Source organism: Campylobacter concisus (genome assembly GCF_001891085.1).
GTDB classification, from domain to species: Bacteria; Campylobacterota; Campylobacteria; order Campylobacterales; family Campylobacteraceae; genus Campylobacter_A; species Campylobacter_A concisus_O.
In genome coordinates, this window is record NZ_JXUP01000005.1 from 56754 (window position 1) to 111578 (window position 54825).

The window sequence follows — 54825 nt, forward strand, 5'->3', positions numbered from 1 at the left end:
CACGCTGTTTGCCATTTTGATTAAATTTACCGCTTTGTTATTAAAAAAGCTGCACGAGTTTATCATTAGTTTTAGACTCGCTAAATTTGCACTAGCTAGTTCATAGACATCTTTATAAGCCTCAAATAGGGCAGGGGTGATCAAATTTACCCTTTTATCGGTGCACTGAGCTGAGAGCATGACACAGACAAGTAGCTCATATAAATTTCTAAATTTAAGCTCGCTTTTAGCGTCTTTAAACTCTTCTAGAAGTCTTCTTTTTATCTCTAAAATATCTTTTTTTGTTCTCATTTTCGTATTTTATCTTATTTTCTTAAGTTAAATGAAAAGTTATCGCTTTATTTGATATAATCTTGCCCATAAAATCAATTTTTTAAAGGATTTATATGAAAAAATTTTTGTTTCCAGCAGTTTTAAGTTTAGCTGCAGCTGTCACTCTAAATGCAGCAGTAGTTGCAACAGTTGATGGCGATGCTATAAACGATAGCGATATCTCAGCACTTTTATCAGCGGCTATGCCAGGTTTTGACGCTAGCAAGCTTCAACCAAATGAGAAAAAACGTATAATCGACGATCTAATCAACAGAAAACTTCTTTTAAAAGACGCAAAAGCGACAGGCATTGAAAAAGATGTTGATTACATCAAGGCTGTAAAAGCTGCACAAGAAGGCATCGCAGTTGAGCTTTATATGAGAAAATTATTTGACGGTATAAAGGTAAGCGATAGCGATTTAAGAGATTTTTACAACAAAAACAAAGCTAGTATGAATCAACCAGCTCAAGCAAGAGCAAGACACATCTTGGTTGAAGATGAAAAAACAGCAAACGACATCATCGCTCAACTTAAAAATTTAAAAGGCGAGGCTCTAACTAAGAAATTTGCAGAGCTAGCAAGCCAAAAATCAATCGACAAAGGCTCAGCAGCACACGGCGGCGAGCTTGGCTGGTTTGGTCAAAGCCAAATGGTAAAACCTTTTGCAGACGCAGCATTTTCAATGGCTAATGGCACAGTTTCAACAAAACCAGTTAAAACTCAGTTTGGCTATCATGTTATCTTAAAAGAAGATGGCAAGGCAGCTGGCACTGTAAGCTTTGAACAAGCAAAACCAGAGATCGAGCAAGCTGTAAAAATGGAGAAATTCCAAGCTGCTGTTAGACAAAAAAGTGAAGCTCTACGCCAAAAAGCAAAGATAGAATACAAATAAAATTTGGAGGATAAAATGGGCGTTTTAGATATCGTAAAACCTGGTGTTTTAAGCGGAGATGATGTAACAAAACTTTATGCTTATGCCAAAGAGCAAGGTTTTGCAATACCTGCTGTAAATGTCGTAGGCAGCGACTCAGTAAATGCTGTTTTAGAAGCGGCAAAGGTTGCTAACTCGCCTGTTATCGTTCAGTTTAGTAATGGCGGTGCAGGTTTTTACGCTGGTCAAGCCTGCGAAAATGCAGCCGTTCTTGGTGCAATCACTGGAGCAAAACATGTTCATCTGCTTGCTAAGGCTTATGGCGTGCCAGTCATTTTACACACTGACCACGCTGCTAGAAAACTTTTGCCTTGGATAGATGAGCTAGTAAAAGCAAGTCATGAGTATAAAAAAACTCACGGCGTGCCACTTTTTAGCTCTCACATGCTTGATCTTAGTGAAGAGAATATCAACGAAAATTTAAGCACATGCGAGAAGTATCTAAAAGAGCTTAGTGAGCTTGGCATCAGCCTAGAGATCGAGCTTGGCGTCACTGGTGGCGAAGAAGATGGCGTAGATAACACAAGCGTTGATAACGCACTTCTTTACACTCAGCCAGAGGATGTCGCGCTTGCTTATGAAAGACTAAGCAAGATAAGCGATAAATTTAGCATCGCAGCTAGTTTTGGCAACGTTCATGGTGTCTATAAACCGGGCAATGTCGTGCTAAGACCAGAAATTCTTAAAAACTCACAAGCCTATGTCGCTAAGAAATTTAACACAAAAAGCGACAAGCCAGTAAATTTTGTATTTCACGGCGGTAGTGGCAGTGAGCTAAAAGATATCAAAAATGCTGTAAGTTATGGCGTTATCAAGATGAACATTGACACTGATACTCAGTGGGCTTTCTGGGACGGCGTGCGTGAGTATGAGGTTAAAAATAGAGCATACTTGCAAGGTCAGATCGGCAACCCAGAGGGCGATGATAAGCCAAATAAAAAATACTACGACCCAAGGAAATGGCTAAGAAGTGGCGAGGAGAGCATGGTTAAGCGTCTTCAGACTGCTTTTAGCGACTTAAACTGCCTAAATAGGAACTAATCCTATGCAAAATCAAAATGATTTTAGTGAGCTAAGCGTGCCAAAAGAGCGCCAAGCTCACTCTTTCTTTGTCTTTTTTAAAGTTATCTTTATCCCTTTAGCTATCTACATCTTGGCGATACTCGCGTATCTTGGCGTTATAAATTTTCAGATGAAGCTTCACACCATCGTTATGATGGGCGTTATACTCTTTGTCGCTTTTATATTTTCACGCCATAGCGCTTTGGTAGTTTACTCAAATTTTTTAGCAAATGCCAAAGACTACAAGATAAGGCTAAAAGAATTTATCATCGCTCATCTCTTTGAAATCTCAGGCGTCAAAAAGGCAAACGCTAAATTTGAAGATTTTTTCGAGAGCTATACAAGAAATTTTAGAAATGACAACCTAGCAAACATCGGCCAAGCAGTCTTTCCTATGCTTGGAATTTTGGGTACATTTATCAGTATCGCTATCTCTATGCCAAGCTTTAGCTCAAGCACTGCAAACGGACTTGAAAAAGAGATCGCTATACTGCTAAACGGCGTGGCTACGGCGTTTTATGTATCGATATATGGCATATTTTTAGCGCTTTGGTGGATGTTTTTTGAAAAGATCGGCATTAGTAAATTTGAGAGATTTTATAGCGAGCAAAAAGAGCTAAGCCGTGAGTTTTTCTGGCAGGAAAATGAGCTAAATGCAAATTTCATGAAAGCAAGTGTAGGCTACTTTAAAGATAGTCACGACGCCTTTAAAATGGTGCTTGATGATAAATTTATAAAAGAGCTAAGTGAACAGACAAATGAGAAATTTAACAGCCTAAAAGAGCTTTGCGAGGTTGAGAAAAATATCATCAATCAAAGCAAGGCAGAGCTTAGTGCAAGTTTAAAAATGCTAAATGAATCTGGACTAAAACAAGATGAATTTGTAAAAATCCACTCTGATATGTTAAAGGCGGTTGGTGCGTTTTCTAACGCCTTTAAAGATATGGAGGTTAAAATTTTAACCGAGCATGCAAAGCTTGGCGAAATTTTTAGTAGAAATTTAAACGCCACAAAAGAGAGCCAGCTTAAATTTGAGCAGACTATCAAGAGTTTTGATGCCATTTTAAAAGAATTTTCTCTCTCTTTGATGAAAGAGCAAAACGAGGCATTAAAGGCTTTTAGAACCTCGCTCGTGGAGAGTGCTACGATATTTAAGGCAGCGTATGAGCAAGAGGGCAGGAGCTTGGAGCGCGAAAAAGAGCGCGAGAGCCTCATTGCTGAGCTTAAGAAGAACATAGACGAGATCGATAAAGAAGCAAATTCTGTAATAGAAAAAATCGAAAATCTAGTGCAATGAAAATAAACAAAAATAACGAAGATCAATCGAGCTTTTGGGTTTCGTACGCGGACTTGATGGCGGGTCTGCTCTTTGTTTTTATGCTGCTAATCGGCGCTGTCGTCGTAAAATACGTCCTAACTCAAAACACCCTTGAAAATAAAGAGCAAGCTATCATCACAGCTTTAGCAAATTTAAAAGACGCCCAGGGCAGAAATTTCACCCTTGAAGAGCTAAATGACGCCCTAAAAAGCGAGCTTTCAAAGATAAGCGACGAAAACATAAATTTAAAAAAATCAAATGAAATCTTTGTCATCCAAATAGACGCCCTAAAAGAAAAACTAGCCCAGCTCATAGATGAAAACAAAGATGCAAATGCGAGCATAAAAGAGCTAAATGCCAGCATTTTTGATCTAAACCAAAAAATGATCGTGCTAAATGATGAAATTTCATCAAAAGATAGAGCGCTAAGCGACGCAAATGCAAGTAGCGAGAAAAATTTAGCCAAGATCGCCTTTTTGCTCGAGCAAGTAAGCAAAAAAGAGGCTAGATACGACGAGCTTTTAAGGGATCTAAACGTCACTCGTGACAGGGTCAAAAACCTAACTGGCATAAGGGTAAAAGTGATCAGCGCCCTAAAAGATAGGCTGGGATCAAGCATCGAGATCGATCCAAACTCAGGCGCGCTAAAGCTTAGCTCCTCAGTGCTTTTTGACAAGGGCAGTGCAGTTTTAAAAGAAGAGGTCAAAGAGGAGTTAAAGGCGACGCTTAGTAAGTATTTTGACGTGCTTTTAAATGATAAAGAGATCGCCTCAAACATCGACCAGATCGTCATAGAGGGCTTTACAGATAGCGATGGAAGCTACATTTATAACCTGGAGCTTTCGCAAAAAAGAGCCTACGCTGTGATGGAGTTTATAAACTCATTTAGCGATGATGCACGCCTTAGAAAGCTACTCGTAGCAAGTGGCCGAAGCTACAATGAGCTAGTTTTTAAAGACGGAGCCGAGGACAAGGACGCTTCAAGGCGCATAGAGATCAAATTTTCACTCTCAAACAAAGAGGCTATCAACGAGATAGAGAAATTTTTGGAGTTTAAGGGTGATTGATAAAATTCGCTTAAGAGAGCGAGAATTTTGGCTTTTAAGAGATGATCTGCTAGGCGAGTTTAACGGCAACAAAGCAAGAAAGCTAGAGTATTTTCTAAAGGCCGATCTTAGCGGCATTAAAGCCATCGTATCTCATGGCTCAAGCCAGTCAAACGCGATGTATAGCTTAAGTCTTTTTGCCAAGCTAAAAGGGCTTAAATTCTACTACGTCGTCTCTCATCTAAGCTCAAATTTAGAGCAAGATCCGGTTGGAAATTTCAAATTTGCACTTGAAAATGGCATGGAAATTTTTGTAAAAGAGGAGCGTGAGAAATTTGCTAGAGAGCTAGCAAAGAGCCAAAACGCGCTCTTTATAAACGAGGGCATAGCACAAAGCGAGGCCGAGCTTGGCTTCATCACGCAAGCAAATGAGATAAATGAGTGGAGCAAAAAAAGTGGCATAAGGCCTGATATTTTTTTGCCATCAGGCACAGGCACAAGCGCATGCTACTTGGCAAAACACACCGATCTTAGGGTTTTTACAGCCCCTTGCGTAGGAGACAGCGACTATCTAAAAAAGCAAATTTATGAGCTAGATAAAAACAGCAAAGTGCAAATTTTAAATCCCCCAAAGAAGTATCATTTTGGAAATTTATATAAAGAGCTTTATGAAATTTGGCTTGAGGTTTGCAAAAGTGGTGTTGAATTTGAGCTTATTTACGACCCGGTGGGCTTTATGACACTTTTTGCAAATTTAGATAAGCTTGGGAGCGAAATTTTATATATCCACCAGGGCGGAATTTTAGGTAACATTACACAAAGACAAAGATATGAGAGAAAATTAAAATTAAAGGAGCATAAATGAAATTTTTTCATAGTAGTGACGCTGATTTTGAGAGTAAATTTTTACAGCTTGTTAAACGAAGTGATAATGACATGAGTGCTGTAATGCCGGTGGTTACTGGAATAATAGATGAGATAAGAAAAGATGGCGATAGTGCACTTTTTGCGCAGATAGCTAAATTTGATAAATTTAGCGTTACAAGTAAAAACGACATAATAATCGACGTAAAAGAGATGGAGGCTGCCTATAATTCGCTAGATAACGCCCTAAGAGTAGCTTTAAATTTAGCTCACGATAGGATAAAAAGCTATCACGAGCGCACAAAGCCAAGTGACTGGACATATAAAGATGAGCATGACATCTTGCTAGGCGCAAAATACACAGCGGTTGACCGCGCTGGTCTTTATATCCCAGGTGGTAAGGCGGCTTATCCTAGCTCGCTTCTTATGAATGCGATCCCAGCGATCGTAGCTGGCGTAAAAGAGATCGTAGTGTGTACTCCAGCGCCAAATGGCAAGGTAAATACCTTGCTTCTTGCGGCAATGCACCTTTGTGGCATAAAGACGGCCTTTAAAGTAGGCGGTGCAAGTGCTATCGCAGCGATGGCATACGGAACTGCAACGGTACCAAAAGTAGATGTCATCACAGGACCTGGCAATATCTACGTAGCGACTGCTAAAAAGCTAGTTTATGGCGACGTAAATATTGATATGATCGCTGGTCCAAGCGAGATAGGCGTAATCGCTGATGATAGTGCCGATCCTCGCCACATAGCTATCGATATGCTCTCTCAAGCCGAGCACGACGAGATAGCAAGTGCCTTTTTGATAACGCCAGTAGAAGCTTTCGCAAGAACGGTGCAAAGACACATCGAAGATGAGCTAAAGACACTAAAACGTGAGCCGATCGCAAGTGCAAGCATAAGAAATAAAGCTGCAATAATAGTGGCAAAAGATCTAAAAGAGTGTTTTGCTCTCATGAATGAGCTTGCTGTTGAGCACCTAGAGATCGCTACAAACGATGCTTTAAGTTATATCGATGATGTGACTCATGCGGGCGCTATATTTTTTGGACACTTTACGCCTGAAGCGATGGGTGATTATATCGCTGGACCAAATCACACATTGCCAACTGGTGGAAGTGCTAGATTTTACTCGCCGCTTGGAGTTGAAAATTTCATGAAACGAAGTTCGATCATTTCAGTAAGTAGAAAAGGTATCATGCATCTTGGCAAATCATGCATGCAGCTAGCTGAAGCTGAAGGACTAACTGCTCATAAAAAATCAGTTGCAGTGAGACTAGAAGAGTAAAGAAAAATAGATTTTATAGAGATTTTGCAACTTTTTATAGAATTTATAGTAGAATCCATAGCGAATTATTAAAAAGGAGTTGTTATGAAGTTAGGAACTTATACTGCGAACCAGGCTTCAGGAAACTATTATTTAGATCAAGCAAAAAATAGCGAGAAGAAAGCGCTAAATGCTATCTCTGCAAACAGCGAAATCAAAGCTTCAGGTGCAAATTTACAAATCGCAGAGAGTTTGCTTTCGCAAACAAATGTCTTGAACGAAGGTTTGGCAAATGCAAACGACATGATCGGTATGCTTCAAATCGCTGATTCAACGCTTTTAAATTTAAGTAAAAGTACAGATAGAATAGGCGAGCTTTCAAGTAAGCTTACAAATCCTACTCTCTCAGCAAATGAACAAAAAGGCATAAAGGGCGAAATCAACGCACTAAGAAATGCTATGAATGATAGCGTAAAAGAGGCTAAATTTAACGGCAAAAACATATTTGATGCTGAGCTTGGATTTTTTACAGGCGAGAGTACAAAAAATATAAATTTGGGTACAAATGCTCTTTTAAATGTCAAAGATGACGGCTCAAATACAGGTGAAATTTTAAAAAATATAAATTCACTTCGCTCAGAGATCGGATCAACACAAAATGCTGTATTTAGAGGTATAAATGCTCTAGCCGCAAGAAGTGTGGCAAATGCTAATAGCGTAGAAAATCTTGATAGCAGCGATATCGCAAAGAGCTTGGAAGAAAATTTACAAGCAAATTTAAAACTTCATGCTGCGAGCTTAGCTAAAGCTCATGATACTACGAGTTTGGCCGCAAAACTAGATAAACTTCTAGCTGAATAAATTTTTACCGGTTTTGTGCCGGTAAATTCTTTTTATCTAACTTTATTCTTTAAAAAATATTAAGTTTTTTGTATTTTTAAGTTGGTCTAATGGCTAAATGAGGGCTGAATCCAGCCTTTCAATAATAAAATCAATGTAGATTGTTAGTGAAATTTGTTGCTAAAAAATTTTTTAAATTTTATAAAGCTAAAGAGAAAGTCTTAAGGAAAATATCCCAAAGAAAAGGGCTTTTAGCCCTCAATGTAGTTTTTAAGTTTTCTACCAACTTTTGGATGTTTTAGTTTTTTGATAGCTGAGCTTTCTATCTGGCGAACACGCTCGCGAGTGACGTTTAGAGCCTTTCCGATCTCTTCAAGTGTGCGGTCGCTCTCATCTTCAAGCAAGCCAAATCTCATTGAAATAACCGCCTTCTCACGCTCATTTAGCTGCGAAAGCACATCATCTATCTGCTCTCTGAGGTCACTTTTTAAAATTTGCTCTATCGGAGAAAGAGAGCTTTTATCCTCGACAAAATCTCCAAATTTTCCATCCTCTTCGTTTGCGATAGGAGCTTCAAGACTGATAGGCTCTTTTGTGATCTTGATGACTTGTTTTACCTTATCAACGCTTAGCCCAACCTCTTTTGCGATAACGCTTACATCAGGCTCTTTACCTTCTTCTTGGAGATATTTGCGGTTTATTTTGTTGATACGATTTATCGTCTCTATCATATGGATAGGTATCCTAATCGTTCTTGCTTGATCGGCGATCGCACGCGAAATAGCCTGGCGGATCCACCATGTGGCGTAGGTTGAAAATTTATAGCCTTTTCTATATTCAAATTTATCAACCGCCTTCATAAGGCCGATATTACCCTCTTGGATGAGATCCAAAAATGGTAAGCCCCTGTTTGTATAGCGTTTTGCGATACTTACAACTAGACGGAGGTTTGACTTAGCCATTCTGGCTTTTGCCTCGTCAGAAATTTTCTTTCCACGTTTGATCTGCTCTAAAATTTCTTTTAGCCTTGTTGGCTCAAGATCAAAGCCTTGCTTGCTTGCCTCTTTTGTAGTAAATAGCTTTTTGATCTCGACATAAGTTGATACCATTGTGGCTTCTGGCACGCGAGCTGCGATCTCCTCCTTACTAAGCTTGATGATATCTTTTAGTATGCTTTTGTGATTTTTTTTAAGCTCGTCGCTAAACATTGGTAAGCGATACTCCAAGCGTTTTAGCTCTCTATCAAATTCATCGTCGCTTTTTAGCGCTGTCTCCATTGATTTTACGATCTCGCTAATTAACTTGCTTGTTGGGCCAAGATCCATTAGCTTCTCTTTTAAAATTTTCTTTTTAAATGCAAGAGTCATCTTTGAAGCCGTATCGTCGCTCTCAACTTTATCTTGCTTGTTTGCAGTCTTTAGCCACTCTTTTTTTGCCTTTTCAAGGGCCTTGAAACTCTCTATAACTTTTTCAGCGCGCTTGTCATTTTTGGCTGATTTTTTAGGAGCTTCGTTTTCTTCGTTCTCTTCATCTTCCTCGTCTATATCGTCTTCGCTATCTTCATTTTCTTCGTTTTCACTCTCGTCTTCAAAGCTCTTAAAAAGCTCTTTTACACGGCGTTCTCTGTTGATAAGTGGCTCTTTATAGTCAAGTATGAAATCGATCAAAAATGGCACAGAACAAAATGCATCGATAATGATATCTTCGCCAAGCTCAATCCTTTTGCTGATCTCAACTTCCTCATCTTTTGTAAGAAGCGCGATCTGACCCATCTCTCTTAGATACATCCTCACTGGACTATCAGATCTTGACCACTCTAAAAGGTCACTTTCGCCTGAAAGATCGAGATCCTCGTCGATATCTTGATCACTTTTTTGAGCGTTTTCTTGACGCTTTTTAGCATCAGCTAAATTTCTAAGCTTTGCGGCCTCAGCAGATGTGATGAGCTGGACTTTGTTTGTTTTTGCTAGTTGTTCTATCTTTTTTACTATCGTAGCAGTCGGAGCTTTGTCTAATAATTTTACTAATTTTTCGTATGTCAAAAAGCCTTTTGCATTTTCAGCAAAAAGCTCTTCTATTTGAGAAAAAGAGTCTTTTGCGGCGCTCATAAATTTCCTTTCGAATCGTCTAATTATGATTTAAGTGTTGTTTAAAAGAAAGTGGATTATACCCAAATTTTGTAAATATGTATAAAAAGAAAGTTGGAACGATGATTGCTTAGTAGCTATAAAAATCAAATTTTGACTAGGAAATTTTATGCAAAATGGTTATTATCAAGCCACTGCTGGCATGGTAACGCAGTTTAACAGACTAAATGTGATCTCAAATAACCTTGCAAATGTAAATACGATCGGCTATAAACGAAATGACGTAGTTATCGGTGACTTTGCGAGAATTTTTAAAGAGACGCAAGATGAGCTTCCGCTTAAAAATCACACAAAAGACGGAGCTAAATTTTTAAATAGAACGCTTGATCGTGTACCACAAGTGAGCGAAGAGTATACCGACTTTAGCGCTGGTGGCTTTAAATACAGCTCAAACACACTTGACTTTGCGATAAAAAGAGATGACGCATTTTTCTTAGTTGATACTCCAAATGGCGTAAAACTTAGTAAAAATGGCTCTTTTAGCCTTGACGGCGACGGCTATATCGTCACAAAAGAGGGCTATAAGGTTTTACCAAGTGGCTACGAGGCACAAAATCCTGGCCAAAGAGGTATCCAAGTGCCACAAGGTGAGGTGCTAACTGCCGATAAAAATGGAAATTTATACTCAAATAACAATCAATTTTCTAAATTTTTTATAGCTCAGCCAAGAGAGATAAGAGATCTAAAAAAGGTCGGAGATAATCTCTTTGAGAGTAGAAATTTTGATGACATCACAGAGCTTGACGAGGCTGATAGCGTGATGCAAGGATATGCTCAGATGTCAAACGTAAACCCAGTTTTAGAAATGGTGGGTCTTATAGAAACCCAGCGCCTAGTTGATATGTATCAAAAGGTTATGACAAGCCACATGAACGATCTTAACCAAGATGCTGTTCAAAAACTAGCCCTAAAAGCTTAATAAAAGGATAAAACTATGATGAGATCACTTTACACTGCGGCCACTGGTATGATAGCTCAGCAGACGCAGATAGACGTAACCTCACACAACATCGCAAACGTAAATACTTATGGATACAAGAAAAATAGGGCTGAATTTGCTGATCTTATGTATCAAGTCATGGAGTATGCAGGTACGGCTACAAGCCAGACAACTACAAGCCCAACGGGCATCGAGGTGGGTCTTGGTGTGCGTCCAACGGCGATAAATAAAATTTTCTCTCAGGGTTATTTTAAAGAGACCAGCAACAACCTAGATATGGTAATAGCTGGCAATGGATTTTTTCAGATTCAGCTCCCTGATGGCACTACAGCCTATACTAGAAATGGTGCATTTAAGCTTGATGCAAACGGCACTATCGTAAATAGCGATGGCTATCAGCTCATCCCTCAGATCACGGTCCCTGCAAATGCGACGCAAATTTCTATCGGCACAGATGGCACCGTGTCAGTGCTTCAAGCAGGCGAGAGAGAGATGGCTCAGATAGGTCAGATCGAGCTAGCAAATTTCATAAACCCAGCTGGCCTTCACTCAATGGGCGATAACAACTACCTAGAAACAAGTGCTAGCGGTAATGTTGTGGTAGGCGTTGCAGGACTTGATGGGCTTGGTACGATCAGACAAGGATTTGTTGAGATGAGTAACGTTCAGCTAGTTGAAGAGATGACTGATCTTATCACTGGTCAGCGCGCATACGAGGCAAACTCAAAGGCGATAACTACGAGTGATTCGATGCTCGAAATAGTAAATGGACTTAAAAGGTAGGTAGTATGAACGCGACTCTAATCATCGTTGGGCTTATACTGCTTTCTTTTACGCTTGAGGTATTTTACTTTTTAAATAAAACGTCAAAAGGCAAGGATTCGATAAAACAGACGCATTAATTTGGGCTAAATAAAAATTTGGCACATTTTGTCTAAAATTTCTACTTTTATGAGTAAGAATAAAAGCAATTTTTAATTAATTAAAATTTTTAAGCTACTGCAAGCTTCATCCAAATCAAGCTCGCAGGCTTTTTTATAGTAGCTTTTTTGCTCTATTTTTATCTTGCAATATACCAGCATCTCCGGTTTCGTAGATAAGTGCAAGAGTGTAGCAAGCAAATGCATTTTTTAGTTCGCAAGCTTTATTATAAAGCTTAAGCCCTTCTTCTTTTTCCTGCGCTAGAGCATCTTTTTGTAGATATATATTTCCTAAAAATAGACAGCTATGTGGATTGCCTAGCTCACAGGCTTTGTTTGCCATAGCTGACATTTTATCGCGCTCATTTTTGTCAAGGTAGATATATATATAAGATCGGTGCAGCTTTCTACGTTATTTAAAGCGCATTCACTTTCAAGCTTAGTGGCATCAAAATTTTTACCCCAAGAAAAAAGAATACAAAATAAAATTAAAATTATCTTTTTCATCTTTTGGCTCCATAAATTTTTATTATTTTATAAAATTTAACTCTATTTTTACTATAAGTTTTTCAAATTTTTGCTAACATTTTGGCTTTTTATGAAGGTAAAAATTTGACATTTAACTACGTTTTTAAACTATCTATTCCTATCTTTATGGGCTATTTTCCGCTTGGTGTCGCCTTTGGCATTTTGGCTAAAAGCATGGGTGTGAGCGCATTTATCGCTGTGGCACTTAGCACTCTTGCTTACGGCGGCGCAGCGCAGTTTATGATGCTATCGCTTTTTAGTGCGGGCACGGGGCTAGTTGAGGTTTTTATCGTGAGCTATCTAGTAAATTTACGCCACACTTTTTACGGAATTTCACTTTTAAAAGAGTATAGTGGGATCAAATTTAGGCTTTTAAACATCGCTTTGCTAACAGATGAGACCTTTGCGATATTTAAAAATTTGGGACTAAAAGAGGCAAGTGATCGAAGTTTTGTCTTTACTTGGCTAAATATCCTTTCTTGGTCTTACTGGGCGGCTGGGACTCTGCTTGGAGCGATACTTGGCGATTTTATAAAGGCCGATACAAAAGGGCTTGAGTTTAGCTTAACGGCACTTTTTATAGTTATTGTGATTGAAATGTTTAAAAATGATAAAAACTACCGCGTGCTTTTTTCGGCGACATTTTTTGGTGTGCTTGGAGTGAGCCTATTTCCAGCTAAATTTGTGCTTGTTGGCTCAATGGCGCTTTGTTTTATATTTTTGCTTTTGTTCAAGGATAAGATTTGATAAGTGTAAGCTCAAGCGAGACGGTACTTTTTGTGGCAGTGCTTTTAAGTGCTCTAGCTACTTTTATAACGAGAGCAACGCCGTTTTATGCTCTGAAAAACTATAAGTCAAACCCTTATTTAGACGCCATTGAGAAGCATATGGGCATGATGATAATGGTCGTTTTGGTCTGCTACGGCTTAAAAGATACGAAATTTAGCGAGTTTCCTTATGGCTTAAGCGAGATAGTGGCGGTTTTAACGGCTGTTTTGGTGCATTTGAAATTCAAAAATGCCCTTCTTAGCATAGTCGTTTCGACTGGAATTTATATGCTTTTGATAAGAATTTTTTAAATAAATATAAATTTAAAAAATTAATAAATTTTTTAAATATATGACGTTATAATGCTCTAGCAAATTTTAATGCAAAGGAGCTAAAATGCGTTTAATCTTTAAGGCGGTGTTACTCATGATTTTAGGTGCTACTTTAGCGGTTGCTAAGCCAACCATCTACATCCTAGCTACTGGTGGAACGATAGCAGGAAGCGGCTCAGGATCGCTTGATTCTAGCTATACTTCTGGAACTGTTACGGTCGATAAACTAATCGCAGCCGTGCCAGATATCAACAAGATCGCTACCATAAAAGGTGAGCAAATTTCAAATATCGGTTCACAAGATATGAACAATGAAGTTTGGCTAAAGCTTGCAAATAGAATCAACGAGCTTCTAAACAGCGGCAAAGCTGATGGTATCGTCGTTACTCACGGCACAGATACTATGGAAGAGACAGCTTACTTTCTAAATTTAGTAGTTAAAAGCGACAAACCAGTTGTGCTTGTAGGTGCGATGAGAAATAGCGGCTCGCTAAGCGCAGACGGTCCACTAAATTTATTTAACGCTGTAAATGTAGCTATCAGCAAAGATAGCGTAGGCAAGGGCGTTGTGGTCACTATGAATGACGAAATTCACGCTGCTAGAGAGGTAACCAAAACCAACACAACAGGTGTTGATACCTTTAAATCACCAAATAGCGGCAAAATCGGTACAGTCTTTTATGGCAACGTAAAATACTATATGAATCCGATTAGAAAACACACAGCAAAATCAGCATTTGATCTAGAGGGCGTAAAAGAGCTTCCAAGAGTTGATATCATCTACTCTCATGCAAATGATAACCCTGACTTTGTAAACATAGCTGTTAAAAACGGCGCAAAAGGTATCATCAGCGCTGGTCTTGGCAACGGCAACCCTTACTTTAGCGTGCTAGAGGCTCTTGGCAAGGCTTCAAAAGCTGGCGTAGTGGTAGTTCGCGACTCACGTGTAGGAAGTGGCGAGACGACTATGGACGGCGAAGTAGACGACGCAAAATACGGCTTTTTAACAAGCGATAATCTAAACGCGCAAAAAGCTAGAGTGCTTTTGATGCTTGCGCTTACAAAAACAAGCGACAAAGCCAAAATTCAAGAGTATTTCTTAACTCACTAAAAAAGAGGCGGCTTAGTCCGCCTTTTAAATTTTGTATGATACTTCCATAAAATCAGAGAGAATTTACTTGTCTTGTTTCGTTTTTCTCTCTTGATTTTATAAAATTTCCATAAGTCCCTGCTTTTAAATTAAGTGATCTTTTACACTGTAGCTTAGATTTAGGGCTTATGGGTTAATGTTTCGATTAAAAATCTTAGTGCTTTGACACTGAATACAAGAAAGAAACATAACCTAAATTTTATTCAGGAGTATCAAAAATGAAAAAAGCATTTTTTTGTGGTGTTGATGTTTCTAAAGATAAAATCGACGTTTGTTTTTTAACTTCTATCACGAGTGAGAAAGCTAAATTTGAAACATTGCCTAATAACTATGAGCTTATCAAAGTTTATTTTGATAGTTTTAAAAACGATGAAATTTTAGTTGTTTTTGAAGCCACATCAAATTATCATTTAGCCCTTCAAAGGGCTTTATCTGATCTAAATATTAGATATAACATTACAAATCCTTATAAGTCGTCTCTTTTTTTAAAACATCTTAGCACTATGAAGACTGATATAAGCGATAGTTATGGCTTAGCTGTTTATGCTAGGACTTTTAAAAGCGAGATCGCACCTGATAAGTATAATTCCGAGTATTTAGAGATAAAAAGTTACAATTCAACCTTAAATTTGCTCCAAAAAATAAATACTCAACTTAAAAATTTTAAAAGTTCTCAAAAAACTTTAGATAATAAAGTAATTGATGATGTTATCGCAAATCTTATAAAAGAGATTGCAAAACTTCAAGCTATGCTTCAAAAACTAGCTTTTGATCTTGTTAAAAAAGCTATTCCAGAAACCGAAGAGATCATTAAAGAAAATAAAGGCTTTGGAGTTGATCTCGCTTTAAATTTATTTCCACAACTGCATTTTAATAGGGATAAATCTGAAAAACAATTTATAAGCTTTATTGGTCTTAGTCCTAGAATTTTTCAAAGTGGCTCAAGCGTTCATAAAAGCCAAAAGATAAATAAAATGGGTAATTCTAATATAAGGCGTATTCTTTTTATGACTGCATTATGTGCAATTCGTTTTAACGCTAAATTTAAGTTACGCTATGAGCGTTTATTAGCTAACGGCAAAAAGAAGATGACTGCTATTGTTGCTGTTATGTGTGCGATAGTCCGCTATTTAAAAAGCTTATTCCCATTTAATCCAGAAATAAAGGCTATTTAATGAAAAAAATTCATTATAAGCTAATCTTTTCAGTTCTTGAAATCTTATCATCTAAAAATTCTTTAACAAGGGCTGATATATGCGATCATTTAAAGATTAGCAAAGCTTATCTTTCTCAAATTATTAGTAATAGATATTTAATAAAAAATCAAATTTTTTCAAAAAGGATAAAAAAATGGCAAAAAATGCAACAGCTCCATTAATGGACAGCACAAGCGAAAATCTTTATAGAGAAATTTATCAATCTCTCAACCAAAATTTAGATTGTTTCGAGCAAAAGATTAAAGTCTTAAAGACTAAAAAGATCGATGGTAAGCAAAAGCTAGATAAAGATAACAATCCCATTGTAAACGAGCTTGGAGAGTTTGAAAAGTGGGATGATAGCTATGTTCTGACTTTTGTCGCTTTAAATAGCGGTGGTGAGCATACCACAAGGATAACGCAAGAGCAATACCTTGATCTAAAAGATGACGAAGTTTATATCGCTAGTGGTAAGATCGAATATAGAATTTATAAGGACGCTTATAATTCAACTCCAGTTATTGTTTTTAATAAATTTGTCCCTGCAATTGATAGTTTTGTCACGGCAATGCTAAAACTTGAAGCACTTAAAAATGGCTCAAACGCTTGAAAAATAGGGGCTAAAACTTAGCCCCGTGCCTAGACTATCAGCAAGGTTAGGCGGGACAAGCTGGGTTTTATTAAAGGTTTAAAAATGATATATAAAGACGATAGATTTAAAATACTTCATCAAGGTATCGATACTTTAGTTATAGGCGTAAATTGTATTGATGAAAAATTTTTTAATACAACTTTTTCAAGCTTTATTCGTAAGATAGCTACACTAAAACAACAAGCACAAAATTTACGCACATTTGGCGAAAAGTATATTTTGGATGATTTGGGCTTTGATTACGGAAATTTTAAAGTATCAAGTAAAGGCTTAGGTCAATATTTTGGATATTTTTCAAACGATGATATATTTTGCACCATTTCAGATACTAAATTTAAGCCAAAAGGGCTATATCATTTAAAAATTCAATTTAGAAGCATATTTTTACTTAAATATGGACACGTTAGAGCCTATGAGCTTGTAAATAAATTTTTAAGTGATATATTTAAAGAGCATTTTAAAATAAGTGTTTTAAGGCTCGACCTTGCAACTGATGTAACTGGCATAAAATATACTCCACAAGATTTTTTACAATTTAGAAGTTTAAAAAGGGTTTCTAACTATTCAGATCAATATAAAAAAGATGACGATGATTTAATAATTGATGAAAATTCGTCAGTTTTTAATGATATAACTGAAATTAATGTTAATAATTTTATGCGTTTTACTCGCTTCGAAGGTGTAAGCTTCGGAAAAAATCCGCATATGTTTAGGGTTTATGACAAAATAAAACAAGTTCAAAGCAAAAATATTTCAACTCTAATTTTTACAAAATGGGAAATAAACGGCTTTAACCCCGCTGTTGATATGTTTGTATTTAGACATGAAGCGGAGTTTGGGCGATCTGCAATAAAAAGATTAATCCCTATTAATGAAAGTGATGAAATTGCTTATATTTTTAATCATTTGGGGGCTTTTTGGTCGCAAGGGCTTAGTATTTGTAAATGGTATGATCTAACTGATGATGAAATTAATCGTTTAACTGCTGGCACTATTCAAAGTGATAGTGCAAGAAAAATTTATCAAAGATGCGATTTTGATGATGATAGGCTTAAATTTTGGGATATGCTCTTGCCTTGGGGCGATGATAAATTTAAAGCTCTTACTATGCACGATCTTATTCAGTCAAAGGATATTAAAAAAGCAAAAATGGCTTTAAAAGCCTTTATAAGTGCTGTTTATACTAATTTGGGTGTTAGTGGTGAAAATTTTTTATATGTTTTTACTGAAACACTTAAAGATCTTGAAAATGATGGTTTAACTCTTCACGAATACGGCTTATCAAAGCTTGCCGGCAATTTTTTAAAAAATGAAAAAACTATAAAAAGTCAGAATTTAGATATAGATAATCCCCTTTTTGATGTTTTTAACGCTTCTTTAAATGATTTTTTTGTTGCCATTAGCAAAATAAGAAATGATGATTATATTCATCCTATAACGAATGCTTTAAAGGGGTTTCAATGCAAAAATTAAATGCTTATGGTCTTTTGGTGTGTGAATTATTAGATAGTGGCAAGGATGTTATTTGTATTGATATTAAATGTCCTATCGTTAAAAGGCTTTATGCCAAAAAGCTTGGTTTTATTTGGGCTGATATTGTTATTGGTAGTAGAAAGGCTTTTTACTCGGCTCTTGATGAATTAAATATTCTTTTTATTCAAACAAATTTGAAAAAGCTATTAGATAGCAAAGGTTATTCTTTGCGAAATGGTCGTAAATATATTTTTGCTGTTAAACAGCCTAGATTAGATTTATTTTAAAAAAAAAGGGTTATAAAATGTTAAACATTATTAAAAATTTAGGTGCTTTCTCTCTAAGTGATAGCGGTTCTTTAATAAATAGTCTTAGTCAGTATCAGCCTTGTAATTATTCTTTAGATGATATTAAAACTATTCATCGTTGTAATGCTAGTGATCCGATATATCTTAAAGATATTTATTCTAATCAAATTTTCGTTAAATTGTTTGATTTTTTGGTTTATGGTGGCGATGATGAATTTTTTATTTGTGATTGTATTTTAAATCCTTTAGATGTTTCTGATATACGTTTTGCTATCTCTGGTCTTTACGTTGAAATTGAAAAGAAAGATATACCAAAGGGGCATAAACTTCTCTCTTCTGATTTTAATCTAGCTAATATTTTTTCTTCTGCTCTTCTTGATTTGCCATTTTCAACTATACAAAGTGATATTACTTTAGGAGCTTTTTCTAAAGGTCAAATCGTTCAAATTAAAGATTTTAGCTTGCCTTTTTATGTTTTAGGTTGCTCTTTATTACAACTTGGTCTTAATAAATTTATTCTTTTTTATGATGTTTTTTGTCTTGATTATGAATTAGTAAAACTTGGTATTTTTAGTGTTCGCCGAATTTTTGTTCCAGCTGGATTAGTTAGATCATTTAAGTTTGATAAAACATTTTATAAATATGTGATTGCTTTATATGCTTATATTTTTAAGAGTTCTGCCGTTAATTCTCTTGATTTATCTGATGTTGTTAAACAAATTTTTGAATATTCTGGCGAAGAAGATTTATTTAGTTTATTTTTAAGATTACGTAATGAAGCTGTTGAAAAGCAAGCTAAATCCGAAAGTAACGAGCCACCTATTTATTTATAAAGAAAGGTATTTTAAATAATGTATTCTGGTATTACTCAAGCTATTAGTAAAGTTAGTCAAGTTAATAGTGCTTTAAAAGCTGGTGGGGTTGCTGGTGCTATTGGTGCTGGTGCTAATTTTGATTTAAAAGATAACCCTGTTACTGATATAACTGCTCTTGGTATTTGGGGATTAAAAAATGTTTATAATAGTTTTTTTGATAAAAAAGAAAGTGTAGATGTTGATAAAAATATAAAAGAGCTTAGTGAATATTATGCTAAACAACGTGAAGCTAAAGCAATAGACGCACAAAAAGAAAAAGAAAAACCTAAAGAAGATAATTTACCTAGGCCATCTGATAACGATAAGCCTAGCAGTGTCCCACTAACTTTACTTGGTGTTTTGGATCAGCAAAATCATATATTAAAGCTTATGTCTTTAAATTTAGCTGTTTTAGGAGCTGTGAAAAATAATGCTTTTGATAAACAAGCTAGCGCTAAAAAAGATAATTTATATAATCAATCTCCAGAAATTCAAGGGCGTGTTACATTTGATAGAAAAACTGGATATTGGGTTGATCCTACTACTAAAACGCTTTATAATCCTTATACTGGCGATCGTATATACGATAATGCTTCGTCAAATACTGGCACTAATTCCGCTGTTTCTACTGGTGTAGATTTTAAAGAAGTGTTAAAATCTCAAGAAAAAATTAATAGTGAAATTTCTAAATATATCTCAACTATTGGCGAAAATCAAAAAGTATATAATCAAAATTTAGAAAAGCTTGTTGCTAATTCAAAAGAGTATTCGCAAGCTATGAAAGATGGCTTGGCTGGTGTTAAACTCAAAGCCAGTGTTGCTGTCGATAATAATTTAAACGCTTCTTTGGCTATTAATAAGCCAGTTGAAATTACTTTACCTAGTTCTTATGTCGATAATCAAAAAATACTTAGTGATAATTCAACTAAAACGCTTGAAATTTATAAAGAAAAAGCTGATTTTGATAAAACTGATGTTGCGATTAAGGACCTTGATGGTAATATTGTTGCAACTACTTCGCCACGCGCTATTGCATTATCTCGTCAAGCTGTTCAAACTCGTGTTTTAACTGATGAAAATAATTTTGAATTAGATAGTGATGCTTTAAATTTATTTGATATTCCTATCCCAAATTTTAAAGATTTATTTGATACTGAATTACCTAGTAAAACTTTACTTAAGGATTTAAAATAATGGCTGATAAACGTTCTGAAGCTGGAAGAATTTTAAAGCTTGGCATTGATGAAATGTTTGAAGACTTAACCTATAGCGTTGCTTACGATCAAGTTTTATCTAAGTTAAAAAATAGTGGTATGGATGACGGCATTTTAAAAGATGCAATAAATAGTGGTGTCACTATTATGTTTAGCGCAGCTTTAGTAAAGTATATTCAACTTCAAGAAAGTGTTGTAAATAAAATTATGAGTATTGTTTATGCTGGTGTTGTGGCTTTACTCTCTCCTTTAGGTAGATATGCCAAAAATAAGCTTAGTAATATAAAAGGCGTTAAACTTAATAGGATGCTTGGTTTTTTAACTGGTAATTTTTCTGATCGTATTGGTGTTGCCAAAGTTTTTGTGGAGTGTGGTAATCAAATTATCAATACTAATAATTCTAATAGTTCAGCTCTTCAAAATGTTAATACCGTTATTAATCAACGTCAGCATATTTTAGAAACTAAAAATCAAGAATTTAACTATGCAAAAGCAAAGGTTGATAATATAAATCAAACACTACTTTTTAAGCTTTTTAGCTCTCGCTTTACTCCGCAAGATAAAGAAATTCTTAGGCGTATAACTGGCAGTGATAAGATTGATATTGACGCTTTAAATCACGTTGCTGATTTTATGTTTGTTACTGATGATGCTGGTAACGTTTTGGGGCTTAGTGAGATGTTTATTACTATGATGAATGGACTAGGCTATTTTAATGGAAAGGATAAAAAGCATGGCTCTTGATTGTGAAAAAGCTTTTGAAGAAGAAATGAAGAAATTTGATAGTATTGGTGCTTGTCTTGCTCGTATTGAAAAAATATTAACTGACAACTTAAAAGATAAAAAAGATGATAAAAGTGGTTTAGCATCTTTGGATGAAACAAATCGTCTTTTAAAAATTCTTTGCCGTGATCTTGTAGGTAAAGAATAATGGTTTCTTTGTTGTGTGGTTGCTGTAATAAGAAAAAAGACTTTACTTTTTATATTGAGAGAGTATTATTTTTTCGTTCTAATACTGAAAATTTAAATGCTAGTATTGATGAAAAATATGATAAAAAAGATGCTCTCTTTGATTGCGGTTTTTCTGGTAATAGTTGCATTCGTGATAAGCGTATTTCTTCTCTTTTTGGTCTTGGCTTTTATTTTTCTGCTTATACTAATTCTAGCATTAAAAAGGCTAATGTCCCTTTACATATGCATTATAATAGCGATGATGCTGACGATTATGAATATAGGGTAGGCACTGATTTTTTAACTCCATCTGGTAAGATCAATATTATGGATTTGCCTAGCTCTTCTGAAATTTCTTCTTATTTTGATAGTAATTTATTCTTTTCTTTTAGTGATCGATCTGATTATTTTTATTTTTGTGTTCCTGCATCTTTTAATTATGCAAAATATACCAGCCGTCTATCTTTTTCGGATTTTTCTTGTTATTCGTCTTCTAGCCCCTTTTTTAGAAGTGATCTTCGTCTTGGTCTTTTGGATTGTGACTATACTGGTATTCATACTGAAGCTTTTAATCTTTTTTCTATTTTTTCTAGTTTTGTTAATAAATCTTTTGTTTATGAATTTTCTGATTTTATTAATATATTTGAAAATTCTCTCTCTTCTTTTTATTCTCAATTTTATAGCGATGTAACTAACTTTAATTTACAACATCGCTATTTATCAGTTTATCGATTTTCAAAAAAGGAGTATTATGCCTATCTACAAAATTACACAACAGCAAGGCAATAGGGTTATCACTTCAACGCTTGAAGCTAAAAGTGTTTCTGATCTAATTGCTTTTTTAGATGCTGTTTCTACTGCTGAAATTAAGTATATTTATAAAGTCGAGTTTGAAACTCAAAAAACTAATTTTCCGTCTGATGACTTCAATTACAATAAGCAATTTAAAGCTTTTGTATCTAATAAAAATCGTATGTGCAAGCAAATTTTAATTCATAACGTAAAAAAAACTAAAAACGAAGCTGAAATATCTGCTTTAATTAAAACACATTTAGAAGTAGGCGGACTTGCTGTAAAGGGTGTTTCTTGTTCGCTTTTTATGGATAAGTAAAAATTTAATAATTTGTCTTTATAATTATTTCTTTATATAAAAAGGAGTTGCTTATGATTAGAAAAATTGTTGCTTTTTGTTTGTTTTTTAATATTTCTTTCGGATCTAATTATTTTGATAATTTAAAAGAGTCTTTTATTAATATGTCAGATGTTGAAGCATCTGAATTTATTTGTAAAAATTATCCTTATGTTGTTATGGCTTCTGGTCGTTCTTATCTTAAGGGGTCTATTTGTTATGTCGATTATTCTCTTTATGATGATAAAAAATTGGCTGAAGCTGAAAACGTTTTAAATTATAAATTTTGTAATTATGATGAGTTGAAAGCATTTTTACACTCTAAAGGCTCTTTAGAAGTTAAATTTTATGGATCAAATAAAAATTTACTCAAAACTATCCGCTATAATAAAGTTTCACGTATCCCTTGTTCTTTGATAAAATTTTAAATTTTTTTTCTGTGTTCTTCTTGATAGATATTGTCCCCCCCCAAACACGGCGCCCCACCGCTCTGCGGTGTGTGCCGTGTTTTCTTTTCTCCCCTTTTAGTTTATTCTCTTTTTATTATCTTTTTTCTTTCTCGATCTTTTTATCTTCTTTAGTTGTTTTTTGTTTGCGTTGTGGCGATAGTTTCTGCGATTGCTCGAATATCTTAAAACTTATAATTATGTCTTTTTGCTAGCTATCGCCACGCAAACACTACGCGGACGAAAAACGCGAAAGCGTTTTGAGCGTGCTGAAGCGTCCTTAATCTAACCTTAATTATTTAACTTTCTCTTTTTTGCTTAATATTCTCTTGTTTAAAACGTTTTAACAAAAACAAGCAAATTTAAAAAAAGTCGAATGACAAAAGAAAGGATAAAAAAATGTTAAGACAAACAATAGACGGACTTTATGCAAAAAGTCTTACTTTTTCTAGTGGTAGTGATGAAGATGCTTTACTTCCGCTTTTAGCTGGCAAAGTTGAAAGTTATTCAGTCTTTGGCGATGGTGGCACTGCTTTAGCTTCAACACCTGATCCACTTAATCGTAAAAATGTGATCGTTGGTGTTAAGACTGCGACTGGTAGAATTTCTACTATGGTAACTGTTCCACACGTTAAACAAAGTTATATGTTTCAAAATTTTCTTTCTGATTTTACTGGAAAATTAGATGCAAATTATGATACTGCTGTTAAATGCGATTATGTAACTTTAAAATTTGATAGACTTTAAGGAGTAGGATATGTCTAAATGTTTAGTTAAAAATACAATAAATAATAGAACTTATGGCTTTGCTTTGCCGTGCGGTGGTGCTGAAGCTAAAGCATTTTGCGATAATGCACTCGAAGGAACTTACGTGATACTTACTCGTGCTAGTGAGCAAGGTAATTCAAGTGAAGCAAGCGTTGTTGAATATACTATTACTGGCAAAAATAATGCTGGCAATAAAACTACTTTTAGCTTTTATACTAAGCCTAGCGTTGATGAAGCTCAGATTAAAACCGCTTTAGCTGGTAAAACATTTAATGGTGTTAAATTTGATGAAATTTACGTTATCAGTGCTAAAAAAGCAAAATAATGTTTTCAATGTTTAATTTAAGCTCCCTATTTAATAGGGGGCTATTTATCCACGCTTTTGTTTATCTTGTTTTATTCCTTTATATCTCTATATTAAAAGATGATATTAAAGATCTTACCACTGAAACTATTACATTAAAAACTAATTTAGCAATTGAAAAACAAAATACTGAAAACGCTTTTTTAATTATTGATAATCAAAATTTAAAAATTAAGCAATTAAAAATAGATAGCGAAAAAATATCTAAAGAAAATAATATTTTAAATCAAAAATTACAAAAACGTTTTAGCACTATCGAAACACCTAAAACGGACGACTGCTTAAGTAAGCTAAAATTTTACGATACTTTACTTTTAGAGTTTAGCAATGGCAATTATTCCAAATAAACTATTTTTCTTTTTCTTGCTGTCTTATCTTGTTTTGTTTGTTGGCTGTTCTGCAAAATCTTCACAAGGTGCTATTCAAAAAGCTTATATGCCTATAGAATGTAACGTAACAATTCCAGATAAGCCTGTTTTTGATCCATTAAATCCAGAAAGTTTAAAAGATTTAATTATTTACTGCATACGAATAGAAGATTTATTAAAAGGCTGTGTAAATGGACAATTTAAACAAGGACGATAATTATTTAATTTTAGTTCTTTTTGTTGGATTTATAGCATCGATTTTAAATCTTGAAACTAAAGATTTTTCTAAAATCAAATATAAAATTTTATCTTATTTGCTTAGTTTTTTAAGTTCTATGTTTTTATGTTGGATTAGCTATGAAATATTTTTTTTCTTTCTAAACAATATTAGGGTTTCGGTTGCTCTTGCTGGTTTTGTGACTTGGCGTGGCACTGATTGGATATATTCAAAAATTGATAAAGCTTTAGATAAAAGGATAGAAAGGGATTAATATGACACTTGGCGAACATCAAGAAGCTTTTATGAAAGATGTTGAAAAACTTTTAAATTATCTTCATTCTAATGGATACTCTGTAAGGGGTGGCGAATTAGAAAGGACACAAGCCCAGCAAGAAATTTATTATAATAGTGGTAAAAGTAAAACTATGAATTCTAATCATCTAAAAAGATGTGCGATAGATTTACATATATTTAAAAATAACGTTTGGTTACAATCAAAGCTAGAATTACAAGATATTGGCAATTATTGGGAGAGCTTAAATACTCTTAATCGTTGGGGCGGTAATTTTAAAAACTTTCTTGACGTTCCGCACTTTGAAAGAAATTGTTAAAATCTCTTGACTTCTATCTTAAAATCTAAGCTATAAATTTGATCGCAGGATCAGATCTATAGCTTAAATTTTTATATTTGTTAGCTAAATTTCAAGGCTTTTTTATGGACTTCTTGCTCTTTTTCGTCACGCTTGCTCCTATCTCGCTAATGCCAGGCATCAACATGACCTATGCGATGAGTATCGGTATGAGCTTTGGCTACAAGCACTCGCTTATTATGATGACCGGACAGCTTCTTTCGCTTGCTTTCGTGGCATTTTGCTGTATGCTTGGCGTGGGCGCGGTGCTTCATCATTTTGAGTACGCATTTAAGGCGCTAAACATCATCGCAGGGCTTTATATGCTCTATCTTGGCGCAATGCTCTTTTTTGGCAAGGGCGAGCTTAGCGTAACAAACGTCTCAAATTTACCAAGTAAAAAGCAGATGTTTATAAACGGACTCATCGTTTGCGTCACAAATCCAAAGGCATGGATATTTTTCTCGGCTTTACTGCCTACATTTTTAGACAAAGACGATCCCTTTAGCCTTACTCGTATGTGCGTGATCGCGGCAACGCTCGTTTTTATCGAGTTTTGCTCGCTAAATATCTACGCGCTTGGCGGAGCTATGCTAAAGAAATTTTTACAAACGCACCTAAGGCTACTTGAAATTTGCACCGCCATTATCGTTTGTACGATCGGCGTACTTTTACTTTTTAGATAAATTTAGCCTCTTTTTATATAGCTTGGCTAAAATTTGCCCGGTTTGCGCTACATTTTTGGCAAAAGGAGAAAAATATGAAAAAATTTCTATTTATACTTACAAATCAACCATACAACGGTACCGACAATGCTTACAACGCATTAAGGCTAGCTAAAACGCTAAAAGAAAAAGGCGAAGAGGTTAGAATTTTTCTAATGAACGACGCGGTCGATCTTGCGCGAAATAGCACCAAAAAGCCGGAAAACTACGACGTAGATCTAGTGGCGATGTTAAAAGAGCTTTACGCTAGCGGCGCTATGTTAAAGGTTTGCGGTAGCTGCCAAACGAGGTGCGGTTTGCATGCGGGAGAGCCTTATTTCGAGGCTGAGGTGAAAGGCAGCATGGATATCTTGTCCGAGTGGGTTAGGCAGTGCGATCAAGCGATGACGTTTTAGAGTAGGCGAAAGAGAATTTATGAGTGTAACATTTAAGGTGAAAAATAAAAAGAAGCTTTTTGGCGGATATGAAAAGGCGCTAAGCGAGCGCGAAATTTCAGAGTTTATAGATGGATTTTGCTTTTTTAATAGCCAAAACGACGAGCCGAGCGAGCTTTCGCTAAACGAAAACGTGATGATTGCTGGCGTATGGCAAAAGAGCGCTCGCGGCTTTGAGCTAAGCTATGAAGACGGTAAATATATCGTGCGAGTCTGTACTCCAAGCGGCGTTGGCGACTGGCAGACGGCGATTTTGTTTCTTTCTAAAATTTCAGCCAAAACCGGCTCGAAAATAGAGTGCGACAATGAGGAAATTTACGATGAAAAGCAAATTTTAAAATTTGATTATGAAGCTGACATAATGTGGGGGCTTGAAGCTCTAAAGGACGCAAAAGAGAAAAATCAAACGCTTTGTATCTATGGCGTGGAGCGCGATGTGGCGTTTGACGCGGTTATGATAGATGAAATTTTTGCAAGTGCTAGCCCCGTGGCTAAATTTGATGAGATGATGAGGCAGGTGCAGTATCTTGACGCTTATAGTGCAAGAGAGAATTTATACGAAGATAAAAACGGGAATGAAATTTTTGGCGCGTATACGCTTAGCGAAAATTTACCGACCATCTTGCCTTACGCCCCCTCTCCTTCGTGGCAAGCGCAAGAAGTTCTAGGAGAGCGCAAGGTCTCGCGGTGGATACTTATGCTAGTCGTCGGCATAGAGGATAAGGACGCGCATGTGCTCGGCGAATGCGAATATGGCGCTTTTATGGCAAATCTGCCAAAAGAAAAATATCGCTTCATAGATGCCGCAAATATACTGGTTGAGCCGCTTAGCGAAGAAGAGATGAGAGAAATTTTTAAAAAGGCAAATGAAGCTTAGGTTTAAATTTGATAAACCGCCCAGAAATGAAAATTTGCCTCAGGCTTGCTTAGAAATTTAAACTCATAGAAGCTAGGATTTTACCGGTATTGCCGCCTTTTAGGCTAAATTAGGCGAAATTTAGCCTAAACTAATCTAGGCTTTGCGTGATTTGAAAAAGGATAAAAATGAAAATTTTAAAGGCTATTTTAGCGGCGGCATCGGCGGTTTGTTATCTAAACTCGGCCGTTTTGCCCGAAAGCGATTGGAGTAAAAGAGAGCTAAAAGGCGAGGTAAAAAGCATGGCGGCTACGGAGTACGAATACTCAATGGACGGCTCCGGCACGCTAGAAAATACGCGCGTGAAGCGAACGGAGTTTAACGAAAACGGCTATATAGCGCAAGAAACCGAGCATATAAACGGCGTACCAAATAGCTCGGTTTTGTTTGAGTACGGCAAAGACGGGCTAGTGCGCAAAAAATATCAAGACAGCGCCGTTTATCTCTACGAATACGAATTAGACGGCGAAAATTTAGTCGCGACGGCCAAAGAGCAGCACGTGGAGGATAAATTTTACCCGCGCACGGAGAAAATTACCTACGGTAAGGACGGCAAAATGATCGCTAGGGCGGCGTATTCGGGTGGGACGCTAGTGACGGACGATAGCTACGTCTACGATGAAAAGGGCGTTTTAACGCGGATAGAAAATAATATGGAGCCGCGCCACGGCATAGAGATAAGCTTTGAGCGCAAGCTAAACGGCGAATACGAAAAAATCACGCGAGCTCCTGGCTCAAAATGGATTTATTACTACGCCGCAAACGGCGACGAGATGGAGTATACGTCGGTAAATTACTTCGGCTCTGAGGCAAAAATCTGGCAAATCTTGCAGTTTAAAGACATAACGAGGGACGAGCGGGGAAATTTGACGCATAAAAACCTCGGTCAAATTTAAACCCGCGGACAAATACTACGAAAACGGCGACATAACGGAAATCGGCCTATATAAAAAGCTGGAAATCAGCTACGAATACTACTAAAGTAAATTTTTGAGCTAAGGCTATTTTTCCGAAAAAATTTCGCCGTTTATTATAGATTTAACCGTTAAAAATCCGACTATCAAAATCGAAGCGACTAGAGCCGCAAAAGCGCCGACGCCTAAAACTAAATAAAAATCGCTTTGCGTAATTTCGTAAGCTTTTAAAAACGCTATGGAGCTAGCGGCCGTTGGGAAGGTAAAAGCCCACCACGATAGGGCGAATTTGAGTTTAATAAATCTTTTATACGAAAAAAGTATAAGCGCGGCAAAAAATACGTTTATATTAAGCAGTATCGCCGCAAAAGCGTCGAATCGCTCGGTTAATTTTACGTATCCTAAAAACGCCATAGCCGGCGGCGCTAGCGTAATAACTAGCGTCGGGACGAATTTATCGGCTAACTTATCGAAAAAGACTAATCTATAAAATATAACGGCGAATAAAATAATCCAGAAAAATAGCCCCAAACTAAAATAATACCAGATCGCTTGAGATTTTTCGGCTATGATCGGGATTAGCAAGTTGCCCACTACCGGGATAAACCATGCCGGATTTAGCGTCGCGATATCGAATTTTTCGTCGATCCAAAAAGAAATTACGTAAAGCGTAAAAATCGTTTGCAAGCCTAAAGCCGCGTAAAAAAGCGAGTAGTATAGTCGCGGCGCGTCTTTGTAGGACAGAGCTAAAAGAAAAAGCGAGATGATAAATCCGCCGAAAAAATTTATCTTTATAGGGTGCGAAAATTCGGCCTTTACTTCTTCTTTAAATTTTAAAAGCTTAAAGAGGTAAAACGCCAAAAGCAGGCAAAATACCGTGCAGTCTAGCGCTCTAAGCGCCGAGAATATCTCACCGGGCAAATCAAATATCTCTCTTAATTTCTTATAAGCCGCGCAAAGCCCTCCAAGCCCCATAGTACCGGCAAAAAGCATAATCGGTAGCGATTTTATTTTGCTTTGCGAGTCGTTTTTCTTAACATCGTGCATTGTTTTTCTTTTCGTATTAAATTTTTATGCAATATTACCTATAATAAAGTTAAATTTTTGTAACGAAGTCACGAAAGGGCAAAATGCTAAGCGAAGAGTTAAAAGAAATTTTGCGCGAAAGGTTTACGAATAATTTCGATCTAGCAAGCGAGGATCTAAATGCGATCTTTGCTAACGCGTATCTAAAAATCGTAAAAAAGGGCGATATATTTTACTCCGGAAACGATTGCTTCGGATTTATCCTTATACTAAAAGGCGTTTTAAGGGCGTTCGTGTCGTCTAGTGCAAAGGAAATAACGATATTTAGGCTAACTAAAGACGAGAGTTGCGTACTGTGCGATACGTGTTCTATAAATTCGCTAGAAAATAAAGTAAGCGTCGAAATCGAGCAAGATAGCGAGATTATCGTTATTCCGGCGCGGATTTACAAACCTCTTAAAGAAAAATATCCGAGCATTTTAAATTTTACTCTAAAAATCGTAGCCGATCGGTTTGCCAGAACCATAAACGTTATGGAACAGGCTTTATTTTCGCCGCTTTTGGCGCGGATTATGAATTTTTTATCCCAAAGCATCGAAAACCTAAACGAAAATTTTATAAAAATAACTCACGAAGAGCTGGCGAATCACCTAGGAAGCGCTAGAGAGGCGGTATCTAGGGTGCTTAAAGAGCTTGAGAGAAGCGGGCAAATAACGCAAAGCCGCGGCGAAATAAGGCTTGTTTCTTAAAATTCTCGTTTTAAGGTAACTTTGTTACGGAGAGGACGGCCATTTTTAGGTAGCATTTCATAAACTCGTTTAAAAGGAGAATTTATGAAAGGATTGCAAAGAAGAGACGCTTTAAAGCTAATGGGGGCCGCGGGACTAGCTGCTAGTATGAGCGGATGCTCGGCAACGGGCGGCGAAAACGACGATATAAATTCTAAAATCGTCATAATGGGCGCGGGACTTAGCGGTATCGCGTTGGCGGCTAAACTTAGAAGAGATATGCCTAACGCCAAGGTAATTCTCGTGGATAAGGACGAGAAATTTTACTACCAGCCGGGCTTTACGCTAATCGCCGTCGGAATTTACGAAGCTAGCGACGTCGTTTACGAAAAAGCGGATTATATCCCGCAAGGAGCCGAGTGGATACGCAAAAACGTATCGGAAATAAAGCCCGAAGCCAATCTACTCGTCTTAGACGACGGGAGCGAGTTGGGATATGATTATCTAATCGTAGCAAGCGGCGTGGAATACGACTTTGAAGCCGTTAAGGGGCTAAGCTTAGAGGATATTAACGATACGAGCGGCAACATATCCTCCGTCTACACTCTACAAGGTGCCGTAAAAAGCAACGAGCTGATGAAAAAATTCTCTCAAAACGGCGGCTCGGCGGTATTTTGCGATCAAAAAACCCCGATGAAATGCAGCGGCGCAAATAAAAAAGTAACATGCATGAGCGAAGATAGGCTGAGGTTGGCCGGCAACCGCGATAAAGGCAGCGTTAATCTTTACGTCGGCGGCGGCAAGCTTTTCGGCGATCCGACTTATGCCGCGGCGATGACTCAAATAATGATAAAAAGAAAGATAAAATTTAATCTTCGCCACCAAATCGTAGCCGTCGATAAAGGCTCAAATACCGCTACTTTCGAGTTTTGGACGGCGTATAGGCAAAACGGTGAAGATAAAATCGCGTCCGAGCTAATCGACGTAAAATACGACTGGCTTCACCTGCCGCCTAAGCAAAAAGGAAGCGAAATTTTAGCTCGCGCCGGCCTAACCAAAGAGGGCGACAAGCTAAATTTTCTAGCCGTCGATAAATACAGCCTGCAAAGTACAAAATTTAAAAATATATTCGGTATCGGCGATATTTGCGGATTTGCGTCCGGCAAAACGGGGGCTAGCGTTAGGAAAATGTATCCGATCTTAGCTAAAAATTTAGCCGACACGATAAAAGGACAAGAACCTAGCGAGAAATTTACCGGATATACGGCTTGCCCTTTTATCACCAAATACGGCAAGGCCATAATGGTAGAGTTCGACTGGGAGGGAACGGCTCCGACGTTAGAGTGCTTCGGCGCTACCAGAGAGAGCTATATGAGTTGGCTGGTTAAAATTTACGGATTTAAACCTATGGTTATGAACGGAATGCTAAAAGCTTTGGCTTAAAGGAGATAAAATGAGCGTTTTAGATAAAACTATACGTTTGATTATAGCGGCGATTTGGTTTTTTATTTTCGGATTTATTTGCGACTGCTGGTTGTGGACGGTCGGGCTAATTCCGCTTTTAACGGGATATTACGGTTACTGCCCACTTTATAAAATTTTCAAGAAAAGGTAAAAAATATGGTAAGCGTAAAAAGTAGAATTATTAGGGTCGTACTGGGGCTGATTTTTACGGTAGCGGTTTGGTATTTTTACGAGAGCTACTGGGCGTTAATCGGGTTAATCCCGATTATCGTCGGCGTTACGGGTTTTTGCCCGGCATGTAAATTCTTGGGCAGGTGTTCTTTAAATTTAAAAAAATAAAAGGGGCGTTTAACGCCCTTTGCCTTGCCCTTTAGCCGTTTAGGCCGCAAATTTTATTCGCCGTTTGATGAATTATTTAGCTACTTTTGGCTAAAATCTCGAAAATTTAAAAAAGGCGAAACTATGAATAAAGTTTGGAAATTCAGCGACAATATCGATACCGATATAATTATCGCCGCCAGATACTTAAATACTTCCGACGAAAATATCTTAGCAAAACATATAATGGAGGACGCCGATCCTAATTTTAGCTCCAAGATAGATAAGGGCGACATTATTGTAGCGGGCGAAAATTTCGGCTGCGGTAGCTCTCGCGAGCACGCTCCTATCGCGCTTAAAGCTGCCGGTATAGGCGCGGTGATAGCTAAAAGCTATGCAAGAATTTTTTATAGAAATAGCTTTAATACGGGACTTTTGATACTCGAGATCAAAGAAACGGACGAGATAAACGAGGGCGATGAGCTAAAAATAGACGTAGATAACGGCACGGTCGTAAATCTAACCAGCGGCAAAGAGTATAAATTTAGCCCCATACCGCCGTTTATGCAAGAGCTTTTAAACGCCGGCGGACTTATAGAATACGCAAAAGTAAAGTTGGATTAATAATGAGAGAATATAAAATTTGTGTTATAAAAGGCGATGGTATCGGTCCTGAGATCATAGATGAAGCTATAAAAATTTTAGATGTTGTTAGTGCTGAGTTTGGGATAAAATTTGAGTACGACTACAAGCTTATGGGCGGTGCAGCTTATGATGTATTTGGCGTGCCTTTGCCAGATGAAACGCTTAGTTCTGCTCTAAGCTCTGATGCTGTGCTTTTTGGAGCGATCGGCGGCGAGAAGTGGGATAGTTTGCCAAGACATCTAAGGCCAGAGAGCGGGCTTTTAAAGATTAGAAAAGAGCTTGAAGCTTATGCAAATTTACGTCCAGCCATTGTTTTTGATGAGCTAGTGGATGCTAGCACACTAAAGCCAGAAGTTTTAAGAGGCGTTGATTTTGTCGTGGTTCGTGAGCTAACAGGCGGACTTTATTTTGGACAGCCACGTGAAAAAGGCGAAGATAGAGCGTTTAATACGATGGTTTATTCTAAAATGGAGATCGAACGCATCGCAAAGATCGCTTTTGAAACAGCAATGCTTCGCAAGAAAAAGGTCTGCATGGTCGATAAGGCAAATGTGCTTGAGACAAGCCAGCTTTGGCGCGAGGTGACTAGCGAAGTGGCTAAAAATTACCCTGAAGTAGAGCTTAGCTTTATGTATGTGGATAACGCGGCGATGCAGCTAGTAAGAGCTCCAGCAAATTTTGATGTCATACTTACTGAAAATTTATTCGGCGATATTTTAAGCGATGAGGCGAGTATGGTTTGTGGCTCGATAGGACTTTTGCCAAGTGCTAGTATGGGTGGCAAAGTGGGAATTTATGAGCCAATACACGGCTCAGCTCCAGATATCGCAGGGCAGGGCATAGCAAATCCAATCGCAACAATTTTAAGTGCAGCGATGATGCTAAGATACGCATTTAGTGAAAATGAAGCTGCAGATGCGATAGAAAATGCTGTAAAAGAGGTACTTGCAAAAGGTTATAGAACAAAAGATATCGCTGCTTTTAACGCAGTTGAAATTTGCTCAACTAGCGAGATAGGCGATGTTATCGCAGGATTTATCAAAAAATGAAAAACACAATCACTGAAGCACTGATCTACGAAGCTCAGGGGCTAAAAGATGATGCACTTGAAATTTATAAAAATATCTTAAAGCAAGATCCATCAAACAAAGATGCCCTTAGCGCGATAAACCGCCTGAGCGGACTTCGCAAAGAGCGAGCGATAAAAAACGAGCAGATGAAAGAGTTTTTTATAGCGATGAAAAGTGATGAAGAGATAAATGAATTTAAAAGGTGGTTGATAAGATTATGAAGCTTGATGATATCGCTAGAATGGCAATCAGTGAGGTTAGCGCTGAGCTTGAGAAAATAGAAGCATTGCAAAGTAAAAAGCAAGAAGAGCTTGAGCGAGAGAATTTAAAAAAAGAGCTTTTGGCCATAGAGAATAATGAAAATGCACTAAATAACGAGCTAAAAGTTGAGACAAATTTACAAAATGAGCAAGCGTTTGAGGTAAAAGAGGAGCCAGTAAGTCCAATAAAAAATAGAGAGGTGAGCGAAGAGAAAATTTTCTTAGCAAACCTTGCTGAGCGCATAGAAGTGCTTTTTGAAGGGCTTAAACAAACTAGTGAACAAAATCTTGCTTCAAGGCTTGAGCTAACGACAAAATTTTTAGAATTTACCCTTGCAAATATCGAAAATAGACTCCAAAATCTCTCAAAATAAGCCATTAGACGGCTCAAAAAATGAGATAAAAATCAAAAATGAAATTTATAAAAATAGCGAGCTAGACTTTTTTAGATCGCTATTTACTCCATTTACTTCACGTGTCTATCTAGTTGGTGGCTGCGTGAGAGATGCGTTCTTGGGGCGAGAAATTTATGATTATGACATCGAAGTTTATGACATTGAGCCTACTAAATTTAATGAGCTGATAGCTAATATAGGCGCTAGCGGAGTTGGCAAAAGCTACTTTATCTACAAATACAAAAACTACGACATTGGGCTTCCAAGAAGCGAGAGCAAAACTGGAAATTCGCACAAAGACTTTGCGGTGAGCTATATAAATGATCCAAGCAAGGCGAGCCTTAGGCGAGATTTTACGATAAATGCCATGATGATGAATATCTTTAATGGAGAAATTTTAGACTTTTACGGCGGGAAGCAAGATCTAGCAAACAAGACATTAAGGCACATTGATAGTGAAAAATTTAAAGAAGATCCGCTAAGGGTGCTTCGTGGTGTGCAGTTTAGCTCTAGGCTTGACTTTAGTATAGCTGATGAGACGCTAGCTCTTATGAAAAGCCTTAGTTTAGAGTTTTTAAGCAAAGATAGGATAAATACTGAGCTTATTAAATTTTTTCGTGCAAAGCATCTAGAAAAAGGAGCTTACTATCTTTTTGAGCTTGGACTTTTTAAAGAAATTTTTTACGCACAAATTTCTATAGACGATGAGTTTTTGAGTGATCTTAAGAGTGCTAGAGAATTTGTGGATGATGAGAGATTATTTTTGTATCTTTTGTTTGGCAAATTTGAGCTTGACGCAAAAGAAATTTTAGAGAAAATGCGTCTGCCAAAAAGCTACTTTTCTATCTTAAAGCAGCCTTATTTTAAGGACATGCCAAGCGATAAAGAGCTAATGCAAATAGCTCTAAATATGCCCATAAAATCATGGCTTGGAGCTTATAACAAAGAGCGGATAGAGCGTGCCAAGAAGCTTGGAATTTATGAGGCAAAATTTGACGTGAAAGTCGATGTGACAGAAATTTTATCAGCTGGTTTTAAAAACGAAGAGATCGCAAAAGAGATAAAACGTAGGCAAGAGCTTGAAATTTCAAAATATCTAAGCGAGCATAAGCCTAGAAAAGATTAGTCTTTAAAACTCTTAAAAGCCCATTTTGGCTAAAATAGGCTAGTTTATAACACTTTTAAGGCAAAGAAAGCTTATGTTTAACATAGTCCTAGTCCACCCTCAGATACCGCAAAATACTGGAGCTATCGGTAGAATGTGTGTTAATGCAAATTTAAAGCTACATATCGTTAAGCCCACTGTGTTTGATCTGAGTGAAAAGGCTGTTAGACGAGCAGGGCTTGACTACTGGAAAATTTTAAATCCAAAAATTTGGGATAGTTTGGAAGAATTTTTAGAAGCAAACTTAAGCCACAAGGATAGATTTTTCTTCGCTACCACAAAGACAAATAGGCTTTACTACGAGGCTAGGTTTAAACCAGGAGATTTTATATTTTTTGGTGGCGAGAGTACTGGGCTGCCAAGAGAATTTATGGATATAAATTTTAAAAATGCCATAACCATACCAATGGGAAAAGAGGGCAGGAGCTTAAATTTAGCTATGAGTGCTGGCATTATCGCGTATGAGGCGATCAGGCAAAATATCACTGAATTTGACTTTAGGAGTGAGATTTGAGAGTAGTTTTTGCTTTGTTTTTTACCATTTTGGTGGCATTTGCGAGTGAAATTAGCATTGCAACTTATAATGTGCAAAATTTATTTGATTGCAAAGATGATGGTAGCGAGTATCTTGATTTTAAAGTAGGCGTATCAAAGTGGGACTGCGAGGCGGCTGATTCAAAACTACAAAGGACAAGACAAGTCATAAATGCACTAAATGCAGACATTATCGCACTTCAAGAGATCGAAAATGAGCAGGTTTTAAAAGCTCTGGTAAGTGATAGCGAGTATAAATTTATAAGCTTTACAAAGGAGAAAAATTCGCCTGTTGGGCTCGGGCTTATTTCAAAGTTGCAGCCAAGTGGCAGTGAAATTTTTAAAGTTCCAAACGTAAAGACGAGAAATATTTTAAAGGTTGTTTTTGAGACGGAAGGTAAGAAATTTAGCATATTTGTAAATCACTTTCCAACTTATAAAAATGGTATAAATATGCAAAAAAAGGCTGAAAAAACGTTAAGAACAGCTCTGGGTAAAGAGAAAAACGCGATTATTTTGGGTGATTTTAACTCGCCCTTTGGACAAAAATCCATCCTAAATGACATCATTGCAACAAGAAATTTTTATGATCTTTATAAAGAGATTGAGCCAAAAGATAGATATTCTCACGCAGTACATGGCAAAAAAAGAGCGATCGATCATGTTTTACTTTCGCCTAGTTTTATGGAAAATGGCGATCTAAGCTATGTTAGTGGTAGTTTTGAAGTCTTTAAACCAAGCTTTGCAGTCGATGAAAAAGGCTTTGCAAAGAGCGACCTTTACTCGGATCATTTTGCATTAAAGTTTAAAATTTCAACTGATCCAAGCCCAGTAAAAGAAGGCTTTGTGAGTAAAATTTTTAAAAAAGATGAGAATAAAGCCAATAAAAAAATAAGCGAACAAAGCTATAAGACGGCTGGTGTAGATACACTTTTTGATCATCCAGAAGCTGTGCCAGTCGTGATTGAAAAAGCGGTTGTTATCTTAAAAGATAAACATGGCTTTATTATCTCGAAAAATCACCGCGGAATTTATGTTTATGATCCTAAAAATAGCGTTACTGTAGGCGAAGAGCTAGATGTTTTAGTAAGGCGAATGAAAATTTATAAAGATGCGCTTGAAGTCAGCTCTTATGAGATCATAAATGAGCATGGAACAAAAGATATTAGCGAAAATTTACTAGATGCATCGCAATTAAGCGAAGCTAGAAGTGGCGATGTCTTTGCTAAAATTTCGGGCAGACTAGAGAGAGGCTACCTGCATACACCATACGGTAAGATCAGGGTTTATAGTAAGAAAAAGCTAAAAGATGGCGAGTATAGTTTTGAAAACGCGAGAGTTAAAATTTACAAGAGAGAAAACCAAATCGTTGTGGAGTAGAGAGTGCAAATTTTAGATATTTTTATGATTACGGCGTTTGTTTTATTTCTTATTTTTATGATAAGAGGCGTCATTTTGCAGTCGCAGGAGAAGGAGAGAGTAAGAAAAATGGTAAGAGAAAAAAGAGAAAATTTTAATAAAAAGAGTGAAATATGAAAGAGTTATTATTAGAAATCGGAGTTGAGGAGCTTCCAGCGATACCGTTTTTAAGGGAGCTGCCAAATATCAATGCTAAATGGCAGGCTGTACTTGAAAAATATAATCTTGTAAGCCCTTTTAAATTTTATTATACGCCGCGTCGTTTGGTCTTTTTCCATGAGAAATTCCCACTAGCTCAGCCAGATAGTGTGGCTAGCTTTATCGGTGCACCAAAGCAAGTTGCGCTAAAAGACGGAGCTTTCACAAAGGCTGCGCTTAGCTTTGCAAATAAATGCGGCATAGATGATAGTGAGCTTAAATTTAAAGAGATAGACGGCAAAGAGGTACTTTACTACGAAAAAGAGGTAAAGGGTGAGTCGGTTGCCAAGATAATGGGCGAGATGGTTGAGGAGTTTTTAAAGAGTCTTAACTTTGGCAAGTCTATGCGCTGGGGCAACGGAGAGTTCGAGTTTATCCGCCCGATAAGATCGTTTTTGTGTTTACTTGGCGATGAAGTCATAAAATTTAATAAATTTGGCGTAGAGAGCGGTGATTCAACCTATCCACATAGAAGCATTAGCTATGACAAGATAAAAATTTCAAATATAAAAGAGTATTTTGAAGGCTCAAAGAGCCGTGGTATCGTGCTTGAGGCAGATGAGAGAGAAAAAATAATCCTTGATGAGTTTGAAAAGATAAGCCAAAAAAGTGGGTTAAAGATCGAGATCGATAAAGACTTGTTGGCTGAAGTCGTGGCGATCACCGAGTATCCAACAGCCCTTCTTGGCTCGTTTGAAGAGGAGTTTTTGGAGGTGCCAAGCGAGGTCATCATCACTTCTATGAAAGAAAATCAGCGCTACTTTCCAGTCTTTAAAAATGGTAAGCTAGCAAACGGCTTCATTGTCGTTAGCAACGCCATAACGCAGGACTACTCGCTCATCATCAAAGGCAACGAAAAGGTGCTAAGAGCAAGGCTAAGTGATGCGATGTTCTTTTGGCAAAGCGACCTAGCGCACGAATTTGGCCCAGAAAAACTAAAAAATATAACTTATCTAAAAGAGCTTGGAAGTATCTACGAAAAAGAGCTTAGAGAGCTACAAGTGGCTAAAAAGCTTGCTAGCAACTATGACGAGCTACTCAAAAAAGAAGCTGGCGAGTACACGACTAAGCTGGAGCGAGCTGTGATGTTAAGCAAGGCTGATCTTACAACTCAGATGGTTTATGAGTTTACCGAGCTTCAAGGTATCATGGGCGCTTACTACGCAAAGGCAAAAAATGAGGATGAAGACGTCGTTTTAGCTATAAAAGAGCAGTATTTGCCTGATGGCGAGGAGGCACAGTGCCCAAGTAAGGTCTTTAGCTCAGTCGTGGCACTTTCAAACAAGCTTGATACGCTAATAGGGCTCTTTAGTATCGGTAAAATCCCAAGCGGCACCAAAGATCCATACGCTTTAAGACGTGCGGCTAATGGGGTGATAAAGATCGTTTTGGCACATAATTTGAAATTTAACGTAAAAGAAATTTTAGAAGATATCGCAAAAGACTATAAAAAATTTGATGTTGAAGTGCTTATAAATTTCATCCTTGATAGGCTCTACACTTTCTTTGATGCAAATGCTTCTATCGTAAAAGCGTGCATAAAAAGCGGCGAAAAGGATATCTTGGAGCTAACCAAGATGATAGAGGCACTTGCTAAAATTTCTAGCGAGCCAAATTTTAGAGAGAATTTCTCGACATTTAAACGCCTTGCAAACATCATAAAAGATGATAAATTTAGCAAGGTTGATGAGAACCTCTTTGAGATAGATGCTGAAAAAGCCCTAAATGATGCATTTAATGCAGTCGATAAGAGCCTAGCGTATGAGCCAAGGCTAAAGGCGCTATTTGCATTAAAACCACAGATCGATGAGTTTTTTGACAAAGTTATGATAAACGTTGAAAACGAGAAAGTACGAAATAATCGCATCGCGGTCATCGGTCAAATTTATAGTGAGATACTAAAAGTAGCTGATATAAAAGAGATCAGCTTTTAAATTTACGCCAGCTTCAGGCTCTTGCCTAGGCTGGCTTTAAATTTACTGCCTAAAGATATCAAATTCTGGCTCATAGGCCTTAGTTTTTACCCCAAAATATCCAAGAACTGAGCTAAATATAAAATCATGCGAAAGGCTCTCATCTTTTCTAGTTTTTAGCCTTTTTAAAAGTTCGCTATCGCTTGAAAAGACGATGGCTGGGATGTGTTTTTGCTCGTCTGGAGCGATGGAGTAAGGCAGACCATGTAAATATATACCGTTTTCACCTAGGCTCTCTCCGTGATCTGAGAAAAAGAACATAGTGACTTCAAATTCATCTTTTCTTACTTCAAGAGCGTTTATTAGCTCACTTTGTAGATAGTCCTCATATAAAATGGTGTTGTCGTAGGTATTTGCTATCTCATCTGGTGTGCATTTATTTAGCTCGGCAGTATCGCAAGTTGGAGTGAATTTTTTAAATTTACTTGGGTAGCCTTTGTAGTAGATAGGGCCGTGTGAGCCTTGTAGGTGTAACACGATAAAGGTAGTAGAATTTGTATCTTCTATGACCTTTTTGGCCTCATCAAATATCACTTCATCAAAGCCTTCTGCTCTATGATCTGAAGTATGGTTTTGATCAAGATTATCGCAAACACCCTTGCAACCTCCACTATTGTTGCCAAAAAAGTATGTCTTTATGCCAAGTTTATTGATGATATCAACTAAATTTTCACGAGCTTTTGCTTCGCGGTTGCTAAAATTTTCTCGCTTTAAGTCTGAAAATAGGCAAGGCACACTAGTTTCTGTGGCTGTTCCACATGAGTAGAAATTTGTAAAACTTACCACATCTTTTTGTTTAGTAAATTTATTCGTATCATTTTTGGTGTAGCCATTTAGTGAGTAGTTTCTGCTTCTTTGCGTCTCGCCAACTATCAAAACTAAAATTTTCTTTTTATCATCAGCTAGTACCGCATCATCTGCTACATAGGTAAAAGGTAGTGGTTTTTGTATGAGCGATTTTACTAGCTTTGCAGCCGAGTAGATGGGATAGTATGGGAGCAATGCGGTTCTTAAATTCGAGTGTTCTCTAAAAAATGGTATAAAAATTTTAGACGTTAATGAAAATATGATAGCTATCACAACTATAGAAAATGAGATAATTTTTACTCTTGATTTAAACTCGCTTTTGAAACTACCATAGTTAATTTTTACAAATACCACATATGCACAAGGTAAGATGGTTGTAAAAATTATCCAAAAAACTAAACCTGTGCTAAAGTAACTAAAGGCTTCTTTGGTGTCGGTGTGTAGGACGTTTAATAACATATCTTTATCTATAATAACACCATATGCTTGCATAAAGTAAGCAGATATACCACTTGCTAAAATCAAAATAATTGCAACTGGCTTTAGCAAAAAAGGTAAAAATAAAATACAAAAAATACTAGCGAAAACTAAGATAAAGACAATTGCAAATATAAGAAAAAAGAATATAGAAAAAGATAGTTGATTATTTTGTAGAAAGCCTGAAAGAACGCCTTTGTATAAAAATATATAATTTATAAAAAACATGTAAGCAGTAAATAAAATCAGAAACTTTAAAAAACTGATACTTTTAAATTTATTAATATTTAGCATCTTTTCAGCCTTTGTAAAAAGCCATAATAATAGGACTCAAATGTAAATGGCTAGAAATTTCAAATAAAAAATAAGATTATTTTTTCTTGCCTTTGGATTTTTTTGCTTCAGCTTTTTTGACTTTCGCATTCTCTTTTATGCTAAGTTTTGCCTTAACTTTTTGCATATCGTTAAAGCCAATACCTTGGACTTTTTCAAGTTCATCGATGCTTTTAAATTTATGGGCTTTTCTATATTTTATAATGTTTAACGCCTGGCCTTTACTTAGCCCAAGCCCCATTAACTCGTTTTTGCTGGCCGTATTTAGATTAGCGCCATATGCAATACTTGCAACTACCAAACAAAGTAAAATTTTAATCCTCATCTTATCTTCCTAAAACAATAATCCATCATTTTCTTGATCTTGTATGATGTCATTTGCCGGTATATTTTGAGGTAGTGGCGAGTCGTTTGTGTAGTATTCGTCACTGCCACCATAATAGCCTTTATAAACACCATCTGGCTGCTCAAATGCACGTCTTAAAGTAGGATAAAGCTTAATGTAGCCTTCCATAAATTTCTTAAACACAGGTGCTGCTGTCCTGCCGCCGCCTTCAATCTTTTTCATAGGGCTGTTGTCGTCATTTCCGTACCAGATTATCGCTTCGATATCAGGTGAGTAACCACAAAACCAAGCATCGATGTTATTATTTGTTGTGCCGGTTTTGCCTGCTATTTGGATGCCATTTATTTTTGCGTTGCGTCCAGTGCCGTTATTTACGACATTTTGAAGAAGTGTCGTCATCAAAAATGCTTGTTCTGGTTTTAGCACTTGCTTTCTTTGTGGCTCATAGTCCATCGACGCACCAAAGCTATTTTCTATATGCTTAATGAGCGTAGGCTCGACCACTTCGCCATCGTTTGGAAACATCGAGTAAAATTTTGCAAAATCAAGTGGCGAAATCCCAAAACTTCCAAGTGCGATAGATAAATTTTCTGGGATATCGTTAAAGCCCATATCCGTAAGCTGTTTACGAACCGAGCTAAGGCCAAGATCGTTTAGCAAATTTATGGTTGCGAGGTTACGCGACTGGGTTATGGCTGATTTTATAGTGATATAGCCTTGAAAACCGCCACTATAATTCTTTGGCGTCCACTCTTTGCCATTTCCCATGTCAAATGTCCTGGCGATATCAGCCACTTGAGAGACGACTGAGTAGCCACTATCAAGTGCTATTTGATAGATAAATGGCTTAAAGCTAGATCCTGGCTGGCGCTTGCTTTGAGTGGCACGGTTATAACTGCTTTTTGCGTAGTCAATACCACCAATTAGTGCCAAAATTTGACCGCTTTGTGGATGAGTAACCACTATAGCTCCATTTAGAATTTCTGCATTTGCTTTTTTATCGCGCTTTAAAATTTCATTGTAGCCATAGACTAGAGCTTCTTGAGCGATCTTTTGGACATTTAGATCAACTGTGCTTTGTATTTTATAGCCACCAGTTTTTATATCGTCAAATTTCTTTGAAGCCTCTTTTATTATCTCATCGACTACGTAAGGAGCTTTATTTCTTGTGAGTGTATCATCAAAGACCGCTGGCTCTTCAAGCACACCCTTGCGGTACTCATCCTCATTTATCCAGCCGATACTATACATTCTCTCAAGTACTCTATTTGCACGGCTAAGTGATAGGTCAAGGTGCTTTGTAGGATCATAGGTACTTGGCGCTTTTGGCAAGCCAACCAACATAGCAACTTCTTTTATGCTTAGCTCATTTAGCTCTTTTCTAAAATATCCTTCAGCTGCTGTTTTTATGCCGTAGTAGCCATGTCCAAAATAGACGTGATTTAGGTATCTTTCGATGATATCTTCTTTGCTAAGCTCGCTTTCAAGCTTTATAGCAAGCACGATCTCTTTTATCTTTCTTGTAAATTTCTTCTCACGGCTTAGAGCCAAATTTTTAATGAGCTGTTGTGTTAGTGTTGAAGCTCCCTCGACTAGCTTTCTAGCTTTAATATCTTTTATGGCAGCCCTTGCCATGGCTTCTACGTTTATGCCACCATGCTCAAAGTAGCTCGTATCCTCGATAGCTACGAGTGCTTCGATGACACGCGGCGGGATGTCGTTATACTTTACGTAAATTCTATTTTCTTCAAAGATATTCGCGATGAGTTCGTTATTTCTATCAAAAATTTGCGTTGTAAGCTTTGGTTTATAATCAATAATAGCGTAAGCATCAAATCTAACTTGTGAGTAAAAATATAAAAATGCTCCGCCAAGCGAAATGGCAACTATAAAGATAAATGCCAAGATATATTTCATAAAAATGCCTTTAATATTTTTAAATTTAGTCCCATGGCCGTGCTAGTTTCGCCGTACTGGGAGATGATATATTTTTTATTAAAATTTTCTATCGTCATGGCTCCAGCCTTGCCTTGCCACTCATTATTTTTTATGTATTCATTAAGGTCATGTTCGTCAAATTTTTTAAATTTATACGTAGTTTTGCTTACGTTTATAAGCTCAAATTCGCCTAAAAATATCATCGCTGTATAGACGCTGCATTCGTTGCCACTTTGTAAATTTAGCATGGTAATCGCTTCTTTTTCATCCTTTGCTTTACCTAAAATTTTATCTCCACACGCCACACAGCTATCTGCAAAGAGTAAATTTTTAAGAGCTATATTTTCTTTTAAAAATTGCTCTTTTTTGGCTTTTACGACGTTTTGGACATAAATTTCAGGCTTTACATTTTTTTCTATCTTGCTCTCGTCAAACTGGAAAGAAATTTGAGTGAAATTTATGCCAGCATCTTTTAATAAATTTGCCCTTGTTGGTGAGCTTGAAGCGAGTGTTATCATAAAAATACCTTATAGCTTATACCAAGATAAATAGCTGCTAGCGAAGCTAATAAATTTAGTGGTGTGAAGTAATAAATTATAACGATCAAACTCTCGTTTAGCTCGATCATTTCATGCGATCTTAGTGCTTTTAAGGCCTTTTTGTATCTATAAAATATATAGCATAAATTTAATAGCAAAAATAGTTCTATTGCGCATTTTGTTGCCACCATTGCACTTGCCATAGGATTTGTCAAATTTGCATCATAAAATCCAAAAATTATAACCACACTTGTCGCTATCACGCAAAGGATTAGTATGAAAATCGCAATGCCAAAGCGCCTTATAATGTGAAGTAAGATGTGATAGCGTTCCTTGTCTTCAAATTTATTTTTTATAAAGTAGCTTCCAACAAGTACAAGACCGGCTTGTAGCCCCACAAAAAGAGCTACAAAGCATACATGCAAAAATAGTACTACTTGGTCAAATTTTATAAAAGCTATATCGTAATGACTCATTTTTCTAAAGCTTGCCTTGCATACTCAAGTGAGCTCTTTATGGCGTCTTCAATGGCTAGAGCATTTTTGCCGCCAGCTGTTGCAAAGTCTTCTTTTCCGCCGCCATTGCCGCCAAGGATTTGTGCTGCAAATTTTACCCAAGCACCAGCTTTTATAGGGGCATTTTTCACGCCAGCTGCAAGAGAAATTTTACCCTCTTCATCGACTTGCACTAGTAAGATCGCAGCCTTTTCGTGCTCGTTTTTAAACTCATCTATCAAAGTTTTTATGTCGCCACCATCGATGCTTGCTACGCAAAGTTTGGTCTCATTTACGTTTAAAAAGGCTAGGGCGTGAGAATTTTTAGCATTTTTTAGCTTATCTTTTAGCGTTTTTAGCTCGCTTTTTAGCTTTTTGACGGCATTTAGTGGCTCGGTGCTTTTTAGTTCATCTTTTAGCTCATCAAGCTCAGCTCTAAATGACCTTGCTAAATTTAGCGCAGTCCTTGAGCAAACAGCCTCTATACGCCTAACGCCAGCGCTTACGCCACTCTCTTTTGTGATGAAAAACGATCCGATCTCATCTATATTTTTAACGTGTGTACCGCCACAAAGCTCTTTGCTGACATCGCCAAAGCTAACGACTCTCACATCATCAGCGTATTTTTCATTAAATAGTGCGATAGCTCCGCTATTCTTAGCATCTTCGAGTTTCATAAGTTCTGTTTTTGAGTTAGCACCATTTAGTATCCACTCATTTACCAAATTTTCGATCTTTGAAATTTCTTCGCTAGTAAGTGCCTTTGGATGTGAGAAGTCAAACCTTAGCCTATCTGCCTCGACATTTGAGCCAGCTTGAGCGATGTGCGTGCCAAGCACGTTTCTAAGGGCTGCATGAAGCAAGTGTGTGGCGCTGTGGTGACGTGCGATCTGGGCTCTATCACTGCCAACTTCAAGCTCTACTTCGTCATCAACTTTTAGCGCTGCATTAGTTTTTACTAAAGATAAATTTAGTCCATGAAATTTTTGCGTATCAAGCACATTTGCTTTGCCCACTATCTTACCGCTATCGCCGCACTGGCCGCCACTTTGAGCGTAAAATGGAGTGACATCAAACATCACCCAGCCCTCTTTGCCAGCGTCTAAACTATCTACATTTTTAAATTCTTCATCAAGCAGGGCTAAAATTTTGCTTTTGCTCTTAAGCTCTTCGTAGCCTATAAATTTATTCTCGCCAAATTTTTCAAGTAGCTCTTTAAAATCGCCCTTCGCACTCTTGTCGCCACTGCCTTTCCAAGCAGCTTTTGCACGTGCTTTTTGCTCGCTCATAAGCTCATCAAACCTTGCCTCATCGACTTTTAAGCCCTTTTCTCTAAGCATATCAGCTGTTAGATCAAGTGGAAAGCCAAATGTGTCATAAAGCTTAAACGCAGCCTCTCCGCTAAAAATTTCTTTTGTATTTTTAAGCTCGCTCTCAAATAGTTCTAAGCCACTCGCGATCGTGGCTAAAAATCTCTCTTCTTCAAGCTTTATCTGCTCTTTTACAGCCGCTTTTTTCTCATTTAGATAGGTGTAGTGCTCGCCCATTAGCTCGCAAACTTTATCGACAAGCTTATACATAAATGGCTCTTTTATACCTAGCAAGTATCCATGGCGGATCGCACGGCGTAAGATGCGGCGAAGCACGTAGCCACGGCCTTCTTTGTCAAATGTTGTACCTTGAGCTAGCAAAAATGTAACCGAGCGGATGTGATCGCTTATGACGCGGTAGCTAGCGCCACTTTCATAGACGTATGGCTTGCCACAAAGTTTTGCTACTTCGCTAATTAGTGGCATAAAAAGTGTGCTGTCGTAGTTGCTAAATTTACCTTGCAAGATAGCAGTAACGCGCTCAAGTCCCATGCCAGTATCAATGCTTGGCTTTGGAAGTGGGCTTAGCTTGCCGTCCGCACTTCTTTCATACTGCATGAAAACAAGGTTCCAGATCTCTAAAAATCTATCGCCATCGCCGCCCATGTAATCTTCAGGCGTATTAAAGTGCTCAGCACCTTGATCGTAAAAAATTTCACTGCAAGGGCCACATGGTCCAGTATCTCCCATTTGCCAGAAGTTATCGTGATCGCCAAAGCGGTAAATTCTCTCTTTTGCGATGTGAGTGCTCCAAATTTCAAACGCCTCATCGTCACTTTCGTGAACGGTTACATAAAGCTTATCTTTTGGTAATTTTAGTACTTCTGTTACAAATTCCCAAGCGTAAGCGATCGCCTCTTTTTTGAAGTATTCGCCAAAACTAAAATTTCCTAGCATCTCAAAAAATGTGTGGTGGCGCGCTGTGTAGCCGACGTTATCAAGGTCGTTGTGCTTACCACCAGCTCTTATGCAGGTCTGACAGCTAGTGCGAATAGGTGGTGTTGGGCGTGGCACTTCGCCTGTGAAAATGCTCTTAAACGGCACCATGCCAGCGTTTGTGAAAAGTAGTGTTGCATCGTTTGGCACGAGTGGTGCAGAAGCTACGACTTCGTGACCTTTTGATTTGAAAAAATCAAGATATGCCTTTCTTATATCTAAATTTTGCATTTTTATCCTCGTTAGTTTTAAATTTTGCTCGATTTTAGCTAAAAATCGTTTGTAAATTTATAAAAAAGCACAAAATTAATTTTTGCTTAATATATTTTATAAATTTATTTGTTTAAAAGCGATTTGCAATTAAAATAGCCTAAAAATTTATAACTAAAAGGTCTTTAGTGAAACTCAGAATTGGCATTGTTGGATACAATCTGGTTGGCAAGCGGCACTATATGGAGCTGAGGCGTTCTGACAAATTTGAAGTTTGTGGAGTTTTTGATAAAGAAAATAGAGATGATGCTTGCAGAGCTCCGTTTTTTGATGAGTTTAAGAAATTTATAGAAGTAGCCCAGCCACAAGCTGTCGTACTTTGTTTGCCTCAACATGAGATCGTAGAGGCCTTTTGTCAGTGTGCAAAATATTGCCAAAATATCTTGATTTCAAGACCGATATTTAAAAGCGTGAGTGAGCTAAAAGAGATAAAATATGCCTCAGTGGTAAATAAAGTAAGAGTTTGCACCGGCGTAGATGAGCGCTTTAATCCGACCATCGTTTCATTAAAAAAGGCACTTTTAAAAGAAGAAGAAATTTATAGCATTTCAATTGCGCATTTTAGACCACTTTGCAAAGGAAATATTATAAATGAGCTTTCACTTTGCGATATAGACCTTGCGAAAAATTTAGTAGATAGTGAAATTTGCAGCTTTTTTTATACTCAAGCAAATAAAACAAATACCAAAATATGCGACAATGTTGGAATAAACATTAAAATGAAAAATCAAATTTTGGTGAGTATTACTGATTCTTTTTGTGGCTCTTTAGAGCGTTTTAAAATAGAAGTAAATACCAAAGAAGGTGTTTATTTTGGCGATCTTATTGATTACAAACTTCACAGAGTAAATGAAAATGGTCAGATGAATTTAAAAACCGATCCTTTAAACAATGAAATAAAAGCCCAATATGATGCCTTTTATAACCTTTGTCAAAGCGGCGAAAACATCGAACTTTCAAACATTGATGATGCGATAAAAATTAAGGAGTTGTTTTGATGAAAAAGGCACTTTTGCTTTTAAATATGGGTGGGGCAAATAGCCTTGCTGATGTAGAAATTTTTCTAAAAAATATGTTTAATGACCCTTATATTTTGGGCATAAAGAATAAATTTTTAAGAAAATTTGTAGCTTTTATGATCACAAAAGGTAGGCTAAAAATAGCTAAGCATAACTACGAACAAATAGGTGGCAAATCGCCTATTTGCGAGCTTACAGCTAAGCTTTGCGATAGAATTTCAAGCTTACAAAATGAGTTTGATGCAGTTGATTTTGCGATGAACTATACTTCACCATTTGCAAAAGATGTGCTTAAAAAATACGAAAATTTTGATGAGATAGTGCTTTTGCCACTTTATCCTCATCATTCACAAACTACGATAACTTCGAGTTTAGATGATTTTAAAAAAGCAAAAGATGAGCTAGAGATAAAGGCTAAAATTTTGCTTTGCGGGCCATTTTACGATGATGAAATTTATAATAAAATCATAATCTCGCACATAAATGAAGCCATAAATAATATAGATATAAGCGATGTGGAGCTTATCTTTTCAGCTCATTCGTTGCCTCAAAAAATTATCGATAAAGGTGATGTCTACGAAAAACATATAAATGAGCATGTGCAAATTCTAAGCAAAATGATAAAAGATAGCGGATTAAACTTCAAAGGGATAAATTTAGCCTACCAATCGCGCCTTGGCCCTGTAAAATGGCTAGAGCCCTCACTAAATGAAATTTTGGCAAAGTGCAAGAGTAAAAAGGCTCTTATCTATCCGCTCTCTTTTTGTATAGATAACTCTGAGACCATTTTTGAGCTAGTTATTGAGTATGCAAAGATCGCAAAAGAGCTAAATTTTAGCTTCTACAAGGTTGTTTGGTGCCCAAATTTTAGTGATGAGTTTGCTAGTTTTATCTTACAAAAAGCAAAAACAGCCAAAGAGATTAACTTTTAGGAATAAATCTTGCTTATAAAATATATCTCAATACAGTAAAAAGGAGATATATGAAGGTACAAAATAACGACATAATCGATTATCTATTGCAATCAGGCTCAAGCAAAACTAAGGATAAAAAAAATAGTTTTGATGAAATTTTAAACCTTGCTATGGATAAAATCGCAAGCGATGCAAAAATTTCAGATAAGATTGAACAGTTTAAAAAAAGGCTTACTGAAATCGGCGCAGTTGGTTTTATAAGCGAGTTAAATTCTAACAAGATAGAAGAGAAAATAGCCCAAAAGAAAAAGGAGCTAACTGAACTTCTAGGCATAGATGATCCCGCAAAAACACAGGATCAAAAGAATGAGCTGCTTAAGATAATGGATAAAATTTTGAGCGATTATCGCAAAGAGCTAAATGTAGCACTTGCTAATCAAGCTCTACTAGAGAAGCAAAAAAATCTTAATAGTAAGAGTAGTAGCTCGGTTAATTTAAGTTCTGTTTTAAATGAGCTAGGACTTGCTTGAAATTTATATAAAAGATATTTAAGCCTATATAACTTTGCCAAAAATCTATATTTTTACGGCAAAGTTATGCCAAATTTTATAGCAGCCCCGTATATTATTGCGCTAATTATTCCAGCAAAAAAGCCAGCTACTATATCATCGCCCATTACGCCAAGGCCACCTTTTACATTGCGGTCGATCCTGCCTATTATCGAAGGCTTTTTAATATCAAGCACTCTAAAAAGTACAAGTGAGAGTATTAGCTGAGAGATCGTAGTTCCGCTAATGGCAATAGCAAGCCAAACTCCAGCAACTTCGTCTATAACGATAAAACTTTCATCGTGAGAATTTACCTTTTTTTCAAAATCATCAATAACGCTAATGCTTACCAAAAATAGCAAAATGCTAGCTAGAAAAAGTGTGGTTGATGATAAAAAATAAAGCACAAAATAAGCTACTACAGCGCCAGCGATAGAACCCCAAGTGCCAGGTGCTTTTGGCAAAAGTCCAAATCCAAAAAAAGTTAAAAATAGTCTTTGCATAAATTTCCTTAAGTCATAGATGATGTTTGATAAAGCTTCATAAGCTCTTCGTAAAAGTCACGGTCATTTTTGTTTTCAAGTAGTCCTGAATTTACAAAAAGATCATCGCAAAGCTTTTGCACGTCTTTGAAGCGATTTGTAAAGAGTTTGCTTAAAACTAGTGCAGAAATTTCTGGCCTCACAAGAATGGCTGGTGGCATAATGCCGTTAAATAGTAGCTCTTTGATAACATCTGGGTGATATTTGATCTGATGATGTTGTCCGTGCGGGCAACTTTTGGTACTAACTAGTGTCTTGCATTTATTGCAATAAACTAGCTCTGGCAGCACGATTACCTCTAAATTTAGGTCGTTTTTATAAATATCAAGAATCGTATGAGCTTCATTGTGATCAAAAAACATTCCAATTCCTGAGTGGTTTTGTCCGATGACTAGCTTATTTGCTCCAAATCTTGAAGCAGCGATACACTCAAGTGTTGGGTTTGCATGTGAGCTAAAAAGAGTTGTATTTTTTAGAGCAAAGACAAAGACTTTTTTTATCGGTAAATAATTTTGTATAAAATAATCTAGTACTTGCTTTCTAATCTCGTAATCAACGTGCTTTTCTTCGCGTGTTCTTATTAAAAAAATGATTACTAAATCAGCCTTGTCAATAGTCATTCTAACAAGGCGCTCGTGAGCTCTATTAAATGGATCAGCCGTTAAAAAGACCGCCGTTATCTTTTTAGCGCCATCTTCTTTTATTAGATCATTTAGTGCATTTTTGCTTATTTGCATACTTTCATCATAAAGCTCAAATTCGCCACTAATGCCATATTTACCTAAATTTAGCTCTTTATCATTGCTAGCTTCGTTTGCTAAAAATATATTTTAGCCCTCATATTCTCGTCAAATTTAAAGACTTTAGCAACATTAATGTGTCCAACGATCTTACCATCAAGACTTAGATTTACCTTTTGTCCAGGAGTAAGCTTGCTAGCAATATTTTGATTTAGCTCGCCAAATGGAGCAAATCCAAAAGAATACGGCATCGGCTCGCCATTAAAATAGCCTTTTTTGCTCACCTCTTTTATCTGTTCATCGTCCATCAGCGAGTCGTAATCTGAGAGAATCTTATTTTTTATTAGCTCCAAAGCACCAAAAACTTCGGTATTGATTGAAATTTCACTATTTTTTCTTGCTGACGTCATATTTCTTTCTCTTTTCCCAAAGTGATTTTCTAGAAATTCCAAGCTTCTTGCTAAGTTCTGTGTCAGGGAATTTATCTTGATAATTAACGATTATGTACTTTATATATTCATCGATCGTAACGATCTCATCGATATTAAAATTTTTATCGCGTCCTGAAAGTTCAAGCTCGTCAAATGGTGCTTTTTGTGCAAAATCGCTAGTTGAGATTGCGACCTTTTTCTTTTTGCAAATTTCTAAAATTTTCTCTTTTTCTTCTTGTTTTAGCTCCTCTAAATTTGTCATATAGATTAGCTCATCACCATTTTTGGCTAGTGCCTTTTCAAGCTCAGAGAAACAGGCTTTGCCTAAAAATAAAAATGGTAATTTGCAAGCTTTTACGTAGCTAAATATAAATTTATCGCTGTATCCGCTTTTACTTGATTTTAAAAGCAGTGGAAATTTTATCTTTTTTGCCTCAAAGCTAGAAATTTCATACTCTTTTAAAGCGTAATTTACATAGCTTTCGTAATTTTTGATCTCGTTTTTGAAATTTCTAAATTCCTCAAAATGCTTTATCTTTCTAACTAGCTCTTCTATCATAAATGGCTTTTGGATGTAATCAACCGCACCTGCCTGAATCGGTTTTAGCACAGTGTCACTGTTGATATAAGCGATTAATAAAATGATGATAGAGCTTTTAAATTTTTCTATGACTGGGTAGAAGTCCTGCCCTGGAAGTGTGGTAGAAAGTAACACTACATCAAAATTTTCAAACTTCAATGCCTCTTTTACGCTTTTAGCGATCTCGCAGTCGTAGCCAAAATCAGCTAGTTTACTAGCCATCGAGCCAGCTAGGTAAATTTCATTTTCTACTATTAAAATTTTCATATTTGCTTCCAGTCGTAAAATTTAAGGCTTGCACTTGCCATTACGGCGATCCCTTCGCATCTGCCGACAAAGCCAAGCCCTTCAGTAGTCGTTGCCTTTACATTTATGCGGCTCTGGCTTAAATTTAGAGCTTTTGCTATGTTTGCCTCCATTTTTGACTTTAGTTTTGAAATTTTTGGTTTTTGTGCCATTATCGTGATATCAGCGTTTGTTAGCACAAAGCCCACACTTTGCACCCTTTTGTAAGCTTCCTCAAGCAAGTAAATGGAGCTAATATCTTTAAATTTAGCATCCGTATCAGGAAAAAGCTCGCCTATATCGCCAAGTCCAGCAGCTCCCAAGATAGCGTCAGTTAGCGCATGAAGCGCCACGTCGCCGTCACTGTGAGCTTTTAGCCCAAACTCATAGTCGATCTTCTCGCCGCAAAGAATCAAAGGACGACCCTTTTCAAACTCATGCACATCAAAGCCATTTCCCACAAAGACTTCATTTTCTGGCTCTTTTAAAGTAGAAATTTTGGCAAGATCCTCTTTGTAAGTGATCTTTCTTGCCATCTCATCACCTAAAATTTGCCATACGCTTGCGCCAATGGCTCTCATAGCCGAGCTATCATCTGTGTAAATTTCACCGCCGCTAAGAGCTTTTTTAAGAAGTGCTGTGCGAGAGAGTTGTGGTGTTTGGATAAGTTTTACCTTTTCTCTATCGATAGCGTTTTCGCCAAGATAAGCGGTGTCTGCGATTTTTAGCGCTGGAACTACACAATCAGCCTGACTTGCTGCCTCGATGATCTTATGAAAGAGCTCGCTTGAGATACAAGGGCGAGCGATGTCGCTAACTAGGACAAATTCGCTATTTACTAGCTCAAGTGCGTTTTTTAGGCTATCTTGTCTGGTTTCGCCGCCATCAACAAATTTGTAATTTGGAGCAAATTTTGACATATATTTGCACTCTTTGCTAACGACAATTATCTCTTTAAATGTGTAAAAGTTACTCAAATTTTTAGTAGCAAATAGCCAAAGTGGATCGCTTCCTATTCGAAGCCATTGCTTCTTTACTGGTAGCTCAAAACGGCTAGAATTTCCTGCTCCAAGCATTATAAGTGATATATCAAGCAAGATAACTCCTTTGAAAATTGTTACAGAATTATACATCTCAAAACTTCAAAATTTCTTTTTAAAAAAGTAAATTTTTAAAAGCTTATTTAGTTAGTTTAAATCAAAAAAGGACTAAAATGAGGTTTTTAAAAATCAAAAAAGGCCTTATATGAGAGATAAGACGCAGATGTATTATGCTAGGCGCGGCGAGATAACGCAAGAGATGAGCTATGTGGCAAGGATCGAAGGGCTTAGTGAAAATTTGGTGATGGATGGGGTTGCAAAAGGTAGCATCATCATCCCATCAAATATAAATCATAAAAATTTAAAGCCAATGGGCATAGGCAGAAAGCTAAAGACAAAAATCAATGCAAATATCGGCAACTCAAGCCTAAGTAGCGATATTTGCGCTGAGCTTAGAAAGCTTGAAATTTGCCTAGAATTTGGCGCTGATACGGTTATGGATCTAAGCACGGACGGTGATTTAGACGCTATTAGAAGTGCGATCATTGAGCACTCAAGTGTGCCAATTGGCACAGTGCCTATGTATGAAATTTTAAAAGAGGCAAAAGAGGTTACCAATATCACAAATGAGCTCATTTTAGAGATACTTGAAAAGCAAGCAAGGCAAGGGGTTAGTTACTTTACGATACACGCTGGCTTTTTGCGTGAGTTTTTGCCCCTTGTTAAAAAGCGTAAAATGGGCATAGTTAGCCGCGGTGGCAGTTTGAGTGCGAGCTACATGTCAAAGCTAAATAGGCAAAATCCATTTTATGAAATTTTTGATCAAATTTTAGAAATTTGCGCTAAATATGACGTCTCGCTCTCGCTTGGCGACGGACTTCGCCCAGGCTGCCTTTATGACGCGACAGATGAGGCACAGCTTAGCGAGCTAAAGGTGCTTGGAGAGCTTACACTTCGTGCATGGCAAAAAGATGTGCAGGTGATGATAGAGGGCCCTGGTCATGTGCCATTAAGTCAAATTGAGTATAATATGAAAATCGAACAAGAGCTCTGCCATGACGCCCCATTTTACGTGCTTGGACCGCTTGTCTCAGACATCGGCGCAGGATACGATCACATAACCTCAGCGATTGGTGGTACGATGGCAGCATATCACGGCGCTAGCATGCTTTGCTACGTGACGCAAAAAGAGCACCTTGGTTTGCCAAATGAAAATGACGTAAGAGAGGGCATCGTAGCTCACAAGATAGCAGCTCATGCCGCAGACGTCGCACTTGGCAAGGCAGGAGCTATCGAAAAAGACCATGCGATGAGTGACGCGAGGTATGCATTTGACTGGAACAAGCAGTTTGAGCTTAGCTTTGATCCAAAAAAGGCTAGAGAGCTTCACGATGAGAGCTTGCCAGAAGATGCGTTTAAGAGCGCTCATTTTTGTTCGATGTGCGGACCAAAATTTTGTGCATATAAAATTTCAAAAGATCTAGAAAAAGGAGAAAAATGTTAAATAAAGAAGAGGTCTTAAATAGGCTAAGAGGCGTCATATATCCGGGATTTGAGAAGGATATAGTTAGCTTTGGCTTTGTAAAAAACGTAGAAATCGGCGAGAAAATCTTAATCGAAGTCGAGATCGTTAGCTCAAATCCTGATGTGGCAAACGAGCTAAAAACGGATATCAAACGTGTCATGGGCTCAAACGAGTACGTGCTAAATTTGATCCAGCCAAAGATACCTGAGGAGAAAAGTAACACTCAAAGTGGCAAAAATATCGCGCCACAAGTTAAAAATTTCGTAATGGTAAGCTCTGGCAAAGGCGGCGTTGGTAAATCAACCACGACGCTAAATTTAGCCATCTCAATGGCAAAACTAGGCAAAAAAGTGGGCATCTTAGACGCTGACATCTACGGACCAAACATCCCAAGGATGCTTGGCGAAGTAAATACCCAGCCACAAGTCGTTGGCAACAAGCTAAAGCCGATACTTAGCCATGGCGTGGAGATGATGAGTATGGGCGTTTTGATGGAAGAGGGCATGA

The 54825-nt window shown here is 37.1% G+C and carries 66 protein-coding genes (2 of these 66 running past the window's edge); 51 read left to right on the forward strand and 15 right to left on the reverse strand.

Going from position 1 to position 54825, the window contains the following annotated elements; all coding sequences use genetic code 11:
• Positions 1-291 carry the start of an endonuclease III gene (nth, locus tag TH67_RS04910; RefSeq protein WP_072594615.1) on the reverse strand. Its footprint begins 342 nt before the window's first position, so 291 of the gene's 633 nt are visible here — the first part of the coding sequence; the start codon lies at positions 289-291; its stop codon lies beyond the left edge, outside the window.
• Positions 292-386: 95 nt separating this feature from the next.
• Between nth and TH67_RS04915 the strand changes: the two genes are divergently transcribed.
• The 7 genes from TH67_RS04915 to TH67_RS04945 all read left to right on the forward strand — a co-directional run bounded on the left by TH67_RS04915 (position 387) and on the right by TH67_RS04945 (position 7664).
• Positions 387-1205, forward strand: coding sequence for a peptidylprolyl isomerase (locus tag TH67_RS04915; protein ID WP_009294116.1), 819 nt, complete (start codon positions 387-389; stop codon positions 1203-1205).
• 15 nt (positions 1206-1220) lie between these two features.
• On the forward strand, positions 1221-2285 hold the full coding sequence (gene fbaA, locus TH67_RS04920; protein WP_072594616.1) for a class II fructose-bisphosphate aldolase: 1065 nt from the start codon (positions 1221-1223) through the stop codon (positions 2283-2285).
• 4 nt (positions 2286-2289) lie between these two features.
• On the forward strand, positions 2290-3603 hold the full coding sequence (locus TH67_RS04925; protein ID WP_072594617.1) for a MotA/TolQ/ExbB proton channel family protein: 1314 nt from the start codon (positions 2290-2292) through the stop codon (positions 3601-3603).
• On the forward strand, positions 3600-4691 hold the full coding sequence (locus TH67_RS04930) for an OmpA family protein (RefSeq protein ID WP_072594618.1): 1092 nt from the start codon (positions 3600-3602) through the stop codon (positions 4689-4691). Before TH67_RS04925 ends, TH67_RS04930 begins: the two co-directional genes overlap by 4 nt.
• Positions 4684-5535, forward strand: coding sequence for a pyridoxal-phosphate dependent enzyme (locus TH67_RS04935; RefSeq protein ID WP_072594619.1), 852 nt, complete (start codon positions 4684-4686; stop codon positions 5533-5535). Before TH67_RS04930 ends, TH67_RS04935 begins: the two co-directional genes overlap by 8 nt.
• Positions 5532-6824, forward strand: a complete 1293-nt coding sequence (hisD, locus tag TH67_RS04940; RefSeq protein ID WP_072594620.1) for a histidinol dehydrogenase — start codon at positions 5532-5534, stop codon at positions 6822-6824. The genes TH67_RS04935 and hisD overlap by 4 nt, the downstream gene beginning before the upstream one ends.
• An 84-nt stretch (positions 6825-6908) precedes the next feature.
• Positions 6909-7664 carry a flagellin gene (locus TH67_RS04945; protein WP_072594621.1) on the forward strand — a complete coding sequence of 252 codons (756 nt, stop codon included), beginning with the start codon at positions 6909-6911 and terminating at the stop codon, positions 7662-7664.
• A 230-nt stretch (positions 7665-7894) separates the two neighbouring features.
• On the opposite strand, the gene rpoD is transcribed toward TH67_RS04945, so the two are convergent.
• Positions 7895-9751, reverse strand: coding sequence for an RNA polymerase sigma factor RpoD (gene rpoD / locus TH67_RS04950; RefSeq protein ID WP_021091519.1), 1857 nt, complete (start codon positions 9749-9751; stop codon positions 7895-7897).
• A gap of 148 nt (positions 9752-9899) precedes the next feature.
• On the opposite strand from rpoD, the gene TH67_RS04955 reads away from it, so the two are divergent.
• Positions 9900-10709, forward strand: coding sequence for a flagellar hook-basal body protein (locus TH67_RS04955; RefSeq protein WP_072594622.1), 810 nt, complete (start codon positions 9900-9902; stop codon positions 10707-10709).
• Between the two features lie 15 nt (positions 10710-10724).
• On the forward strand, positions 10725-11513 hold the full coding sequence (flgG, locus tag TH67_RS04960) for a flagellar basal-body rod protein FlgG (protein ID WP_021091447.1): 789 nt from the start codon (positions 10725-10727) through the stop codon (positions 11511-11513).
• A gap of 252 nt (positions 11514-11765) precedes the next feature.
• Here flgG and TH67_RS04970 read toward each other — a convergent pair whose 3' ends face one another.
• The gene (locus TH67_RS04970; RefSeq protein ID WP_141081773.1) at positions 11766-12002 is read right to left on the reverse strand and encodes a tetratricopeptide repeat protein; all 237 of its coding nucleotides are present in this window, start codon (positions 12000-12002) and stop codon (positions 11766-11768) included.
• Between the two features lie 260 nt (positions 12003-12262).
• Between TH67_RS04970 and TH67_RS04980 the strand changes: the two genes are divergently transcribed.
• The 25 genes from TH67_RS04980 to TH67_RS05100 all read left to right on the forward strand — a co-directional run bounded on the left by TH67_RS04980 (position 12263) and on the right by TH67_RS05100 (position 27971).
• Positions 12263-12925, forward strand: a complete 663-nt coding sequence (locus tag TH67_RS04980) for an AzlC family ABC transporter permease (protein WP_072594626.1) — start codon at positions 12263-12265, stop codon at positions 12923-12925.
• Positions 12922-13257, forward strand: coding sequence for a branched-chain amino acid transporter permease (locus tag TH67_RS04985; protein ID WP_072594627.1), 336 nt, complete (start codon positions 12922-12924; stop codon positions 13255-13257). Before TH67_RS04980 ends, TH67_RS04985 begins: the two co-directional genes overlap by 4 nt.
• Before the next feature lie 115 nt (positions 13258-13372).
• A complete protein-coding gene (locus TH67_RS04990) occupies positions 13373-14389 on the forward strand; it encodes a type II asparaginase (protein ID WP_374057348.1) in 1017 nt (338 codons plus the stop codon).
• A gap of 257 nt (positions 14390-14646) precedes the next feature.
• Entirely contained in the window at positions 14647-15603 is a 957-nt protein-coding gene (locus TH67_RS04995; protein ID WP_072594629.1) for a transposase, read from the forward strand.
• Positions 15603-15806: a MarR family transcriptional regulator gene (locus TH67_RS05000; protein WP_072594630.1), complete on the forward strand. Its 204-nt coding sequence runs from the start codon at positions 15603-15605 to the stop codon at positions 15804-15806. The genes TH67_RS04995 and TH67_RS05000 overlap by 1 nt, the downstream gene beginning before the upstream one ends.
• A complete protein-coding gene (locus TH67_RS05005) occupies positions 15779-16234 on the forward strand; it encodes a hypothetical protein (RefSeq protein WP_072594631.1) in 456 nt (151 codons plus the stop codon). Before TH67_RS05000 ends, TH67_RS05005 begins: the two co-directional genes overlap by 28 nt.
• Before the next feature lie 84 nt (positions 16235-16318).
• Positions 16319-17749 carry a hypothetical protein gene (locus TH67_RS05010; protein WP_072594632.1) on the forward strand — a complete coding sequence of 477 codons (1431 nt, stop codon included), beginning with the start codon at positions 16319-16321 and terminating at the stop codon, positions 17747-17749.
• A complete protein-coding gene (locus TH67_RS05015; RefSeq protein ID WP_072594633.1) occupies positions 17737-18036 on the forward strand; it encodes a hypothetical protein in 300 nt (99 codons plus the stop codon). Before TH67_RS05010 ends, TH67_RS05015 begins: the two co-directional genes overlap by 13 nt.
• Positions 18037-18053: 17 nt before the next feature.
• Entirely contained in the window at positions 18054-18890 is an 837-nt protein-coding gene (locus tag TH67_RS05020; RefSeq protein WP_072594634.1) for a hypothetical protein, read from the forward strand.
• A gap of 18 nt (positions 18891-18908) precedes the next feature.
• The gene (locus TH67_RS05025) at positions 18909-20105 is read left to right on the forward strand and encodes a hypothetical protein (protein ID WP_072594635.1); all 1197 of its coding nucleotides are present in this window, start codon (positions 18909-18911) and stop codon (positions 20103-20105) included.
• The gene (locus TH67_RS05030) at positions 20105-20869 is read left to right on the forward strand and encodes a hypothetical protein (protein ID WP_072594636.1); all 765 of its coding nucleotides are present in this window, start codon (positions 20105-20107) and stop codon (positions 20867-20869) included. Before TH67_RS05025 ends, TH67_RS05030 begins: the two co-directional genes overlap by 1 nt.
• Positions 20859-21056: a hypothetical protein gene (locus tag TH67_RS05035; RefSeq protein ID WP_072594637.1), complete on the forward strand. Its 198-nt coding sequence runs from the start codon at positions 20859-20861 to the stop codon at positions 21054-21056. Before TH67_RS05030 ends, TH67_RS05035 begins: the two co-directional genes overlap by 11 nt.
• Positions 21056-21865, forward strand: a complete 810-nt coding sequence (locus tag TH67_RS05040) for a hypothetical protein (RefSeq protein WP_072594638.1) — start codon at positions 21056-21058, stop codon at positions 21863-21865. Before TH67_RS05035 ends, TH67_RS05040 begins: the two co-directional genes overlap by 1 nt.
• Positions 21828-22187: a hypothetical protein gene (locus TH67_RS05045; protein WP_072594639.1), complete on the forward strand. Its 360-nt coding sequence runs from the start codon at positions 21828-21830 to the stop codon at positions 22185-22187. Before TH67_RS05040 ends, TH67_RS05045 begins: the two co-directional genes overlap by 38 nt.
• Positions 22188-22240: 53 nt before the next feature.
• A complete protein-coding gene (locus TH67_RS05050) occupies positions 22241-22633 on the forward strand; it encodes a hypothetical protein (RefSeq protein ID WP_072594640.1) in 393 nt (130 codons plus the stop codon).
• 417 nt (positions 22634-23050) lie between these two features.
• Positions 23051-23398, forward strand: a complete 348-nt coding sequence (locus TH67_RS05055) for a hypothetical protein (RefSeq protein WP_072594641.1) — start codon at positions 23051-23053, stop codon at positions 23396-23398.
• 10 nt (positions 23399-23408) lie between these two features.
• Positions 23409-23744, forward strand: a complete 336-nt coding sequence (locus TH67_RS05060) for a hypothetical protein (protein WP_072594642.1) — start codon at positions 23409-23411, stop codon at positions 23742-23744.
• Entirely contained in the window at positions 23744-24130 is a 387-nt protein-coding gene (locus tag TH67_RS05065; RefSeq protein ID WP_072594643.1) for a hypothetical protein, read from the forward strand. Before TH67_RS05060 ends, TH67_RS05065 begins: the two co-directional genes overlap by 1 nt.
• Positions 24111-24368 carry a hypothetical protein gene (locus TH67_RS05070; protein WP_072594644.1) on the forward strand — a complete coding sequence of 86 codons (258 nt, stop codon included), beginning with the start codon at positions 24111-24113 and terminating at the stop codon, positions 24366-24368. Before TH67_RS05065 ends, TH67_RS05070 begins: the two co-directional genes overlap by 20 nt.
• Positions 24343-24642, forward strand: a complete 300-nt coding sequence (locus TH67_RS05075) for a hypothetical protein (RefSeq protein WP_072594645.1) — start codon at positions 24343-24345, stop codon at positions 24640-24642. Before TH67_RS05070 ends, TH67_RS05075 begins: the two co-directional genes overlap by 26 nt.
• Position 24643: 1 nt before the next feature.
• Complete coding sequence (locus TH67_RS05080; RefSeq protein WP_072594646.1) at positions 24644-24982, forward strand: M15 family metallopeptidase; 339 nt, start codon at positions 24644-24646, stop codon at positions 24980-24982.
• Between the two features lie 104 nt (positions 24983-25086).
• Positions 25087-25686, forward strand: a complete 600-nt coding sequence (locus tag TH67_RS05085) for a LysE family translocator (RefSeq protein ID WP_072594647.1) — start codon at positions 25087-25089, stop codon at positions 25684-25686.
• 74 nt (positions 25687-25760) lie between these two features.
• A complete protein-coding gene (locus TH67_RS05090) occupies positions 25761-26120 on the forward strand; it encodes a DsrE/DsrF/TusD sulfur relay family protein (protein ID WP_072594648.1) in 360 nt (119 codons plus the stop codon).
• A gap of 19 nt (positions 26121-26139) precedes the next feature.
• A complete protein-coding gene (locus TH67_RS05095) occupies positions 26140-27036 on the forward strand; it encodes a DUF4299 family protein (RefSeq protein WP_072594649.1) in 897 nt (298 codons plus the stop codon).
• Positions 27037-27203: 167 nt separating this feature from the next.
• Positions 27204-27971 carry a hypothetical protein gene (locus TH67_RS05100; protein ID WP_257638039.1) on the forward strand — a complete coding sequence of 256 codons (768 nt, stop codon included), beginning with the start codon at positions 27204-27206 and terminating at the stop codon, positions 27969-27971.
• A gap of 105 nt (positions 27972-28076) precedes the next feature.
• Here the strand turns inward: TH67_RS05100 and TH67_RS05105 are convergent, their stop codons facing one another.
• Positions 28077-29036: an SLAC1 anion channel family protein gene (locus tag TH67_RS05105; protein WP_072594650.1), complete on the reverse strand. Its 960-nt coding sequence runs from the start codon at positions 29034-29036 to the stop codon at positions 28077-28079.
• An 83-nt stretch (positions 29037-29119) separates the two neighbouring features.
• On the opposite strand from TH67_RS05105, the gene TH67_RS05110 reads away from it, so the two are divergent.
• From TH67_RS05110 to glyS, 12 genes are all read left to right on the forward strand, one after another.
• A complete protein-coding gene (locus tag TH67_RS05110) occupies positions 29120-29764 on the forward strand; it encodes a Crp/Fnr family transcriptional regulator (protein ID WP_072594651.1) in 645 nt (214 codons plus the stop codon).
• Between the two features lie 84 nt (positions 29765-29848).
• Positions 29849-31186, forward strand: coding sequence for an NAD(P)/FAD-dependent oxidoreductase (locus TH67_RS05115; RefSeq protein ID WP_072594652.1), 1338 nt, complete (start codon positions 29849-29851; stop codon positions 31184-31186).
• A gap of 10 nt (positions 31187-31196) precedes the next feature.
• A complete protein-coding gene (locus TH67_RS05120) occupies positions 31197-31358 on the forward strand; it encodes a YgaP family membrane protein (RefSeq protein ID WP_021091464.1) in 162 nt (53 codons plus the stop codon).
• A 5-nt stretch (positions 31359-31363) separates the two neighbouring features.
• On the forward strand, positions 31364-31546 hold the full coding sequence (locus TH67_RS05125) for a YgaP family membrane protein (protein ID WP_072594653.1): 183 nt from the start codon (positions 31364-31366) through the stop codon (positions 31544-31546).
• A 123-nt stretch (positions 31547-31669) separates the two neighbouring features.
• Positions 31670-32149: a 3-isopropylmalate dehydratase small subunit gene (locus TH67_RS05130; RefSeq protein WP_072594654.1), complete on the forward strand. Its 480-nt coding sequence runs from the start codon at positions 31670-31672 to the stop codon at positions 32147-32149.
• A 2-nt stretch (positions 32150-32151) separates the two neighbouring features.
• The gene (gene leuB / locus TH67_RS05135; RefSeq protein WP_072594655.1) at positions 32152-33219 is read left to right on the forward strand and encodes a 3-isopropylmalate dehydrogenase; all 1068 of its coding nucleotides are present in this window, start codon (positions 32152-32154) and stop codon (positions 33217-33219) included.
• Positions 33216-33461, forward strand: a complete 246-nt coding sequence (locus TH67_RS05140; protein WP_021091490.1) for a hypothetical protein — start codon at positions 33216-33218, stop codon at positions 33459-33461. The genes leuB and TH67_RS05140 overlap by 4 nt, the downstream gene beginning before the upstream one ends.
• Positions 33458-33874, forward strand: coding sequence for a CiaD-like domain-containing protein (locus tag TH67_RS05145; protein WP_072594656.1), 417 nt, complete (start codon positions 33458-33460; stop codon positions 33872-33874). The genes TH67_RS05140 and TH67_RS05145 overlap by 4 nt, the downstream gene beginning before the upstream one ends.
• Positions 33834-35021 (forward strand): CCA tRNA nucleotidyltransferase, encoded by a 1188-nt coding sequence (locus tag TH67_RS05150; RefSeq protein WP_081370914.1) that lies wholly within the window; start codon positions 33834-33836, stop codon positions 35019-35021. The genes TH67_RS05145 and TH67_RS05150 overlap by 41 nt, the downstream gene beginning before the upstream one ends.
• Positions 35022-35094: 73 nt before the next feature.
• A complete protein-coding gene (locus TH67_RS05155) occupies positions 35095-35574 on the forward strand; it encodes a tRNA (cytidine(34)-2'-O)-methyltransferase (protein WP_072594657.1) in 480 nt (159 codons plus the stop codon).
• Positions 35571-36974, forward strand: a complete 1404-nt coding sequence (locus TH67_RS05160) for an endonuclease/exonuclease/phosphatase family protein (RefSeq protein ID WP_072594658.1) — start codon at positions 35571-35573, stop codon at positions 36972-36974. Before TH67_RS05155 ends, TH67_RS05160 begins: the two co-directional genes overlap by 4 nt.
• Positions 36975-37126: 152 nt before the next feature.
• Complete coding sequence (glyS, locus tag TH67_RS05165; protein ID WP_072594659.1) at positions 37127-39145, forward strand: glycine--tRNA ligase subunit beta; 2019 nt, start codon at positions 37127-37129, stop codon at positions 39143-39145.
• A 42-nt stretch (positions 39146-39187) separates the two neighbouring features.
• On the opposite strand, the gene TH67_RS05170 is transcribed toward glyS, so the two are convergent.
• The 6 genes from TH67_RS05170 to alaS form a co-directional block, all read right to left on the reverse strand.
• On the reverse strand, positions 39188-40762 hold the full coding sequence (locus TH67_RS05170; protein WP_072594660.1) for a phosphoethanolamine transferase: 1575 nt from the start codon (positions 40760-40762) through the stop codon (positions 39188-39190).
• Between the two features lie 76 nt (positions 40763-40838).
• Entirely contained in the window at positions 40839-41126 is a 288-nt protein-coding gene (locus TH67_RS05175; protein ID WP_072594661.1) for a ComEA family DNA-binding protein, read from the reverse strand.
• A 9-nt stretch (positions 41127-41135) separates the two neighbouring features.
• Positions 41136-43064, reverse strand: a complete 1929-nt coding sequence (locus TH67_RS05180; RefSeq protein ID WP_072594662.1) for a transglycosylase domain-containing protein — start codon at positions 43062-43064, stop codon at positions 41136-41138.
• Complete coding sequence (maf, locus tag TH67_RS05185) at positions 43061-43603, reverse strand: septum formation inhibitor Maf (RefSeq protein WP_072594663.1); 543 nt, start codon at positions 43601-43603, stop codon at positions 43061-43063. The genes TH67_RS05180 and maf overlap by 4 nt, the downstream gene beginning before the upstream one ends.
• Positions 43600-44100, reverse strand: a complete 501-nt coding sequence (locus TH67_RS05190) for a 3-isopropylmalate dehydratase (protein ID WP_072594664.1) — start codon at positions 44098-44100, stop codon at positions 43600-43602. The genes maf and TH67_RS05190 overlap by 4 nt, the downstream gene beginning before the upstream one ends.
• Positions 44097-46655 (reverse strand): alanine--tRNA ligase, encoded by a 2559-nt coding sequence (gene alaS / locus TH67_RS05195; RefSeq protein ID WP_072594665.1) that lies wholly within the window; start codon positions 46653-46655, stop codon positions 44097-44099. Before alaS ends, TH67_RS05190 begins: the two co-directional genes overlap by 4 nt.
• Before the next feature lie 167 nt (positions 46656-46822).
• On the opposite strand from alaS, the gene TH67_RS05200 reads away from it, so the two are divergent.
• The 3 genes from TH67_RS05200 to TH67_RS05210 are packed head-to-tail and all read left to right on the forward strand — an operon-like array spanning position 46823 to position 49157.
• Entirely contained in the window at positions 46823-47692 is an 870-nt protein-coding gene (locus tag TH67_RS05200) for a Gfo/Idh/MocA family protein (RefSeq protein WP_072594666.1), read from the forward strand.
• Positions 47692-48645 (forward strand): ferrochelatase, encoded by a 954-nt coding sequence (hemH, locus tag TH67_RS05205; RefSeq protein ID WP_072594667.1) that lies wholly within the window; start codon positions 47692-47694, stop codon positions 48643-48645. The genes TH67_RS05200 and hemH overlap by 1 nt, the downstream gene beginning before the upstream one ends.
• Positions 48646-48695: 50 nt before the next feature.
• Entirely contained in the window at positions 48696-49157 is a 462-nt protein-coding gene (locus tag TH67_RS05210; protein ID WP_072594668.1) for a response regulator, read from the forward strand.
• 53 nt (positions 49158-49210) lie between these two features.
• On the opposite strand, the gene TH67_RS05215 is transcribed toward TH67_RS05210, so the two are convergent.
• The 5 genes from TH67_RS05215 to TH67_RS05230 all read right to left on the reverse strand — a co-directional run bounded on the left by TH67_RS05215 (position 49211) and on the right by TH67_RS05230 (position 52850).
• Positions 49211-49678: a phosphatidylglycerophosphatase A family protein gene (locus TH67_RS05215; RefSeq protein WP_072594669.1), complete on the reverse strand. Its 468-nt coding sequence runs from the start codon at positions 49676-49678 to the stop codon at positions 49211-49213.
• 8 nt (positions 49679-49686) lie between these two features.
• Entirely contained in the window at positions 49687-50454 is a 768-nt protein-coding gene (locus tag TH67_RS05220; RefSeq protein ID WP_257638040.1) for a sulfate adenylyltransferase, read from the reverse strand.
• Positions 50455-50534: 80 nt separating this feature from the next.
• Entirely contained in the window at positions 50535-50867 is a 333-nt protein-coding gene (locus TH67_RS10650; RefSeq protein WP_257638041.1) for a hypothetical protein, read from the reverse strand.
• Complete coding sequence (locus TH67_RS05225) at positions 50845-51735, reverse strand: response regulator (RefSeq protein WP_072594670.1); 891 nt, start codon at positions 51733-51735, stop codon at positions 50845-50847. Before TH67_RS05225 ends, TH67_RS10650 begins: the two co-directional genes overlap by 23 nt.
• Positions 51732-52850, reverse strand: a complete 1119-nt coding sequence (locus tag TH67_RS05230; protein ID WP_072594671.1) for a bifunctional 2-C-methyl-D-erythritol 4-phosphate cytidylyltransferase/2-C-methyl-D-erythritol 2,4-cyclodiphosphate synthase — start codon at positions 52848-52850, stop codon at positions 51732-51734. The genes TH67_RS05225 and TH67_RS05230 overlap by 4 nt, the downstream gene beginning before the upstream one ends.
• A gap of 148 nt (positions 52851-52998) precedes the next feature.
• Between TH67_RS05230 and thiC the strand changes: the two genes are divergently transcribed.
• Complete coding sequence (gene thiC / locus TH67_RS05235) at positions 52999-54297, forward strand: phosphomethylpyrimidine synthase ThiC (RefSeq protein ID WP_072594672.1); 1299 nt, start codon at positions 52999-53001, stop codon at positions 54295-54297.
• Positions 54291-54825 carry the start of an Mrp/NBP35 family ATP-binding protein gene (locus tag TH67_RS05240; protein WP_072594673.1) on the forward strand. 566 nt of this gene lie beyond the right edge of the window, so the window shows 535 of its 1101 coding nt (coding positions 1-535); its start codon is at positions 54291-54293; the stop codon falls past the right edge of the window. The genes thiC and TH67_RS05240 overlap by 7 nt, the downstream gene beginning before the upstream one ends.

What these genes read in the sequence shown, in the direction of transcription:
- TH67_RS04915 (WP_009294116.1), top strand. Translation starts at nt 387, where the DNA reads ATGAAAAAATTTTTGTTTCCAGCAGTTTTAAGTTTAGCTGCAGCTGTC.
- fbaA (WP_072594616.1), top strand. Translation starts at nt 1,221, where the DNA reads ATGGGCGTTTTAGATATCGTAAAACCTGGTGTTTTAAGCGGAGATGAT.
- TH67_RS04925 (WP_072594617.1), top strand. Translation starts at nt 2,290, where the DNA reads ATGCAAAATCAAAATGATTTTAGTGAGCTAAGCGTGCCAAAAGAGCGC.
- TH67_RS04930 (WP_072594618.1), top strand. Translation starts at nt 3,600, where the DNA reads ATGAAAATAAACAAAAATAACGAAGATCAATCGAGCTTTTGGGTTTCG.
- hisD (WP_072594620.1), top strand. Translation starts at nt 5,532, where the DNA reads ATGAAATTTTTTCATAGTAGTGACGCTGATTTTGAGAGTAAATTTTTA.
- TH67_RS04945 (WP_072594621.1), top strand. Translation starts at nt 6,909, where the DNA reads ATGAAGTTAGGAACTTATACTGCGAACCAGGCTTCAGGAAACTATTAT.
- rpoD (WP_021091519.1), bottom strand. Translation starts at nt 9,751, where the DNA reads ATGAGCGCCGCAAAAGACTCTTTTTCTCAAATAGAAGAGCTTTTTGCT.
- TH67_RS04955 (WP_072594622.1), top strand. Translation starts at nt 9,900, where the DNA reads ATGCAAAATGGTTATTATCAAGCCACTGCTGGCATGGTAACGCAGTTT.
- flgG (WP_021091447.1), top strand. Translation starts at nt 10,725, where the DNA reads ATGATGAGATCACTTTACACTGCGGCCACTGGTATGATAGCTCAGCAG.
- TH67_RS04970 (WP_141081773.1), bottom strand. Translation starts at nt 12,002, where the DNA reads ATGTCAGCTATGGCAAACAAAGCCTGTGAGCTAGGCAATCCACATAGC.
- TH67_RS04990 (WP_374057348.1), top strand. Translation starts at nt 13,373, where the DNA reads ATGATTTTAGGTGCTACTTTAGCGGTTGCTAAGCCAACCATCTACATC.
- TH67_RS04995 (WP_072594629.1), top strand. Translation starts at nt 14,647, where the DNA reads ATGAAAAAAGCATTTTTTTGTGGTGTTGATGTTTCTAAAGATAAAATC.
- TH67_RS05000 (WP_072594630.1), top strand. Translation starts at nt 15,603, where the DNA reads ATGAAAAAAATTCATTATAAGCTAATCTTTTCAGTTCTTGAAATCTTA.
- TH67_RS05005 (WP_072594631.1), top strand. Translation starts at nt 15,779, where the DNA reads ATGGCAAAAAATGCAACAGCTCCATTAATGGACAGCACAAGCGAAAAT.
- TH67_RS05010 (WP_072594632.1), top strand. Translation starts at nt 16,319, where the DNA reads ATGATATATAAAGACGATAGATTTAAAATACTTCATCAAGGTATCGAT.
- TH67_RS05015 (WP_072594633.1), top strand. Translation starts at nt 17,737, where the DNA reads ATGCAAAAATTAAATGCTTATGGTCTTTTGGTGTGTGAATTATTAGAT.
- TH67_RS05020 (WP_072594634.1), top strand. Translation starts at nt 18,054, where the DNA reads ATGTTAAACATTATTAAAAATTTAGGTGCTTTCTCTCTAAGTGATAGC.
- TH67_RS05025 (WP_072594635.1), top strand. Translation starts at nt 18,909, where the DNA reads ATGTATTCTGGTATTACTCAAGCTATTAGTAAAGTTAGTCAAGTTAAT.
- TH67_RS05030 (WP_072594636.1), top strand. Translation starts at nt 20,105, where the DNA reads ATGGCTGATAAACGTTCTGAAGCTGGAAGAATTTTAAAGCTTGGCATT.
- TH67_RS05035 (WP_072594637.1), top strand. Translation starts at nt 20,859, where the DNA reads ATGGCTCTTGATTGTGAAAAAGCTTTTGAAGAAGAAATGAAGAAATTT.
- TH67_RS05040 (WP_072594638.1), top strand. Translation starts at nt 21,056, where the DNA reads ATGGTTTCTTTGTTGTGTGGTTGCTGTAATAAGAAAAAAGACTTTACT.
- TH67_RS05045 (WP_072594639.1), top strand. Translation starts at nt 21,828, where the DNA reads ATGCCTATCTACAAAATTACACAACAGCAAGGCAATAGGGTTATCACT.
- TH67_RS05050 (WP_072594640.1), top strand. Translation starts at nt 22,241, where the DNA reads ATGATTAGAAAAATTGTTGCTTTTTGTTTGTTTTTTAATATTTCTTTC.
- TH67_RS05055 (WP_072594641.1), top strand. Translation starts at nt 23,051, where the DNA reads ATGTTAAGACAAACAATAGACGGACTTTATGCAAAAAGTCTTACTTTT.
- TH67_RS05060 (WP_072594642.1), top strand. Translation starts at nt 23,409, where the DNA reads ATGTCTAAATGTTTAGTTAAAAATACAATAAATAATAGAACTTATGGC.
- TH67_RS05065 (WP_072594643.1), top strand. Translation starts at nt 23,744, where the DNA reads ATGTTTTCAATGTTTAATTTAAGCTCCCTATTTAATAGGGGGCTATTT.
- TH67_RS05070 (WP_072594644.1), top strand. Translation starts at nt 24,111, where the DNA reads ATGGCAATTATTCCAAATAAACTATTTTTCTTTTTCTTGCTGTCTTAT.
- TH67_RS05075 (WP_072594645.1), top strand. Translation starts at nt 24,343, where the DNA reads ATGGACAATTTAAACAAGGACGATAATTATTTAATTTTAGTTCTTTTT.
- TH67_RS05080 (WP_072594646.1), top strand. Translation starts at nt 24,644, where the DNA reads ATGACACTTGGCGAACATCAAGAAGCTTTTATGAAAGATGTTGAAAAA.
- TH67_RS05085 (WP_072594647.1), top strand. Translation starts at nt 25,087, where the DNA reads ATGGACTTCTTGCTCTTTTTCGTCACGCTTGCTCCTATCTCGCTAATG.
- TH67_RS05090 (WP_072594648.1), top strand. Translation starts at nt 25,761, where the DNA reads ATGAAAAAATTTCTATTTATACTTACAAATCAACCATACAACGGTACC.
- TH67_RS05095 (WP_072594649.1), top strand. Translation starts at nt 26,140, where the DNA reads ATGAGTGTAACATTTAAGGTGAAAAATAAAAAGAAGCTTTTTGGCGGA.
- TH67_RS05100 (WP_257638039.1), top strand. Translation starts at nt 27,204, where the DNA reads ATGAAAATTTTAAAGGCTATTTTAGCGGCGGCATCGGCGGTTTGTTAT.
- TH67_RS05105 (WP_072594650.1), bottom strand. Translation starts at nt 29,036, where the DNA reads ATGCACGATGTTAAGAAAAACGACTCGCAAAGCAAAATAAAATCGCTA.
- TH67_RS05110 (WP_072594651.1), top strand. Translation starts at nt 29,120, where the DNA reads ATGCTAAGCGAAGAGTTAAAAGAAATTTTGCGCGAAAGGTTTACGAAT.
- TH67_RS05115 (WP_072594652.1), top strand. Translation starts at nt 29,849, where the DNA reads ATGAAAGGATTGCAAAGAAGAGACGCTTTAAAGCTAATGGGGGCCGCG.
- TH67_RS05120 (WP_021091464.1), top strand. Translation starts at nt 31,197, where the DNA reads ATGAGCGTTTTAGATAAAACTATACGTTTGATTATAGCGGCGATTTGG.
- TH67_RS05125 (WP_072594653.1), top strand. Translation starts at nt 31,364, where the DNA reads ATGGTAAGCGTAAAAAGTAGAATTATTAGGGTCGTACTGGGGCTGATT.
- TH67_RS05130 (WP_072594654.1), top strand. Translation starts at nt 31,670, where the DNA reads ATGAATAAAGTTTGGAAATTCAGCGACAATATCGATACCGATATAATT.
- leuB (WP_072594655.1), top strand. Translation starts at nt 32,152, where the DNA reads ATGAGAGAATATAAAATTTGTGTTATAAAAGGCGATGGTATCGGTCCT.
- TH67_RS05140 (WP_021091490.1), top strand. Translation starts at nt 33,216, where the DNA reads ATGAAAAACACAATCACTGAAGCACTGATCTACGAAGCTCAGGGGCTA.
- TH67_RS05145 (WP_072594656.1), top strand. Translation starts at nt 33,458, where the DNA reads ATGAAGCTTGATGATATCGCTAGAATGGCAATCAGTGAGGTTAGCGCT.
- TH67_RS05155 (WP_072594657.1), top strand. Translation starts at nt 35,095, where the DNA reads ATGTTTAACATAGTCCTAGTCCACCCTCAGATACCGCAAAATACTGGA.
- glyS (WP_072594659.1), top strand. Translation starts at nt 37,127, where the DNA reads ATGAAAGAGTTATTATTAGAAATCGGAGTTGAGGAGCTTCCAGCGATA.
- TH67_RS05170 (WP_072594660.1), bottom strand. Translation starts at nt 40,762, where the DNA reads ATGCTAAATATTAATAAATTTAAAAGTATCAGTTTTTTAAAGTTTCTG.
- TH67_RS05175 (WP_072594661.1), bottom strand. Translation starts at nt 41,126, where the DNA reads ATGAGGATTAAAATTTTACTTTGTTTGGTAGTTGCAAGTATTGCATAT.
- TH67_RS05180 (WP_072594662.1), bottom strand. Translation starts at nt 43,064, where the DNA reads ATGAAATATATCTTGGCATTTATCTTTATAGTTGCCATTTCGCTTGGC.
- maf (WP_072594663.1), bottom strand. Translation starts at nt 43,603, where the DNA reads ATGATAACACTCGCTTCAAGCTCACCAACAAGGGCAAATTTATTAAAA.
- TH67_RS05190 (WP_072594664.1), bottom strand. Translation starts at nt 44,100, where the DNA reads ATGAGTCATTACGATATAGCTTTTATAAAATTTGACCAAGTAGTACTA.
- alaS (WP_072594665.1), bottom strand. Translation starts at nt 46,655, where the DNA reads ATGCAAAATTTAGATATAAGAAAGGCATATCTTGATTTTTTCAAATCA.
- hemH (WP_072594667.1), top strand. Translation starts at nt 47,692, where the DNA reads ATGAAAAAGGCACTTTTGCTTTTAAATATGGGTGGGGCAAATAGCCTT.
- TH67_RS05210 (WP_072594668.1), top strand. Translation starts at nt 48,696, where the DNA reads ATGAAGGTACAAAATAACGACATAATCGATTATCTATTGCAATCAGGC.
- TH67_RS05215 (WP_072594669.1), bottom strand. Translation starts at nt 49,678, where the DNA reads ATGCAAAGACTATTTTTAACTTTTTTTGGATTTGGACTTTTGCCAAAA.
- TH67_RS05220 (WP_257638040.1), bottom strand. Translation starts at nt 50,454, where the DNA reads ATGCAAATAAGCAAAAATGCACTAAATGATCTAATAAAAGAAGATGGC.
- TH67_RS10650 (WP_257638041.1), bottom strand. Translation starts at nt 50,867, where the DNA reads ATGACGTCAGCAAGAAAAAATAGTGAAATTTCAATCAATACCGAAGTT.
- TH67_RS05225 (WP_072594670.1), bottom strand. Translation starts at nt 51,735, where the DNA reads ATGAAAATTTTAATAGTAGAAAATGAAATTTACCTAGCTGGCTCGATG.
- thiC (WP_072594672.1), top strand. Translation starts at nt 52,999, where the DNA reads ATGAGAGATAAGACGCAGATGTATTATGCTAGGCGCGGCGAGATAACG.